The organism is Lelliottia sp. 7254-16 (genome assembly GCF_002922995.1).
Lineage (GTDB): Bacteria > Pseudomonadota > Gammaproteobacteria > Enterobacterales > Enterobacteriaceae > Enterobacter > Enterobacter jeotgali.
Genome location: NZ_PQVS01000015.1, coordinates 57,672 through 115,342, shown reverse-complemented (window position 1 = coordinate 115,342; position 57,671 = coordinate 57,672). Strand labels below are relative to the sequence as shown.

Below are 57,671 nucleotides of genomic sequence, written 5' to 3'. Positions count from 1 at the left end.
CGGAGGCCGTGACGGCCGTGCGACCTCTTCCGATGGCGTCCTGGACGTCAAACTGGGCGTACCAAAAGAGATGGGCGGTATGGGCGGTGAAGTCACCAACCCAGAGCAGCTGTTCGCAGCGGGTTACTCTGCCTGCTTCCTGGGTGCGATGAAATTCGTCTCTGCCCGTGACAAAATCGCCCTGCCAAAAGATGCCTTTATCGAAGGCGAAGTGGGTATCGGTCCATTACCGACCGGTTTTGGTATCGAAGCCAAACTCAACATCCACGTGCCAGGCATGGATCAAGCGGAAGCTAAAAAACTGGTCGACGCTGCCCATATCGTTTGCCCGTACTCTAATGCGACGCGCGGCAATATTGACGTGACGCTGAATATCATCGCCTGATAATTGCCAGATGGCGCTGCGCTTATCCGGCCTACTCAGGTAGCCCCGGTCAGCGCAGCGCCACCGGGGAAATCCCCCTCCGTCCCCCCTTCTCTCTGTGCTACTATGACCCCATATCACGACGTCGTATCCCAGTAGAGAAAGTTGTTATGTCATCCAGACTCCTGACCACCAGCGTCGCCGGTATCGATGCCTTCGTGCGCGATCCTCGTGGCGTCTTAGCCAAAGCCGATGGCGGCACCCTTGCCGTGTTTGCCGACAACGCGCCAGCGTTTTACGCGATCACGCCTGAACGCCTGGCCCAGCTTCTGGATATTGAGGCGCGTCTGTCGCGCCCGGCCAGTGACGTCACCTTAGATACGCAATTCTTTGAAGAACCGACCAGCGCACCGATTGCCGTCCCGATGGGCAAATTTGCCATGTACGCTGGCTGGCAGCCGGACGCGGATTTCCAGCGTCAGGCCGCGCTGTGGGGCATTGCCCTAACGCAGCCCGCCACGCCGGAAGAGCTGGCGGCGTTTATCGCTTACTGGCAGGCCGAAGGCAAAGTGTTCCATCACGTGCAGTGGCAACAGAAACTCGCCCGCAGCATGCAGATCAACCGCGCCAGCAACGGCGGCCAGCCAAAGCGGGATATCAACACCATTTCCGAACCCGATAATCAGATCCCACCAGGATTCAGAGGATGATATGAAAAACGTCGGCGACCTGATGAAACGTCTGCAAAAAATGATGCCTGCCAACGTGAAGCCCGCCTTCACCTCGGGCGAAGAGCTGCTGGCCTGGCAAAAAGAGCAGGGAAAAATGCGCTCCGAAGCCCTGACGCGTGAAAACCGGGCCATGAAAATGCAGCGCACCTTTAACCGCTCGGGCATTCGTCCGCTGCACCAGAACTGTTCCTTCGATAATTATCGCGTGGAAAACGACGGTCAGATGATGGCTTTGGGCAAAGCGCGCCAGTACGTCGAAGAGTTCGACGGCAGCATTGCCAGCTTTATCTTCAGCGGCAAACCGGGCACCGGCAAAAACCATCTGGCAGCGGCTATCTGCAATGAGCTGCTGCTGCGCGGAAAATCGGTTCTGATCATCACCGTTGCAGACATCATGTCAGCGATGAAAGACACCTTCAGCAATCGCGAAACCACCGAAGAACAGCTGCTGAACGATTTGAGTAATGTCGATTTGCTGGTGATTGACGAAATCGGCGTGCAGACCGAATCCCGCTACGAGAAGGTGATCATCAACCAGATTGTTGACCGTCGTTCCTCGTCGAAACGCCCGACCGGTATGCTGACCAACCATAAAGCGGAAGAGATGACCAAGCTGCTGGGTGAGCGCGTAATGGATCGTATGCGCCTCGGCAATAGTTTGTGGGTGAATTTCACCTGGGATAGCTATCGCGATCGCGTTACGGGCAAAGAGTATTAGGATATTTCCAGGAATGGCGCGCCTTGCGCAGGTATATACTGAAGCCACTTCCAGCCCGATAAACGGGTCATTTTTCGAGTTAATTTTATGAAAAAGCACATTCTTCTCAGCACCGCATTCAGCGTCGTTCTGCTTACCGGCGCTGCTCACGCAGCATCATGGCAGGACTCTTTGTCCAGCGCGGCGAACGAGCTGAGCAAAAGCAGCGGCAGTTCCCAGAACGGCGGCCTGTCCGCATCGTCCCTGACCAGCCTGCTGGGCGGCAGCAATCAGAGCCTGAGCGCTGGCACCATGAACAACGCAGCCGGTATTCTGGGCTACTGCGCCAAACAAAAACTGGCGTCGGTGACGGATACGCAGAACATCAAAAATCAGGTTCTCGATAAGCTGGGCCTGGATACCCAGGAGCAAAAACAAGACACCAACTACATGGACGGAATTCAGGGCCTGCTGAATGCCAAAGATGGCCAGCAGCTGAACCTGAGCACCCTGGGCGACTCCGCGCTGGCGAAGCAGGTGAAAACCAAAGCCTGCGATCTGGTGTTGAAACAAGGCGTTAATTTCCTCTCCTGATTCATCCCATTTTCTGCCACAACACGCCGCGTTTGTTGCGTTAACTTAACAACGCGGCGTCAGACTCGTTTTTTGCTCACCTTCTTACGTCTCAGCACCCGTATAACGCGATGCGACGGCGATCAAAATTTCTACTTTCTAAACCAAATCCTAACAACAGCACATTTTAGTGACACTAGAATTGCAGCTATGTGACTTCGCCATTAAATTGTATTAACCAAAAAATAATCAGTTTGCCAGCTAAGTAACTGGCGCTATTGAGGATAAGCTGTTGTCAGAGTTTATTTCCCTTGCCCTGTTCCTGGCTTCCATTGGCATTTATGCCTGGAAGGCGGGCCGCAACACCTGGTGGTTTATTGCCACCTTGCTGGTGTTGGGCATTTTTATTGTGTTGAACATTACCCTGTACGCCAGTGATTACTTTACCGGTGACGGCATCAATGACGCCGTGCTTTATACGCTCACCAACAGCCTGACGGGCGCTGGTGTTAGTAAGTACATACTTCCAGGTACCGGTCTAGTACTGGCGCTGGTCGCGGTGTTTGGCACTCTCGGCTGGGTGCTGCGCCGTCGTCGTCATCTTCCGCATCATATGGGCTACAGCTTGCTGGCCCTGGCGCTGGCGCTCGGTTCGGTAGATGCCAGCCCGGCGTTCCATCAGATCACCGAGCTGGTGAAATCCCAGTCCCGCGACGGCGATCCGGATTTCACGGCATATTATAAAGAACCGTCGAAAACCATCGCTAACCCGAAACTGAACCTGGTTTATATCTACGGCGAAAGTCTGGAGCGCACCTATTTCGATAACGATGCCTTCCCGAATCTGACGCCGGATCTCGGCCCGCTGAAAGACGAAGGTCTGGATTTTAGCCACACCTCACAGCTGCCCGGCACCGATTACACCATCGCCGGGATGGTCGCCTCCCAGTGCGGCATTCCGCTGTTTGCACCGTTCGAAGGCAATGCTTCGGCGTCGATGTCGAGTTTCTTCCCGCAAAATATCTGCCTCGGCGACATCCTGAAAAACTCCGGCTACGAAAACTACTTTATGCAGGGGGCTAACCTGCGTTTTGCCGGGAAAGACGTGTTCCTGAAATCCCACGGCTTCGATCATCTCTACGGCGCAGAAGAGCTAAAAACCACCGTCGCCGATCCGTCGTATCGCAACGACTGGGGCTTCTACGACGACACGGTGTTGGATGAAACCTGGAAGAAATTCGAGGAGCTGTCCAAATCTGGCAAGCGTTTCTCGCTGTTTGCGCTCACCGTCGATACGCACCACCCGGACGGTTTTATCTCGCGCACCTGCGAGCGCAAAAAGTACGAGATCAACGGCAAAACCAACCAGTCGTTCAGCGCCGTGACCTGTAGTCAGGAACACATCGCCGCATTTATCAATAAAATCAAAGCCTCGCCGTATTTCAAAAACACGGTGATTGTCGTCTCTTCCGACCATCTGGCAATGAAAAACACCGCCTGGGACGAGCTGAACAAACAGGATCGCAGCAACCTGTTCTTCGTGATGCGCGGCGACCAGCCTCAGCAGGAGGTCATCGCCACCAAACGTAACACGATGGATAACGGCGCGACGGTGCTGGATATTCTGGGCGGGGACAATTTTATCGGGCTGGGGCGCAGCACGCTCTCCGGCCAGTCGCTCTCCGAAGTGTTTCTCAACATGAAAGAGAAGATTCTGGCGTGGAAACCGGACGTGATCCGACTGTGGAACTTCCCGAAAGAGATGAAGGATTTCACCATCGACCAGCAAAAAAACATGATTGCCTTCTCGGGTAGCCATTTCCGCCTGCCGCTGCTCCTGCGCGTCTCGGATAACCGCGTCGAACCATTGCCAGAGAGTGAATACTCCGCGCCGTTGCGCTTCCAGCTGGCCGACTTTGCCCCACGCGACAACTTCGTCTGGATCGATCGCTGCTACAAGATGGGCCAGCTGTGGTCGCAGCCGCTGTCGCTCTCGACGGACTGGTGCGTCTCACAGGGTCAGCTTGGCGGCGAGCAAAGCGTGCAGCGCGTCGATAAAGATCAGTGGAAAAGCAAAACCGCGTTCAAGGACACGGTGATCAATACCGACCGCTATCAGCGCAACGTGGATATGCTCAAAGTGGTGGATAACGATATTCGCTACAAGGCGGACAGTTTCGTGTTCAACGTGGCGGGCGCGCCGGAAGAGGTGAAGCAGTTTAGCGGTATTTCACGTCCAGAATCCTGGGGGCGTTGGTCCAACGCACAGCTCGGCAACGAAGTGAAAATCGAATACGCCCAGCCACTGCCGGAGAAATTCGATCTGGTGATCACCGCCAAAGCCTTCGGCCCGAACGCCAACAATCCGATCCCGGTGCGCATCGGCGACAAAGAGCAGACCATCACCCTCGGCAACGATGTCACCACAACGACGCTGCATTTCGAGAACCCGTCGCGCAGCAATACGGTGGTGATTGTTCCGCCGGACCCGCAATCGACGAACGAAGGCAATATCCTTGGGCATTCACCGCGCAAACTGGGGATTGGGATGGTTGAAATGAAGGTGGTGCAGACCGGCGCATAAACTTGTTGGCCGACGACCGTACGGCCTAAAATGCCCGGTGGCGCTGCGCTTACCGGGCCTACAAAACCGTAGGCCGGGTAAGGCAAAGCCGCCACCCGGCAACAAAGTAGACATCAAAAGCGCCCTTCCTGAACAGGGCGCTTTTTTTACATCAGAAGGTTTCCCAGTTTTCACTGGACGCGGTTGTTGCGGCAGCGGCTTTACGCCCCTTCACCGCCATCACCGGTGTTTTCAGACCACCGTTGTCGCGTGATTTCTGCTGCTCCTGCTGAATGCGGAACACGGCCACGGCCTGCGTCAGACGGCTCGCCTGCTCTTCCAGTGCGGCGGCTGCCGCAGCGGACTCTTCCACCAGCGAGGCGTTCTGCTGCGTCACGCGATCCATCTCAGCGACTGCCAGACCGACCTGGTCGATACCACGGCTCTGCTCGTCAGACGCAGACGCGATTTCGCCCATAATATCGGTCACGCGCGTTACCGCATTCACGATTTCACCCATCGTTTCACCGGCGCTTTCGACCAGGGTTGAACCCAGCTCAACGCGGCCAACAGAGTCTTCAATCAGGCTCTTAATTTCGCGTGCCGCCTGAGCGCTACGCTGTGCCAGGTTACGGACTTCACCTGCCACCACCGCAAAACCACGGCCCTGCTCGCCCGCACGCGCCGCTTCTACAGCGGCATTCAGCGCCAGGATGTTGGTCTGGAAAGCAATACCGTCGATCACGCTGATGATGTCAGCGATTTTCTGCGAACTGCCGGCGATGTCACGCATGGTTTGCACCACGTTATCCACCACTTTTCCGCCTTTCTGCGCGGTCTCGGACGCGCTCAGCGCCAGATTGCTCGCCTGACGGGCGTTTTCGGCGTTCTGCTTCACGGTCGCGGTCAGCTGTTCCATGCTGGCAGCCGTCTCTTCCAGCGATGCAGCCTGCTGCTCGGTACGGGAAGAAAGGTCGTTGTTGCCAACAGAGATTTCGCTCGCGCCGCTGTAAATCGCATTCGCGCCGTTACGCACGTCACCCACGGTATTGACCAGCTCGCTCTGCATATGACGCAGGGTATCGGCCAGCTGTCCCATTTCGTTGGTGCCTTCAACGTCGATACGCTTCACCAGATCGCCGCTGGCGATATGACGAATGCTGTCGATCAGACGATTCAGAGGAGAAATCAGCGACTGTTTAATACCCAGCCAAACGCCGACGATCACCACCAGCACTGCGATCAGCACGCTGATCAGCACCCAGATCGCCTGAGTGTAAGAGCTGTTGCTGTCATCCACGGCAGTCTGATACAGATGATCGTTCTGCTGCAGATAGTTCACGTACTGTTTCTCAAAACCATCCTGATAGCTCTGGGTCGGCTGATCGAAGAAGTCGTTGATCTTACCTGCGCCCAGCAATTGGATCAGCTCGGCCAGCGCACCGTGATAGATATCGTAGTTACGCTTAATTTCCATCGCGGCAGCGTCACTCTGGCGCGCATCGCGCGGCAGTGCTTCGTAGTCAGCCCAGTTTTTTTCCGCCTGCTTCAGGGAAGCGGACGCAATCTGCATCAGATCCGCAACGGTCGCGCCGCTGCCGATGTTGCTCTGATCCATCATGTAGCGAATACCCGCGCGGTTAAGGGTATTACGGGTTTGCAGCAATGCGACCCAGCTGCCGTTAAGCGTGGATTGTTGCTGGCGAATAGTTTGCAGGACGGTGAAGTTTTCTTTGTCATGCTTCAGGGCATTAAAGAAAAGACCACCGGATGTCAGCTGTAACAGGCCAAAAATAGCCAAAACCAGCAACAAGCTGGTGACAATCTTGATACGATTTAACATGTTTTCTCTTTCCATCAGACAGATAACAGAATTTTCGGCCTGGATAGGGAAAACTTTACGAAAATCGTGTTGATGATTTGAACATTTACGGACGATTTCACAAAAAAACTATTAATGTTTATCCTAAATCGCGCCGTTATATATCCATAAGATAAATTTTATCTCTGTCGCACTGACATATTCTGTCAGTGGCATTCATATCATTCAGGGATTTTCACCGCCATTAACGGGAATATAATATGACATCTCCAGCCCGCAGCCGCTCGGCTGAACGACTCGTCGATATTCTGATGGAGCTGCATTTAAACGGTGTGGTTAACCGCAGCGACTTAATGAATAAATTTAAAATTACCGAACGCACAGTATATCGCGACCTAAATGCCCTTTCACCTATTGTTCAGCATACGGGGAACGGCCAGTATCGCCTGATTCACGCGGCCCAAAATGCGAGCGGACAGGGCCTGCATAACGCGGTAGCTAACCTGCTGAATGCCGACAATTATTTCCCGGACAGAGGCACCGCATTCTGGCAGAGCCTTGAGGCGCGTGTTGAAGAGAATCATATTCTGATTCTTAGCAATGACGCCGAACACACCGTCCAAAATGATATTCGTCGCCATCTGTCGGCTATCGAAAAATCGATAAAAGAACGTCACGTTTGCCAGTTAGTTTATAAAGGCAAAACACGACTTGTTAAGCCGTACAAATTAATTAACAAAAAAAATATATGGTATTTACAAGCTACGGAAAATGACAGGCTCAAATCCTTTTCATTGAGCCAGATAAGTTGGCTCGATATTCAAAAAGAGACATTTGCGCCGGATGCCGATACCGCAGAATTACTTGAGAAGAATCTTGATCCGTGGGTCAGCGAAGATACTTTCGAAGTGAAAATATTCACCAATAAAATAATCTCTCATTACTTCACTCGCCGCGACCTGCTGCCGGAGCAGGAACTGGTCACGGAAAACGACGACGGCGTGACGATCCGCTGCCAGGCGTCACATGAGAATCAAATTCTGCCGCTGATCTTCTACTGGCTGCCGAACATTCAGGTGCTGGAGCCTGCGTGGCTACGTGACAAACTCTTTGAAACGCTCGAAGGCTACATGGCAACAGCAACAGCAGACGTGCTCGAATAATCAATGTGATCTCAATCACATAAACCACGCCACTGGCGGCGAGCCTGAACCACTCGCCCCACTCTTTGACCGCTTAACCATCACAAACAACCGCTCATTCATTTACCGTCCTTTACACGCGCGACGATCTGGCAAGATCGCCTCAGCATTAATCAATACCTCCTCAAAACGAATTCAGGCCCCTTTTTCCAGTTAAAAAAACCAGGTCTAACTATGGATACGAAAAAACTACTTAAGCACGTGCCCTGGGCGCTCCTCGGGATCCTCGGCGCTTTCTGTCTGGCGGTTGTCGCATTACGCCGGGGCGAACACGTTAGCGCCCTGTGGATCGTGGTCGCGTCGGTTTCCGTCTATCTGGTAGCGTATCGCTACTACAGTCTTTACATCGCGCAGAAGGTCATGAAACTCGACCCGACGCGTTCCACTCCGGCGGTCATTAACAATGACGGCCTGAACTACGTGCCCACCAACCGCTACGTACTGTTTGGTCACCACTTTGCCGCGATTGCCGGTGCTGGTCCGCTGGTCGGCCCGGTGCTTGCCGCGCAGATGGGTTATCTGCCTGGTACCCTGTGGCTGCTCGCAGGCGTGGTGCTGGCGGGTGCGGTGCAGGACTTCATGGTTCTGTTCATCTCGACCCGCCGTAACGGTGCCTCTCTGGGTGAAATGATCAAAGAAGAGATGGGCCGCGTGCCGGGTACTATTGCCCTGTTCGGCTGCTTCCTGATCATGATAATCATCCTTGCCGTGCTGGCGCTGATCGTGGTGAAAGCTCTGGCCGAAAGCCCGTGGGGTGTGTTCACCGTCTGCTCGACCGTACCGATTGCGCTGTTCATGGGTATCTACATGCGCTTTATCCGTCCGGGCCGCGTCGGTGAAGTATCGGTGATTGGTATCGTGCTATTGGTCGCTTCCATTTACTTCGGCGGCATCATTGCGCACGACCCGTACTGGGGCCCGGCGCTGACCTTCAAAGACACCACCATTACCTTCGCGTTGATTGGCTATGCGTTTATCTCCGCGCTGCTGCCGGTATGGCTGATTCTGGCCCCGCGTGACTATCTGGCGACGTTCCTGAAAATCGGTGTGATCGTCGGTCTGGCGATCGGTATCGTGATCATCAACCCGGAACTGAAAATGCCTGCCGTGACCCAGTACATTGACGGTACCGGTCCACTGTGGAAAGGCGCGCTGTTCCCGTTCCTGTTTATCACCATCGCCTGTGGCGCCGTCTCTGGCTTCCACGCCCTGATCGCTTCCGGCACCACGCCGAAGCTGATGGCGAACGAAACCGACGCCCGCTTTATCGGTTACGGCGCGATGCTGATGGAATCCTTCGTCGCCATCATGGCGCTGGTGGCAGCATCCATCATCGAACCGGGTCTGTACTTCGCGATGAACACCCCGCCAGCGGGCCTTGGCATCACCATGCCAAACCTGCATGAGATGGGTGGCGACAACGCGGCGCTGATCATGGCCCAGCTGAAAGATGCCAGCGCTCATGCGGCGGCAACCGTCAGCTCCTGGGGCTTTGTGATTTCGCCTGAGCAGATCATGCAGACCGCGAAAGACATCGGCGAGCCGTCGATTCTGAACCGTGCGGGTGGCGCACCAACCCTGGCGGTCGGTATCGCACACGTGTTCCACAAAGTGCTGCCGTGGGCGGACATGGGCTTCTGGTACCACTTCGGTATTCTGTTCGAAGCCCTGTTCATCCTTACCGCGCTGGACGCCGGTACCCGTGCGGGCCGTTTCATGCTGCAAGATTTGCTCGGTAACTTCGTGCCGTTCCTGAAGAAAACCGACTCTCTGGTGGCAGGCGTGCTGGGCACCGCAGGCTGTGTCGGTCTGTGGGGCTACCTGCTGTATCAGGGCGTCGTTGACCCACTCGGCGGCGTGAAGAGCCTGTGGCCGCTGTTCGGTATCTCTAACCAGATGCTGGCAGCCGTGGCGCTGGTTCTGGGTACCGTGGTACTGGTGAAAATGAAACGCACCAAGTACATCTGGGTGACGGTAGTTCCTGCGCTGTGGCTGCTGTTGTGCACCACCTGGGCGCTGGGCCTGAAACTGTTCAGCACCAACCCGCAGCTGGAAGGCTTCCTGTTTATGGCTAACCAGTACAAGGCGAAAATCGCCGCGGGCGGCGGCGACCTGACCGCGCAGCAGATTGCCAACATGAACCATATCGTGGTGAACAACTACACCAACGCCGGTTTGAGTATTCTGTTCCTGGTCGTGGTGTACAGCATCATCTTCTACGGCATCAAAACCTGGATGAATGTGCGTAACGCCGAAGGCCGTACCGATAAAGAAACCCCGTACGTTCCGGTCCCGGAAGGCGGCGTGAAGACCTCTTCACATCACTAAAACCCTGGCGGGTGGCGCTGCGCTAACCCGCCCTACACAGAACCTGTAGGCCCGGTAAGCGTAGCGCCACCGGGCTTTTTCTGTCTGGATGGCACAATGTTTGGTAACTTAGGCGAAGCAAAAAAATACCTCGGTCAGGCGGCGAAAATGCTGATTGGTATTCCGGACTATAACAACTACGTTGAACATATGCAGACCAACCATCCGGATAAACCGTACATGACCTACAAAGAATTCTTCCGCGAGCGCCAGCAAGCGCGCTACGGCGGCGATGGCAAAAACGGCGTACGCTGTTGCTAAAGGAGAGAACATGACCCCTATTGCAGTCACCCTGTTAACCGGCTTTCTCGGTGCAGGCAAAACCACCCTGCTGCGCCACATCCTCAACGAACAGCACGGTTTCAAAATCGCCGTCATTGAAAACGAATTCGGTGAAGTTTCCGTCGACGATCAGTTGATTGGCGATCGCGCCACCCAGATCAAAACCCTGACCAACGGCTGCATCTGTTGTACCCGCTCCAGCGAGCTGGAAGATGCCCTGCTGGATCTGCTCGACAGCCGCGATCGCGGCGACATCGAATTTGACCGTCTGGTGATCGAATGCACCGGCATGGCCGATCCCGGCCCGATTATTCAGACCTTTTTCTCCCATGACATTCTCTGCCAGCGCTACCTGCTGGACGGCGTGATTGCCCTGGTCGATGCGGTCCACGCCGACGAACAGATGAACCAGTTCACCATCGCCCAGTCGCAGATTGGCTACGCGGATCGCATTCTGCTGACCAAAACCGACGTTGCGGGCGAGAGCGAAAAACTGCGTGAACGCCTGACGCGCATCAACGCCCGCGCGCCTATGTATACGGTGGTTCACGGCGATATCGATCTCGCGCAGCTGTTCAACACCAACGGCTTTATGCTCGAAGAGAACATCACCGCAACGCCGCGCTTCCACTTCATCGGCGATAAGCAAAACGACGTTACCTCGATCGTGGTCGAGCTGGATTACCCTGTGGACATCAGCGACGTCTCCCGCGTGATGGAAAACCTGCTGCTGTCGTTCGCCGACAAACTGCTGCGCTACAAAGGGATGCTGTGGATCGACGGTGAACCGAACCGCCTGCTGTTCCAGGGCGTGCAGCGCCTGTACAGCGCCGACTGGGACCGACCGTGGGGTGATGAAACGCCGCACAGCACGATGGTATTTATCGGAATACAACTTCCGGAAGAGGAAATCCGCGCAGCGTTTGCCGCACTCAAGGCCTAATGATCCAAAACCGCCCTTTTACACGGGGCGGTTCAGTAATTTCAATTCGAGAAATGTAATGTTTCGTTATTTTCAGAACTTATTTGAAATAATGAAAATCCTCATTAATTCATTTCTCATCATTATTTCCGCCATATTCAACCTTTGTTTAGCGACGAAATTGAACGAAGTCTAAACACGAAAAAAATACGCATTGACGCCGTGACAAATCAACTTTCCCTTAACGTCAAAATCATCGATTCATAACAAAACCAGTGTAAAACTTCGAGTTACGTCACATTTGCAGTCGTAAACATCGCTTGTTAAGGTGTCCTCAGATTAATTTGATGACGAGGAAATACACCATGAAAAAGATTAACTTCATTCTGCTTTCTGTTCTGACCGTGACTTCTGGCTCCGCACTGGCAATGGGCGCTTCTATTGAGCAGGGTAAGAACTTCACCAATTTAAATATCGAAATGGGTAAATCCACCTCCGGTGTTTATGCCGAAAGCAACTGGCTTAAAAATACCGACGACGGCACCCAGACCGGTGGTGTTGGCGCAGGTTATAACCTGGAAGTGGGCCCAGCAATGCTGAATGCCGGTGCGAAAGCTATCTACCTCGGGCCGAAAAAAGGCGATAACGGCGTCGCATTCCCGGTCGGCGGTGGTGTAAGCGTTGCCCTGACCGACAGCATTAATGTGTTCGGTGAAGGTTACGTCGCACCTAACGGCCTGAACAACAGCGTGAAAAACTACGTTGAAGCCAACGGCGGCGTAAGCTGGACTCCAGTCAAACCGGTGACGCTGAAAGTCGGCTACCGCCACGTGAGCGTTGACGGCAAAGACGGTCGTCCAAACCACACCCTGATTGACGGCGCCTACGTGGGCGGCGGCGTGAGCTTCTAAGGTTATCTATTGCCGGGTGGCGCTACGCTTACCCGGCCTACAATATCCAGATATCTCAATGGTTTTGTAGGCCAGTGCAAACGAAGTGCCGCCAGGCGATTTTCTCAGGCGGCACTTCGTCTCTACTTAGCGCCGAACCTGCAAAATCTCCTGCGATTCCTGATTCGCACTCACCTCCTGCGGCGTTAACCACAGCGGCTTGCGGCCAAAGGTTTCGTACATTTTCAGCTGATCGTCATAGTGCTTATCCGGCGTTCCGTCCGGTGCCACAAACCCGCTTTGACCGGGTGCTACCACATCCCAGGCCAGCACCGGGCTTTTACCGGATGTCGGCGAGAAGACGATCATGTCATTTTCCGTACCGCGGTTCTGATACTCGGCCTGATGCCGCGCCTCTTTGGCTGCCGCCTGCGGGACACCGAAGAAGTTATTTGCGCGGAACGTCAGCGCCATCGCAGGTGTATTCCAGGCATTGATATCCGCGCCGTAGCGCGTCGAGAGCGTCTGCCAGGCGTCCTGCAACGCATCCAGCACCACCGCCTGCGGCGACTGTCCGGCAAACAGATCGACTTCCTGCGGGATCGCCGATTTTTCCCCCTCCAGCGCTTCGAACAGAATCTTGGCCCCGACGCTGATATTCAGCGAGCCGGTCGGCCCGTCCTGCGTCGTTTCATACCCGCTGGCGCTGTACCAGGTGTTAAACGGTGCCGGAACGACAGCGACCACCGTGCGTTTCAACATACTGGTCAGCCAGGCGTTCAGAATGGCGGAACCCGGTTGCTGATAGGTTTTCCCGTCGTCACTCATCACGTTTTGGCCGTCCCAGCTCGCCAGTGTTTTCACCAGTTGCTGCCGAGGATCGTTCTCTGACAAGCTCGCCGTCGCTTTTTGCAGGGTCGGCAGGAACAGACGCAAATTCAGATCCTGACGGCTGGTTTTTTGGATCAATTCCCAGGCCTGCTCGTGGGTCAGCGTCGGCTGTTTATCAATAAGCTGCGTGATCTCCGTGACGCGATCCGCCCCGCCCCATAAGAAGGCGAACAGGTCCGACGCAGGATAATCTTTCTGCGGCGAGTTGTTCCAGTTGGCGATATAGCCCGACTGCGGGTTATAGACTTTCGGATTCAGATCAAACGACAGCAGCCCCTGCCAGTCCCACTTTCCGGTGCCCGGCACCGGCAGACGCGGGTCGTGCCCCGGCTGGCGTTTCGGATACGCACCCCCGTGAACGTAGCCGATGTTGCCGTCGACATCCGCGTAATACCAGTTGATTGTCAGCGCCTGCTTTTCTGCCTGATCCGTCCACGTCGGCCAGTCTTTGGCTTTCATCTGATGCGTCCACGCCAGCAGAGACGCGACTTCCTTTCCATCCCAGGCGCGCGCTTTGGCATAGGCGGTGTGGGTCGTCGGATCGGTTTTGATCACGTTCCCGTGCACAGTTCGCCAGACGGTAAACGTCTCCGGCTGACCGTCTTTCACGGCGATCGTCTCTTCGCGACTGAGCATTTTGACCCACTGGCCGTTATGCAGATATTCGCCGGGTTTTTTATCCGAGATTTGTTCTGCAAAGATATCCACATCGTCGCCGAACCCCGCCGTCGCGCCCCACGAGATATGTCCGTTGTGGCCAAACACCAGGCCCGGATAGGCGAATGGCGTGTTGCCGGTGACGTCATAGCCCGCGCCGTGCAGCCCGATGCCGTAGGTATACGCCGGGGCATACCAGCCAAACTGCGGGCCGTTGACCATGATGGCTTTCGCGTCCTGCGCCTTTTTCTTGCCAATCACCCACATGTTGCTGGTCGTCGGGTACCCGGCCAGACCGTTGGCACCGCTGCGGGCAAACTGTTCAGCGATCGCTTCCCGATTTTGCCCGGCGGTGAGGGCCAGCAGCGCGCCGTCATTGCCTTTGGCCGGGCGGTCGAGCATCGGTGCGGGGAGATCGTAGCGTGGGAGCAGCGCGGCGGTTTGGGTGTTTTTGAGATCAAAGGTCAGCGGATAATGACTCTCATGCGCGGAGATTGTCGTCGGTGCTGCCGGATTCACCAGCCATTTCAGCTGGTTAAATACCCCCATCCCTTTTTGCGCGCCGTATTTATCTTTCAGCGCCGTCAGTAGCGCCAGGTTGTCGATTTCGCTGGTGCTGTCGGAAAAACGGTTCGCCATAGTGCCAACAAAAACCATTGCCACATCAAAGGGCTGCCAGTGCCCGGGCTTAAAACCAAACTCGGCAAACTGCGCGGGCATTAGCTTACCGGGGTCGGCGTTCACTTTATCGATCCAGGCATTCATCCCGTCGGCGTAGCCCTGCAGGATCGCTTTATCATCTGCGGGCAGCGCCGCGATTTGGGCATGAATCGACTCCGGCCAATAGTTCTGGCGGATATCTTTATCAAAACTCACAAAGGATTTTCCCAGCACTTCGGACACCGTACCCTGGGTACTGCGCCGCGCCATCTCCATCTGAAACAAACGATCCTGCGCCACCACATAGCCGTAGCCGTAAAAAAGACGGTACGTATCGTCGGCGTAAATATGCGGCATGCCGTAGTTATCGCGAACGATCTTGACCTCTGTCGGGGCGGTATTTGCCAGAGCAGCGATGCTCCAGCTCAGCGTCAGGGAAGCCACAACACAGTTCACGATCATACGATTTGTATTTTTCATTGTATCCTCTTGCAGGTGTATGATTTTCGATTTGATACTAGCAAGAGGCTAAATCTTATCCAGAACAGCCAGTTTGTTTCACTGCGAACTGTGAGTCTGATAACTAATTCATGATACGAATATATCTGTTATGTGACACCAGGCGAATCACAACACTTTGTCGATTGCAAAAAAAAGGCGGCTCGGAAGCCACCCTGTTGACTGCTGTTAAACCGCTTACCGGCGAACCACCACCAGCTTCTGGTTCACAAATTCTTTAATGCCGAGATCCGACAGCTCGCGACCATAGCCGGAACGCTTCACGCCACCGAACGGCAGTTCTGCCGCGGTATCGGTCAGCCAGTTGATATAGACCATCCCGGTTTCGATACGTGACGCCATTTTCTTCGCACGATCAATATCCTGGCTGAATACCGCCCCGCCGAGGCCGTAGTTCGAGTCATTCGCCAGGCTCACCGCTTCGTCGTCGCTTTTCACCACATAGAACTGCGCCACCGGCCCGAAGAATTCTTCGAAATAGGCCGGATTTTCGCGTGAGATATGGGTCAGGATCGTCGGCTCGAAGAAGTTACCTTCGCGCTCAACCGGCTTACCGCCGAAATGCACTTTCGCCCCGTTTTTCACCGCCTCGTTCACCTGTTTGGTTAGCGTCTCAAGCGCATCCTTCGATGACAGCGGCCCCAGCGTGGTTTTCTCATCCAACGGATCGCCGATCTTCACCTCGCGGAACGCCTCGGTAAACGCGGTCAGGAACTGGTCCGCGACTTTCTCATGGACGATAAATCGCTTCGCGGCGGTACACACCTGCCCGGCGTTGTTGAGTCGGGCGTTAACACCGATCTTCACTGCCTTTTTAAGATCCGCATCGTCGAGGACGATAAACACGTCGTTACCACCCAGTTCGAGAGTCGATTTTTTAATGTGCTTCGCCGCCTGCGCCGCCACCACGCTCCCGGCCTTTTCAGACCCGGTCAGGGCTGCTCCCTGCACACGCGGATCGGCAATGATCTTCGCGACCTGATCCGAAGAGATAAACAGATTGGTCCAGGCCCCGTCCGGCGCACCGGCTTCTCGTACCAGATGGGCGAACGCCTCCGCGCAGTGCGGCACGATGCTGGCGTGCTTCGCCACCACCGGATTCCCCGCCGCCAGGTTCGGCGCCAGGACGCGCATCAGCTGATAGAACGGGAAATTCCACGGTTCAACGGCCATCACCACACCAATCGGATGGTGCTCCACCCAGGCGTCACCGAGTTCCGATTTGTACTTCACGGGCGCAAGAAATTGCTTCGCGTTATCCGCGTAATAGCGGGCGATTTGCGCGCAGAGCTTCACCTCCCCGCGGCTTTGCTCGATGAGTTTCCCCATCTCCTGACTGGCGATTTTCGCCAGCTCTTCGCTTCGGCTGTCGATCAGATCCGCCAGCTTGTGCAGCACCGGCAGACGCTGTTCGATAGCCCCTTTCGCCCACTCGGAATGGTAAAGCGCATCCGCCGTTTTCAGCGCCGCCTCGACGTCCGCATCGGTATGAGGTTTGTACTCTTTGATGAGTTTGTTGTTAGCAGGATTCACTGTCTGGTAAGCCATATAGGTCTCCTTAATTACCGCTTAGGGTATTAAGGGTAGTCAAGATGACTGAGGACGGGGGTAAAGTTGGGTATATGCGGAAGTATCTTAGGACATACTTTGCAAAAACCGCACATCCCCCGGTGGCGCTGCGCACCGTGCAATGATAAGACTTTGCAGGCCGGGCAAATGCAGTGCCGCCCGGCAATACGCCGAGGCTGCAAAACTCAAACCCCATCACACTTCCCTCATGTCATTCCAGACACAAACCACCAGGCATTATTCCTAACTCCTTGAATATCCATACACCCACATCCAATCAATTCACTAAAAGCTATCAATACACCCATTTATCCAATTGGATTTGCAATCATCCCCTCCACAGAATGCCTGTATACCCAAAAAGCATTCAGGAGTTCTCATGTCTCATTCCATCATTAACGACACCCCGTACGAAGCCGTTGAAATCCTGCGTCAGGCCAAGCCCGGCTTTACCCCGCGCATCGCATTTATTCTCGGCTCCGGCCTCGGTGTGCTGGCGGATAAACTCGAAAACAAAACCGTCATCTCTTACGAAAAACTGCCGGGATTCCCGGTCAGTACCGTGATTGGTCATGCGGGTGAAGTGGTGATGGGCTCACTGCACGGCGTGGATCTCATCTGCATGAAGGGGCGCGGGCATTTCTACGAGGGTGTCGGGATGGGCATTATGACCCACGCGGTACGCACCTTTAAGCTGCTCGGCTGCGAATTTATGTTCTGCACCAACGCCGCCGGTTCGCTTAATCCGAACATCCCGGCAGGCAGCCTGGTGGCGCTTAACGATCACATCAACACCATGCCGTCCACGCCGCTGGTTGGGCCGAATGACGATCGTTTTGGTCCGCGCTTCTTCAGCCTGGCAAATGCCTACGACAAAGATCTGCGCGAGAAACTGCACCACACGGCAGGCGATCTCGGCCTGACGCTGCACGAAGGCGTGTTCGTTTCCTACCCTGGGCCAAACTTCGAAACCGCAGCGGAAATCCGCATGATGCAGAACATGGGCGGCGATGTGGTCGGCATGTCCGTGGTGCCGGAAGTGATCGTCGCGCGCCACTGCGGCCTGAAAGTGCTCGCCGTATCAGCCATCACCAATATGGCGGAAGGCCTGAGCGATGTGGAGCTCTCACACGAACAAACCCTGAAATGCGCGGCGATGGTCACCGACGATTTCGTGCGCCTGATCAGCCAGTTCGTGAAGAACTGCCGCTAACTTCCCGTCCAGCGGCGGGCCACGCGCCCGCCAGGAGAAATGCAGATGTCAGAAAATTACTCTCGCGGCAGTCTGAATGCGATTTCCTATCTGAGCTATTACTTTGTCGGTGCGCTGGTCTCGACGCTGGGGATTGTTCTCGGCCCGCTGTGCGCCGCGTTCAATAAAGATCCGAGCTTTATCGGCCAGGTGTTTACCCTGATGAACATCGGGATGTTCGTGCCGATCATGCTCGGCGGCATTTTGATGAAAAAATGGGGTCTGCAAAAGCCGCTGGTGATTGCCGCCGCGCTGACGATCCTCATCAGCGCCCTGCTGTTCGCCACCCCGACGCTCACCATGTTCAGCGTGGCGGTCGCCATTATCGGCGCCTGCGGCGGGATTTTTATGACCATCGGCAGCTACCTGGTGGTGCGCATTAATCCGGACGAAAAAAGCCGCTCGTCGAGCCTGATTTTCACCGACTTCTTCTTCAGCCTGGCGGGCGCGACGCTCTCCTTCCTGCTGGCGTGGCTGTTCAAAAAGGGCGCGAGCTGGATTGCCATGTACGGCATCATGGGCGGACTGGGCGTGCTGATGCTGATCCTGACACTGCGCAGCCGTTACCCGTCAACCGTAGCGGCGGAACCTGAGCATCAGGAAGCGTCCACCAGCAACGAGCCGTGGGGCCGTTCCGTGTGGCTGCTGTGCGGCGCGCTATTCCTGTTCCTGCTGGCGGAGCCGATCTTCACCATGTGGACACCGGGCTATCTGCTGTGGCGTTTCCATATGCTGCCAGAACAAGCCGCGCTGTTTACTACCGTTTACTGGGTGGCGAAAGCGACGGGTTTGTTCCTCAATCAGTTCACCGTTAAATGGATGAAATTGCGCACCTTCCTGCTGATTTGTACCGCCGTCGGGCTGGTGTCTATCGCGCTTATCAGCAACAGCGCCAATACTACCGTTATCCTGATTGCCTGCGGCGCGTTCGGCTTCTTTAACTCCGGTCTGTTCTCCGGCCTGATGAGCTACGGCTCGCTGCAGGTCAGCTGCAGTTCGCCGACGCTGATCTCCGCCCTGCTCACCTGTGGCACCGTCGGCACGCTGCTGTTCGCTACCGTCTCCTCACTGGTCAACAGCCGTTTCGGCCTGCACGGTGCGGTCAATGCTTCCACCTGCGCCTACGCGCTGCTGATGGTCACCCTGCTCGCCGGCATTGCCTGCAGCAAAGCAGAACGCCTGCATCAGGGCGAGGCGGTCGCGGTTTGACAGGCTTGAAGGAGGGTTGCATGATATCGCCACCCTCCTTTTTCTCGGTGCCCGGTATGCTCGATCCACAGGCCAACAGCCGCGTTCGCTTCCGGATGCTGCGCTATTTTCAAGTCCTCGCCGATGAACTGCATTTTGGTCGCGCCGCCCTACTCCTGAACATCTCTCAGCCGCCGCTCAGCATGCAAATTAAAGAGCTGGAGGAGATCCTCGGCGTTGCGTTATTTGAACGTTCGAGTCGAAAAGTGGCCCTGACTCACGCCGGAAAAGTGCTGAAGGCGGAGGTCGACAGACTGCTCAGCGCCACCGAACAATCCCTGAACTACGTGCGCCAGATTGGCCGTAGCGAAAAACAACACATCAATATCGGCGTGATCGGCAGCGCGATGTGGGGCCCGCTGCTGACGCGCATGAAAGCCTTCCGCGAGGCAAACCCGGACGTCAACTGGACGCTGCATGAGCTGGGACAGCAGGAACAAACAGAAGCCCTGCGCGCCCGCACTATCGATATCGCCATCAATCGCAACGTCATTCCGCACGTCGAAGCCAAAATTCGCTGCCAGCTGATCGCCCGTGAAGCGGTATGCGTCGCGGTGCACGAGAGCGATCCGCTTTGTCGGCGTACTTCCGTTTCGCTCAAAGATCTGGCCGATCGTGCTTTTATCTCACTCTCCTTTACTCACAGCGATTTTGCCCGTCAGGTTTACGACAATTGCCTTTCGCTGGGCATTTCTCCGCTGGTCACGCATCAGGTGTTCGAGCCACAAACCGCGCTGGCGCTGGTCAGTACCGGCAATGGCGTGTCGCTGTTGCCCGAATCCTGCGCGTTAATTCACTGGCCGGGCGTGGTGTTCCTGAAACTTGCCGAAACCATCCCCGCCGATCTCTACGCGCTGTGGTACGACGAACCGCTCCCGGATCTGTTCACCCGTTTTCTGCACGCCCTGCGCGACTGATCGCTCTTTTTTGCACTCCTCCCGCGTTCCGCTCTATCCTTAACCCTATGGAAAAATTAGCTGAACTCAAACGCGCCAAGCTTCTGGCGCTGTCGCTGCTGCTGATTGCCGCAGCAATTTTCGCGACCACTCTGTTCCTGCCGCAAACCTTCTGGGTGCGCGGTGTGAAGGCCATTGCCGAGGCGGCGATGGTCGGCGCGCTGGCGGACTGGTTCGCCGTCGTCGCCCTGTTCCGTCGGGTGCCTATTCCCTTTATCTCGCGCCATACGGCGATCATTCCGCGCAACAAAGACCGGATCGCCGATAATCTCGGCCTGTTCGTGCAGGAGAAATTTCTTGATACCCAGTCGTTAGTGGCGCTGATTCGCCGCTACGAACCGGCACAGATGATTGGCACCTGGTTTAGCCAGCCGGATAACGCTCAGCGCGTCGGGCAGCATCTGATTCAGGTGATGAGTGGGTTCCTGGAACTGACGGACGACGGACGCATTCAGCGCTTACTGAAACGCGCGGTGCATAAGGCCATTGATAAGGTCGATTTCACCGAAACCAGCGCCGCGATGCTGGAGAGTATGACCAAAAATAATCGCCATCAGGTGCTGCTCGACGCGGTGATTCGCCGCCTGATCGATCTGATTCAGCGCGACAGCACGCGGGAATTGATCGCCACGCAGATCGTCCACTGGCTTAAGACCGAGCATCCCCGCAAGGCGATGGTGTTGCCCACCGAATGGCTGGGCGATCAAAGCGCTGAACTGGTGTCTGATGCGGTGAATGCGATCCTCGACGATATCAGCCACGACCGCACACACCAGATCCGCCAGGCGTTCGATCGCGCCACGCTAAAACTTATCGACAACCTGAAGAACGATCCGGAAATGGCGGCGAAAGCCGAGAACATCAAACACTACCTGAAGAACGACGAGGCGTTTAACCGTTATCTCGGTGAGATGTGGGCCGACCTGCGCGCGTGGCTGAAAGCGGATATGCAGAGCGATGACTCGCGGGTGAAGCAGCGCATCGCCAGAGCCGGGCAGTGGTTTGGTGAAACGCTGGTGGCCGACGCCAGTCTGCGCGCCTCATTGAACGAGCATCTGGAGCAGGCAGCGCATCGCGTCGCGCCAGACTTCGCGGCGTTCCTCACGCGCCACATTAGTGACACGGTGAAAGGCTGGGATGCGAAAGATATGTCGCACCAGATCGAGCTGAATATCGGCAAAGACCTGCAGTTTATCCGCGTCAATGGCACGCTGGTCGGCGGGACGATTGGGTTGATTTTGTTTTTGCTGTCGCAGATACCTGTGCTGCTGCCGTAGTCGCTTTTTTGCCGGGTGGCGGCTGCGCCTTACCCGGCCTACAAAACTCATCTGGCCTACGGTTTTGGTAGGCCCGTGCAAGCGCAGCGCCGCCGGGCGATTACGCCTGCCAGCTCCCCTGTTCGACCTCCAGCAACAACAACATCGTCAGCGCCTGGGCGTAAGGCACCGGGGCCATCGCGATATCACAGTAATACTGAATGTCCCAGCCCAGCATGGTGCCGCGCGAAGCTTCAAGCACAATGCCGCCCTCGTCAATCCGTGCCATCACCGCGTCAAATGCCCGCATGGCGTGATTGACTACGGAATCATCGAGAATCCCCATCCGCACGCCGCGCAGCATGCCGTAAGCGATCCCCGCCGTAGCGGACGACTCCTGCGGCGAGAGCGGATCGTCGAGCACCGTATGCCACATACCGTTGTCGGCCTGCAATTCACATAACGTTCTCACCTGACGCGCCACCACCTGTGACAAATACCGGCGCACGCCGGTGTCGAGATGTTCTCCCATCAGCTCAATAAATTCCGGAATGGCGACGGTGATCCACGCGTTGCCGCGTGCCCAAAACGCCCCGGCAAAATGGTGTTTATCGACGAACGTCCAGCCGTGATACCACAGCCCGCTGACCGGATCGCTGAGATAACGCGTGTGCAGGAGAAACTGATAACTCGCTTCGTCGATCAGATCGCGGCGCTTGAGCACGATGCCCGCCACGCCGAGGAACAGGCAGGTCATAAACAGCGTATCGTCCCACAGCTGACCGGTGTTGGGCTGCTCCTTCACCACGTGCTGGAATCCGCCCTCTTCGGTTTTCGGCAGATCGCGCAGCAGTGCATCAGCCCAGTCGTTCACCGTCGCCAACAGATCTTCACGCTGATGCTCCCCGGCAACCAGCGCCAGCACGATCATCGGCGCGGTGGTGTTGATCTGCATCTCCGGCAGGCCTTTAGCGATCTGCTGTTCGTACCATGCGAGGATCGACTGTTGCAGCGCCGTATCTTGCTGATGCGCGGCATAGCGCCAGAAGCCGTACAGCCCGACGCCAATCTCCCATTCCCACTCTTCGAAGTGGATCGCAAAACCCTCTTCCACGCCCACTTCATCGAGATTTTTTAAGCGGCAAAAACCCTGCACCACGCGGTTCAGCGTTGCCATCCTTTCGGCCTGGTTCATGATTTGGCTCCTTTCATTCGTCCTTCCGCCAGCGCTTTTTGTTGATGTCCGACGCGTGAAGAGGCGATAAACAGCTCGTCGGGGAACAGTTGTCCCGCAAGAGATTGAGCGCAACGAAAGGCGCTGGCGTGATTGGAGAAATCCATCACGTCGCAGCCGCGTTCATCGTGCCCGTAGCGATACCCCAGAATGGACGATTTAACCCTGCGCCACAGCGGTGGCGGGAAGTACGTATTGCGATAGTCCTGCCAAAGTTGCAGTAGCGCGAGCAGGCAATAGACCGACCCCTCTTCGCGCGCACTCACCCGTTTGAGCAGATGCGCGAGCAGCGCATCCGCCTCCGGGCCATACTCCTTCTGCGCCATTAACATCAGCAGATGTTCGGGATCGGACGCTGACGGCACGGGGATGCGTTGCTGTTGAAGCCCTTCACAGGCAACCGTCCCCAGTGGCGTCTCGTCGAGGTACACCATTTTCAGGCCGCATAACGTGTCGCGCTCAAACAGCTCGTCAAGGTGGATCAGGACGCGGTTTTTCCCCTGACACAGGCTGAGCCTGACGTCCTGAAACTGCATCACGTTGCGGGTAAACGGCGTAAAGCAGGCCATTAGTCTGGCGGAAGACCACACCCGTACGCCGCCGCAGGTGCCCAGACGAAACGCGTATTCGCCGTCATGTGGCGCAATCAGATCGACCGACAGCCAGCGCTGAACGTGAAACGGCAACGAGCGATTACCGGAAAAATCGAGCCAGCCATTTTCATCGGCAACCGCGACTTCCTCGCAGGGTAGCGCCTGCGCCGGATCGACCGCTCGCTCAGCGTGGCTGCGGCGAAAAACCTGGCGGCAAAAAGAGTCGTGGCTCGCGGGGTCGGCCCCTTCGCCGGTGTAGAACTCCGCAAAACGCTCCGCTTTGGCCGCTGAAACCTGAAAACGCCCCAGCGCCTCGCCCTGCGTTAATGGTCGTAACATATCGCCCCTCATTTCTTCTGTATTCGTGGCGAATATTTTCGGGGGGAGCAGGGATTTCAACGAGGAACGGATCGGGCGGATTTGCGCGATATGCCTGGCCCCTCACAAAGCGGACCAGAGGGAGAAGAGCGACGTGATGACGATCACGCCTTTCTCCTAAGCGAGAAACAGAAGGTGATGACGATCACAGGAATACGCCCCGACAGCGCCTGAAGGCGTGACCTGCGTCACCCTTTCAGCGTTTTCAGCTCATCCCCCAAACTGTCCGCCAGCGCCCGCACGCGCGAGGCATCAAACAGGACGTGCAATCCCGGCGAGGCATCGGCGTGTTTTGTGCAATAGTCTTCCATCTCGGACGCGCTGCGATACAGCTCCTGAATATTAATCTGGCAGATCTCACGCATGCTCCAGCTGTTTTCCACCTCTCGGGCAAAGCGCAGGGTGAAGAAGGCTTTTTGCGCGTGCAGGAACAGATGGCAGTAGAGCGCAAAACCTTGCCACTCCTCCAGCCAGCGTTTTTTCAGCGCATACGGGAACGCGGCGGTTTCAGCAAAACGCAGCGCCTGTTCACGCAAGTTCACAGAGGCGTCGCGGGCGTCGTCTTTCTCTTTGGCGATGCGCGACAGGCAGGCGGCGGAGGTTTCCACGTCGCTGGCGTTAAAGGAGATATCACGCTCCGAACCCGGCAGCCAGTGGTTGCGGTTGAGCTGCCCGTAGAGGCTCCACACCGCCTGGCCGTAGCTTTCCGGCACCTGGCTGTGGCGATGAAACACGTGGTCGCGGACGTAAATCGCGCTGTACAACACCTGCCCGGCCTGCTCCAGCAGGGCGGTAAATTCGTCGAACACCGGCGGTTCAGGCCGCCAGCCGTAGCTTTCGTCGAGCCAGTAGGTCAGGAGCTGATCGCGCGACAGATGCGCGCCATCGTTGGCAAGCATCCGGCTGCACGCCACCAGGTTGCACTCGCTCAGGGTGCCCATAATCCAGTGGTTATCGACCCCTTCCCAGCTGGTTTTGCACACCGCGCCGCGGATCGCCGGATTGCTGCGACACCACAGCAGGCGGCCCTGCAGCTCGTCGATACGCGGGAACGGGAAAATGCCCCAGCCCACCTCTTCGCCCACCAGATCGATATCTGCCCATACTTCACGCTCGCGCACCGCCAGCAGCGCCGGGTTGTTAGGGAACGACGGCCAGAAGCGCTCGGGCGTCATTTTGATAGAGACGCTGACGCTTTCGGGCAGCGGACGGATAGCCTCCAGAACGTTACCAAGATCGTGATTGCCCGCCGGAAACACACGCAGGACCAGATGTTTGTTCTCTTTCTGCATCGCGCGGGAAAGGGTGTTAAAGCAGCGGCTGTAGAGGGCAAAACTGCGCTCGTCGCGCTCAGGGATCCGGGCGTTGTCGTCCGCCTGCAGCTCCCAGTTCGGGCGCGAGATGGGCAGCAGCCCGTCGGTATTGGAAATCGCGATAAGCAGGCCGCTCAGCGCCGGAATGCGCTGGCAGATTAACGACACTTTCTCGCTCAAATACGCGCACCAGAAATCGACATCAAAGCGCACGCCGTGGCCCGGTTCAAACAGATGCGGATGCGCCAGCAGCAGGTCCGTCGGGAAGTTGAATTCTTTGGCCTGGAGATAAAAACGCAGCCCTTTTTGCTGGCACAGTTTACCGAGGCGATTGAGATAGACGCAGCGGGCGCGCTGCTGGCTGGAGAGACGATCGTTGTACTGATGCGGCGTATAACCCTTTGGCGAAACCAGCATGTCGAACAGATCCACCTGCCCGACAATCAGAGTATTAAAATCATGCGCGACGGCGTAATCCACCAGCTCGCAGGCTTTCTCCCAGTTCCAGTACGCCTGATTATTCAGCTCCAGCGCCCTCGTCTCCCACATCTCTCTGCTCCTTTTATCGCTCCATTGACTGGCCGACAGTGATAGCACAGAACGCAGAAAAAGGGTGTGTCACGGTTCGCGAATGACGTAGCGGGTAGGTTCAAAAAGGTTCAGGAACAGATGCACCAGGAACACCAGCGTCAGCGTAGCAACGAGCGCCACCGTCACGGAAACGATGCGATACAGGTCACTGAACACCAGGTCGCCGTCGGGGTGCATGTTCTGGCCAAACATGATGCCGATAGTGGTGATGCTGGCAAAACCCACGCCCGCACCGACCTTTTCCATCACGTGCAGACGCGCACCGAACGCCAGCCCAAGACCAATGAGCGGCATCATCAGAATCATGTGGCTGCTGTGATCGTAGAGTACCAGCTGCATCACCAGAATATACAGGCAGCCGAGGACCACTCCGACCACGCGCCACAGGGAACTCATCACCGCGCCGCGATAGTGCATCGGGAACAGGATCAGCACGCCCGCCATCAGCGCCGAGAGGGAATCGCTGAGATCGCTTATCTGGAAGACGACAAAAATCATTGTCGCCACGGTGCCGGAAAGTAAGGATTCGTGGCGCACGCGGGCGGCATTTTTCTCGATCAGCGGCGGCGGCTTGCGCGGTTCGACGTCCGGCAGCAGGTAGTTCATCAGCGCGCTTAAACAGACCGCCATGATGCTGGCCTCGACGTTCGAGAACAGCAGCGTGTGCCAGTTGGTCGTCGGGTAGCTCATAAAGTTGAGCATCACGCTCTGGCATACCACGCCCATCGAACCAAACAGGAACAGCGGCCCCTGGCTCATAAAACGAAAACGCATCACGTAGAGGGCGAATACCACCAGCGTCATGATCAGCGGCCATTGCGAGAGATAGCCGATGATAATCACCATTTCGATGCAGTTGAGCGACGCACTGAACACAAACTGTTTCGCCACATGGCGGTTAAAGACCGGCACCAGCGACAGGAGCATGATCGGATAGACCACGTAAAACACACCGTAGCTGGTGTTGTAAAACGTTGAAATACTCAGGGCAATCATCCCGGCAAAGACGATGCGCAGGGTCTGGCGAAAATCGTTGGCCGTGTAGACGATGTTGCCGTGCGGGGTAAACACCCGCGCGAGCGTATTAATAGACATAATGCAGCAGGCTCACGAGATGGATTTGCAGCCCGGAGAAGAAGCGCGCGAACGGCCCTTCGCTGTTGTACAGCTGCACCGTGGCGCGTGCGCCGGTCGGTAAATGTTTCGGCAGATCTTCGTCCAGCGCGATGTGAATGCGCATGCGCTGTGCGTCACGCACCCAGCGGTTTGACGTTTCTGGCGCAGAGAGCTCGCCGTTTACCGCTTCCTGCCCGGCCAAAATACCCGCATCGCTGCTGGTCACATGAGCGCGGAAGACGCGGCCCGGGAAGGCGTCAAACACCACCGCAGCATCGGTGCCCTGATGGGTATGGCGCAGGCTTTTCTCACGAAAATCGGCGACGATATCGGTCTGGTTATTCACCAGCGCCAGCGCGGCAGAACCGGACGAGGCGTAAAAACCGGGGCTGAGCTGAACGTTACTCACGGTGCCGTCGGCCAGGGCGTAGACCTTCGTCCAGCTCAGATTCAGCTCCGCCTCTTCCAGTGCATTGCGATATTTTTGCAGCGTCACGTTGCGATGTTCATCCCGCTCGCCGCGCTGAATGCGCAGGTTATGGATGCTGGCGTTCAGGTTCGCCACCGACTGCTCGCTGCTCTGCCAGGTGGTGCGCACTTTATCCAGATCCGCCTGCGAGACGTTTTGCAGGGTGCTCAGGCGCTGATAACGGTCAAAGGTGACTTTATCGTTACGGGCCGTCAGCTGCGCGGTTTTCAAATTGGCCTGTGCGGCAACGATCTGTGCGTCCAGTTGTTGGTTAGAGAGCCGGGCCTGTTCCAGCGCGATCTGGGCAGCGTCGACTTTATTGCGAAACGGCGTCGGGTCGAGTTCAAACAGCACATCGCCCTTCTTTACCTGGCTGTTGTTGTGGACGTACACCGCCGCGACATTACCGGAGACACGCGCCGAGACCGGCGTCACCACGCGCATCACGGTGGAGTCCGGCGTCAGGGGTATCCAGATATCCGCGACGATAAAATAGACAAACATCAGCAGGAAAGAGGCAATACTCACCCTTACCCAGCGGGCAAACTTTTGTTCAGGAGTCATTATTTTTGGGTCTTGTTGTCTTCTTCGCGGATTGACCGCAAATTGCAGGCGATTTGATTTAATGTTGCGCTGAAAATCTCCAGATGTTCCGGCGCGATATTGTGCGACACGCGTTCCTGAAAATTCTCAATCACGCGGGTGAGTGTTTCCAGGACAGCGTTGCCTTCAGGCGTGAGCGTGAGCAGGCGAATGCGCTTGTCATACGGCGATACCGCGCGCAGCAGAAAGCCCTGCTTTTCGAGCTGAGCCAGAGTGCGCATCAGCGGCGGCAGTTCGATTCCCTGCACTTCCGCCAGTTCGCTAACCGAGACGTTATCGCCCAGCGATTTGAGCTGCATCATCACCGTCCAGCTCGACTGGGTCAGGCCGGTGTCGAGAATGGCATCATCAATCACCGCGCGCCATTGACGCACGATCATTGCCATCCGCATCCCCATCGGCCTGCGGCAAAACAGATCTTCTTCGCTCATGGGAAATCCTCTCATCACACACAAGCAAGATAATAGTTATCAAGGTAAGTATCAAGAAACGAGAGGAGAAAGAGCAGGAATTGCGAATTTGTTTTCGGTGCGCGCTGTTGCCCTCACCCCAACCCTCTCCCGCAGGGAGAGGGAGAAAAACCGCCCTGTAGGCCCGGTAAGCGCAGCGCCACCGGGCGTTTAGCGGCTGAAATGCTGACCAATGGCGGCCTTCCCGGAAGGCGTCACCACCACCTCCCGATACCCCGCCACCCGCTGAATCCACCCTTTGGTTTCCAAAAAAATCAGCAGCGCAGCGCCCGCTTCACCGCCCAGGTGAAATCGTCGCTCGCTCCAGTCCAGACAGGCGCAGCATGCTTTGCGCCGGGAGTGAGTATTCACTGGAATACCGAGTTTCAGGAACTGCGCGCGCCCGTGAACGGTCAGCGCCGAACCGTCCGGCTCCAGCCAGTTTTCCGTCTGCATGAAATCGTAAATCTGCACCGCGATCGTGCCCGCCAGATGGTCGTAGCAGGTGCGAGCCTCGCGCATGGATTTCGGTGCCGTGGTTTCCGGCGGCATGATGCGGCTCCACGAAATCCCCATGATCTGCTCCACCAGCTCGGCGACATCATGCCCGGCAAGCCGGTAATAACGATGACGCCCCTGAGACAGACAGACGATCAGTTTACCCTCCACCAGCCGCGCCAGATGCCCGCTGGCCGTGGACGGTGCCACATCCGCCGCCGCGCTCAGTTCAGTTGCGGTCCAGGCGCGACCATCCATCAGAGCAGAGAGCATTTTAACCCGTGACAGATCGGCCATCGCCGCCGCAATCGCCGCAACGGCACACTCCAGCTCGTCACTATTTTCAGTCGGTAAACTTTTCTTCTGCACAGGCTGCCCACGTATGATTGACCGTTGCCACCAGCTTAGCATGAGCCCTGCTCCGGCTTATCACCCGAACCATATTCTCTGACCAGCTGCACTACGCGAATGCGATAATACGCGAAAATCGACTCCCGCCCCTCGGATTGCGCCGCCTTGTGGAAAACGTTCTGCTTCCAGGCGCGGATAGCCTCTTCATCCCGCCACCACGAAAGTGACAGAATTTTGCCTTCGGTGGTCAGGCTCTGAAAACGCTCGATATCGATAAATCCGTCGATATCCGCCAGCAGCGGTTTTAGCTCCGCCGCCAGTTCCAGATAGCGCGCCTGATGCGCCGGTGCGGACTGTGCTTCAAAAAGGACTGCGATCATAAGTGTCTCTCCGCTGTGATATTGCGAAGAGCATGCAGGGGAATCAGGAGGGATGCTTCGGTGAGGAGCGAAATATCGGTATTGCCGGATGGCGCTGCGCTTATCCGGCCTACCTTTCGGGTTTTGTAGGCCCGGTAAGCGCAGCGCCACCGGGCAGGGTGTTAGCCAATAATCGTCCTGGGCTCCATAAACGCGCTGATCCCCCACGCGCCCATTTCGCGGCCTACGCCGGAGTGTTTGAATCCGCCGAATGGCGCTTTCGGTTCGTGGGCGAGGGTGTTCACCAGCACACGGCCAGATTCGATTTGCTGCGCGACGACAGACGCACGCTCACCGCCAAGGACCAGCGCGCTCAGGCCGTAATCCGTGTCGTTGGCAATGGCGATCGCTTCGTCCTCATCACGATAGGTGATGATCGACAGAACCGGGCCAAAAATCTCGTCGCGGGCGATAGTCATCTGGTTATCCACGTCGGTAAACAGCGTCGGGCGAACAAACCAGCCAGCCTGTGTTCCGTCCGGTCGTCCTTCGCCACCCGCCAGCAGCCGCGCGCCCTCTTGAGTGCCTTTGCGGATATAGCCCTGCACGCGAAGCCACTGCTTTTCGCTGACCATCGGCCCCACTTCCGTTGCCGGGTCGCGCGGGTCGCCCGATTTCACCGCCGCCATCGCCTCGGCGAGCGCCGTTTCGCATTCGGCTTTACGCGATTGCGGCACCAGAATACGCGTTCCGGCGACGCACGCCTGCCCGCTGTTCATTAGCCCGGCCTGAATCGCCAGCGGAACCGCCTCGGCTAAATCGGCGTCTTCCAGAACGATCGTCGGCGATTTCCCACCTAACTCCAGCGTGACGCGTTTAAAACTCTCCGCCGCATTACGCAGGATCGCTTTGCCCGTGTTCGTTGAACCGGTGAACGAGATTTTTGCCACGTCCGGATGACGACTGATCGTCTCCCCGACCGTTTCACCGCGCCCGGTGACGATGTTAAACACGCCTGCGGGCAGCCCGGCTTCGTTCAGGGCTTCGGTGATAATCTGTGTTTGCCACGCGCTCATTTCGCTCGGTTTGATCACCGCCGTACAGCCGGCAGCCAGCGCCGCCGCCAGTTTGCCGCAGATAAACCCGGCATCGCTGTTCCACGGTGTTATCAGACCCGCCACGCCGAGCGGCGTCATCTGCACGGTCGCAGCGCCAGTCTGAGTGGTGAACTCAAAGCTTTCCAGCGCATCGATGGCCTGGGCAATCACGTCTGCCGGATAGCTCGCCATCCACGCCGAGCGCGACGCGGGCGCACCGTACTCTTCGATTATGGCTTCCAGTAATTCATCATGACGCGCCGTGACCGCCGCATGCATCCGCTTCAGGGCGGCAATCCGCTCCTCACGGGTGGTTTTGGCCCATCCCGGAAACGCTGCTTTTGCCGCCGCAATCGCGCGTTCGGCATCGTGCTCATCCGCAAGACGGACTTGGCCAAAGACCTGCGCGGTGGCTGGATTGTAGAGATCAAAACGCTCTGTGCCGTGCGGCGTGACAAATTCGCCGTTAATAAAAATCTGTTCGATATGACGCATAACACCTCCTCAGGCTGAATGACCTCAGTCTGGCACGCCTTTAACGTTTCGATAATCCACGCTATCCTGCAAAGGTTATTTCGATTTTCAGGATAATCTATGCATCGTTCAGGACTCACAGAGCTGGAAGTGGTGATGGCGGTAGTGCGTCGCGGCAGTTTTCGCGGTGCGGCGCAGGAGCTGAGCATGTCCGCGACTGCGGTGAGCAACGCCATCGCCGGGCTGGAAAGCCGCCTGCAAACGCGTCTGTTTAACCGCACTACGCGTAGCGTCGCGCTGACGGATGCCGGGCAGCGGTACGTGGCGCGGATCGGCCCCGCTTTGCAGGAGATCCGCCAGGCCAGCGAAGAGATCCACAGCGAGACAAACGAACCTGCCGGAACCCTGCGCCTGAACGTACCGAACAATATCGGCCCACTGTTTCTCGATGACCTGCTGATCGACTATATGATCCGCTACCCGAAAATGCGCGTGGAAACGGCGAGCGAAGCGCGTCTGATCGACATTGTCGCCGAGGGTTTTGATGCGGGGATCCGTCTGGAAGAGTCCGTCCCGCAGGACATGATCGCCATCCCACTTACCGCCGATATCCGCCAGCTCGTCACCGCCACGCCGGATTATTTGGCTCGCCACGGCATCCCACAAACGCCGGACGATCTGCTGCACCATCAGGGAATTGGTATGCGGATGGCGCACGGGGGGATTTATCGCTGGGAACTGGAACGACGCGGCGAACGGTACGAGCTGGCGGTTCCGCCGCGCTTTGCGACGTCGGATCTGTTTGCCTCAATACAGGCGGTCAAAGCGGGTCTGGGGATAGGGTTTTTACCGGAACTTTATATCCAGCAAGAGCTGGCATCGGGTGAACTGGTGAGCGTACTTAATGACTGGACGCAGCCCTTTGCCGGGCTGCGTCTCTATTATCCCGGCCACCGGCACGTTCCGCCGGGGTTGCGGGCGCTGGTGGCACTGGTTCGCGAACGCGGGATTATTCCAGGTTAGCTTTATTCAAACCATAAGCCACGTCCATCGCACCAGGCTCCATGCGTGAGGTGATCCCCAGACGGTTCCAGGCGTTGATCGCCACAATGGCAAAGTTCAGCTCGGAAATTTCGGTGTCGGAGAAGTGCTCTGACACGCTGCGGTACAGCTCGTCGCTAATCCCTTCCACGCTGATTTGGGTCAGGGCTTCGGTGAAGGCCAGCGCCGCTTTTTCGCGGGCGCTGAACAGCGGCGATTCGCGCCAGACCGTCAGGTGATACAGGCGCAGCTCGCGCTCCCCGGCAATTTTCGCCTCTTTCGAGTGCATATCCAGACAGAAGGTACAGCCATTCAGCTGGGAAACGCGGATATCGATCAGGTGCTTAAGGGCCGGTTCGATGGAAGTTTTACCGACAGCCATGCTCAGGTCGGACAGGGCTTTGGCCAGTGCAGGTGTGGCTTTGTGGTGGTTAACGCGAGTGCTCATTGTCTTTCCTCTTTTTATGCGGCATATCAAATGCGATGGGGCAAATCTACGCCGATCATGACATAGTAAAAAGACACAAAACTTGTGAAACGAGGTAGGACATGAAATCGGGCTATCACGACATTTACACCCGCTATCGCGACAACATTACGCGCGGCGTGCTGAAGCCCGGCGACAAAGTGCCTGCCATTCGCGTGCTGGCCGAAGAGCTGAAGGTGGCGCGCAAAACCGTCGAAACCGCCTATGCGATTCTGATCGGTGAAGGTTATCTGGTCAGTCAGGGCGCGCGCGGGACGCGGGTAAATCCTGATTTGAATCTCCCGGTGAAACAATCCGCGCCCTTAGAACAAGCCACTGGCACGCTGCCAGAATCGCTGATCACCCAACGTGAACGCGCCGGTTTTTTGCGCGCGGGTATTCCGGCGCTGGACAGTTTTCCCTATAAAAAGTGGCTGCTATTAGCAGGCCAGGCGACGCGCTCGATGCGTCAGGACGAGATGCTGAACCCGCCGGTGATGGGTTGGGCTCCCCTGCGCCAGGCGATTGCCCGCTATCTGAACATTTCGCGTGGGCTGTCCTGCACGGCGGAGCAGGTGCTGATCACCAGCGGCTACAGCGGCAGCCTGCGTTTGATCCTCGATACGCTGGCGAGTCGCAGTGACAAAGTGGTGTTTGAAGATCCGGGCTATTTTATGGGCCAGCAGCTGTTGAAACGGATCGTGCCGCGCCTGCACACCGTCCCCGTGGATCGTTCCGGTATGGATACGGACTATCTTCTGCGCCATCACCGCGACGCCCGCTTTGCTATCGTCACCCCGTCACATCAAAGCCCGCTGGCAGTGACGCTGTCGCTGCCGCGCAAACAGCAGTTGCTCGACTGGGCAACACAAAACGACGCGTGGATTATCGAGGACGACTATGACGGCGAATTTCACTACACCCGCAAAGTGCTGCCGTCGCTGAAAAGCCTCGATCGTCACGATCGGGTGATTTTTATGGGCACCTTCAGCAAAACCGTAATGCCGTCCCTGCGCATGGGCTATCTGGTGATGCCCGCCAGCACCGTCGAGGCCTTTACCGACTGCGCGGATATTGTCGCCAGCGGCCAGCCGGTGCTGACGCAAAAAATCCTCACCGCCTTTCTTAATGAAGGCCATTTTTTCCGCCATCTTAAGAAGATGCGCACGCTCTATCAGCAGCGTCGAGACTGGATGATTGCCGCGCTTCAGGAAGTCTACGGCGAGCGCTTTTTCACCGAGCAAAACGACGGCGGGATGCACATTGTCGCGTTTCTGACCAAAGGCAGTTGCGACCGCGAAATCGCCCGCTGCTGGCAGGCGCAGCAATTGCAGGTCAATGCACTTTCTGAGTGGTATCGCGGGTCCGGCAAACGCTACGGGCTGGTGATGGGCTACAACAACGTGCGCAGCTTCGAAGAGGCGCTGGAACTACTGCGACGCCCGCTGGCCGAGACGCTACGCCTGCTGGAATAACCCGATCCGGACCCGGTAAATTTCGTAGGTGTACGGGACAGAATAACTCTGGTTATACTCCGCGAGCTTATTTCGTCGGGTTCCGACATTTTTCTAAGGACAAGAAAATGAAGTCAATTTTAGGATTTGATTATCTGTTAACGCCGCGCGTGCTGGTCTTTTTCTACTGGATCGCCATGCTGCTTATTCTGATCGGTGGCGTTTACTCCATGTTCACCGAGCATCTTTTTACCGGCTTTATCGGCATGATCTTCAGCCTGATCGGCTGTCGCGTGATGTTCGAGCTGATCATGGTGGCGTTTAAAAATAACGAATATCTGCGCCGCATTGCGGAAAACACCAGCAAAACAACCGCAGAGTAAACCTCAGGCATTTATCTGCGCCCCCCTTGCAGATAAATGCCCTGCCCTTCAGAAATTGCCTGCATCATTGCGCGTTAACCCGACATCCCGCAGCTGTTCGTCGCTCATGCCCTGCAAAAGCCGCCGAGTCTGCTCGCGACGACGCCATTTCACAAACGCCTGCCAGACTAAAACGAAGCCGATAAAAGGGCGAAACGGGCGGTTTTCGTTGAATTCCATGATCTTCTCCTCACTCTGTTTGAGGCTCTATCATCGTCGGAAAGGCACTTTACAATACAGATTCAAAAACAACTTTTCTTTAACATACAGATCCGCTAAAAATGAATCTGCATGGCGATTTTCGCCGCTATCTGTACTGGTTTACGAATCTGTATGGGGATAATCGAGGATACAGCATGACCCGTTACCAACATCTGGCCAATCTACTGGCGCAGCGTATTGAACAAGGGCTGTATCGTAGCGGCGAGCGCTTGCCGTCGGTGCGCACACTGAGCCAGGAGCATGGCGTCAGCATCAGTACCATTCAGCAGGCCTATCAGATCCTCGAAAATCTCCAGCTGATCACCCCCCAGCCGCGCTCCGGCTATTTTGTTTCCCAGAAGAAAGCCCTGCCGCCCGTCCCGGCGATGACGCGCCCGGTACAGCGCCCGGTTGACGTGACTCAGTGGGATGACGTGATGATGCTGCTTGATGCACGCGGCGATCGCGAGATGATCTCCTTTGGCGGCGGTTCGCCGTGTCTGACCCAGCCGAGCCTGAAACCCCTGTGGCGCGAAATGAGCCGCATTGCACAGCACAATCCGGCAGAGATGCTGAGCTACGATGTGCTGGAAGGTCGCAAAGAGCTGCGCGAGCAAATCGCGCGCCTGATGCTCGACGGCGGTTCGACCGTCGCGGCAGAAGAGATTGTGATCACCAACGGCTGTCACGGCGCACTGTCTCTGGCTTTGCTGTCGGTGTGCAAACCGGGGGATATTGTGGCGGTGGAGTCGCCGTCGTTTCACGGCACCATGCAGATGTTGCGCGGGTTTGATATCAAAGCGATCGAGATCCCAACCGATCCTGAAACCGGGATCAGCATTGAGGCTCTGGAACTGGCGCTGGAACAGTGGCCGATCAAAGCCGTGATCCTGGTGCCCAACTGCAATAATCCGCTCGGGTTTATCATGCCGGAAGCGCGCAAACGGCAGGTTCTGGCTCTGGCGCAGCGGCACGATATTGTGATCGTCGAAGATGATATCTATGGCGAGCTGGCGGCAGAATACCCGCGCCCGCGTACCATTCACTCTTTCGATATCGACGGTCGCGTGCTGCTGTGCAGTTCGTTTACTAAAACCGTCGCGCCCGGACTGCGCGTGGGCTGGATTGTCCCTGGCCGCTATTACGACCGGGTGATGCACATGAAATATGCGGCGGGCGGGTTCAACGTCCCGGCCACGCAGATGGCGGTCGCGGCATTTATTCGTGACGGACATTATCACCGCCACGTGCGCCGTATGCGTCAGATTTATCAGCACAATATGGAACGTTATACTTGCTGGGTGCGGCAATATTTTCCGTGTGAGATTTGTGTCACGCGACCAAAAGGAAGTTTTTTGCTGTGGGTCGAGTTACCGGAACAGGTGGACATGGTGTGCGTCAGTAAGCAGCTGTGTGCGCTGAAAATTCAGGCTGCGCCGGGATCGCTGTTTTCCGCCTCCGGGAAGTATCGCAACTGCCTGCGGATTAACGTCGCCCTGCCGCCTACCGAAAAAAATCGCGAGGCGTTGAAGAAAATGGGTGAGGCGATTTATATCGCGATGGAAGAGTAGTTTTGCCGGGTGGCGGCTGCGCCTTACCCGGCCGACAAGGTCAATGCAAAACGGCGACCACAGGTTGCCGTTTTTGGTTTTTGCTCCCTCTCCCTGTGGGAGAGGGCCGGGGTGAGGGCACCAGGCCGCACGGACTTACATCAGAACTTCCAGGAAACGCTGCCCACAATGCTGCGCTCGGCACCAAAGTAGCAATATGACAGCGAGTTACAGGCCGCTACGTAGCTTTCATCGGTCAGGTTATTGACGTTAAGCTGCGCGCTCAGCCCCTTCACACCCAGTTTCGACAGGTCGTATCCCACCGCCAAATCCACCAGCGTGTAAGACGGCAGCGTGTGCGTGTTCTGACGATCGCTGGTCACGCCGTTCACGTAACGCACGCCGGAACCGAGCGTCAGGCCGTCCAGCGGACCGGTTTTAACATCGTAACTCAGCCAGGTGCTGGCCATATTACGCGGGGCGTAAACGGCACGTTTGCCCTCTTCTTCCGGACTGCTCTTCTTATAGCGAATATCGGTATAGGTATACGCCGCCTGCACGCGCAGGCTGTCGGTCAACTGGCCGATCGCTTCCAGCTCGACGCCTTCAGATTCGATCTCCCCGATGGAACGGTACGGATCGGTCGGCTCCTCTTTGGTGGCGATGTTTTTCTGGTTAATACGGAACACCGACGCGCTGAACTGGCTGTTCATGCCTTCTGGCTCAACCTTCACGCCCGCTTCCCACTGCTTGCCTTTCATTGGATCGAGAATCTGGCCATTTTCATCGGCAAAACTGGTCGGCGTGAACGCGGTGGAGTAGCTGATGTACGGCGCGATACCGTTGTCGAACAGATACAGTAACGCCGCACGGCTACTGAAGTTATTTTTGTCCAGATCGCTACGGCTGTTGTTGAGCTTGTCGATATTGGAAACGCTCACCTGATCGTAACGCCCGCCCAGCGTCAGACGCCAGCGGTCGATCGACATCTGATCCTGTAAGTAATAGCCGGTCTGGCGCAGCTTGTGCTTCTCTTTGCTGTACATGGTGATGTAATCCGGCTTCGCGCCGTACACCGGATGGAAAGCGTTGATCGGCGGGAAGCCGCCATAATAGCCGGTGGTATTGTTGCTGCGATCCTGATAATCCAGGCCAATCAGCACGCGATGGTTCACCGCCCAGGTATCGAAGCTGCCGTCGACCTGGTTGTCCAGGGTGATAGCGTTCATCTTCTCGTCGGAACCAGAATAACCGCGATTCAGATCGGTTTCGTTCAGCCAGCCTGCGGCATACACCTGATTCAGCTCGACTTTGGTGTGCAGGTAGCGCAGTTTCTGGCGCACCGACCAGCCGCTATCAAACATGTGCTCGATGTTGTAGCCGACCATGTTCTCGCGGCGGTCGTATTTGTCGTAATCGTCCTCGCCTTCAAAGAAGGTATTGGAAGTTTTCTTGCCATCGTGCGGAACCACGGTTCCCTCGTATGGCAGGCCAGAGTGGCTGCCGCCTTCCGGATCGCGGTGCAGATAGGCCATCAGATCGAGACGCGTGTTGTCGGTGATGCGCCAGGTCAGGCTCGGCATCAGCGCGTAGCGTTCTTCTTTCAGCGGGCCGAACTGCGAATCGGCGTAGCGGGTCATCCCGCTCAGACGCGCCGCTACACGGTCGTTGTCGTCCAGCGGGCCGGTGACATCGAACATTGCCCCGCGCTGATCGTTATTCCCGGCGAAGAGTTTGATTTCACCGCCCGCATCAAATGACGGTTTGCGCGAAGTGAGTGCCACAATCCCGCCCGGAGATGAACGCCCGTACAGCACGGATGCCGGGCCACGGACGACTTCAATATTTTCCAGGAACCAGGGATCGACCACCAGCGAGCTGTGGGAGTTGGTATCCCCCATCATCTTCAGGCCGTCGAGATAGACGTTGTCCAGACTGCCGTCGGAGAAACCACGCATCACAATGTAATCAAAGCGGTTCGATGCACCGATCTGGTTGCTGTATACGCCCGGCGTATAACTCACGGCCTGACGCACGCTGGTCGCACCCTGCTCTTCAAATTGCTCGCGGGTCACGATCGACACCGACTGCGGGGTTTCGATATCCGGCGTTTCGAGTTTGGTCGCGCCACTTTGCATTTGCGAGGTGACCACAACGGTTTCGGTTTTCGGCGTATCCTGCGCCAGCAAAGGGAATGCAACGCTGCCGGTAACGCATCCCACCAGCAGTGCCAGCCGTGATTGAGCGAACATGAAATTCTCCAAAGGTATTTCTAATTGTTAATAAGAATTATTACCTTTTTGAGAATGCAAACAGCTATCCGTGACGCCAGGTTACGTATGCGCAATGACAAACCGTATGCGAGATATTCGCGCGATGGGGAAAAGTAGGTTAGCCGTGTCGGCGTACGTCGCTCGGAGAGATGCCGTAGCGACGGCGAAACGCGGTGGAAAAGTTGGTCGCGTGCTGATAGCCGGACATCCACGCGGCCTGCTGCACGCTATGTCCTTCCAGTAAATAGCAGCGCGCCAGTTCAAGGCGGCAGTCGCGCAGGTAATCGAACACCGTTTTTCCGTAGGCCTGACGGAATTTAGTCCGCAGGCTGCCGGAACTCATCGCCGCCTGTGTCGCCAGCTGTGCCAGCGTGTATTCCTGTTCCGGCGACTGTTCAAGCATACGACGGATATGTTCCAGACGCGCATGTTCACCACACTGCGGTAACGCACCGCGAGTCGTCTGCGGCTGGCACTGATTCAGACCGTGACCGAGCAACTGATACATCAGCCCTTCCAGCAGCAGCTTGCGTGACACAGCACTCAGGCCCTTCTGCTGAGCATGCTGAATGCCGATCAATACAAATCCAGGCACCGGCCAGATAAACGTGGGCGCTTGCAGGCGCTGCCATTCCTGGAGCAGTGTTTCCAGTAAACTCTCGCGATCGGCATTGTTTGGGTAAACGCCAAAAGAGAGGGTTTTCAGGGTACTGTTCGCATCGTGACGGGCACTCATCGCCTGCTGTTCGCTCAGCTGTGAACTAAACGCCATGCCCGGCAGCACCTGATATTCCTGGCCATTGAGCGTCAGCGTGACACACCCTTCCAGCACCACCAGCATATACAGCGGGCTACTGTGGCGAGAGGTGGTTTCGTAGGGCTGAAGCACGCGCACGTCGGAATGCGTGAGCGAAATGCCGGAGGAGAGCGTCATCTCTTCGACATCGCCGTGGAGAACGGGGCTGTTGCGGCTGGCATTATCGGCCAGATGCGGGAAGCGGTAATCAATGCCGTAGCGCTCGCCAAAGCCGATAAAATCCTCAACGCAGAACAGGCGTTTGGTTGACGAATAAGGCAGTGCGGCAGAGTTCATGGTGGCGTTTGTGTGAGCGGGTGGCGCAGGAACCATAACATTGCGGCGGCGCAAAGGCTACGCCAGCCCTCAAATTGACACTGAGAGCTGGCGGAAGATTACAAGTCCGAATTCTGATCCTGCCGTGCGGCAGCGTGCGTCAGAAATTGTACCTCCACGCGGCGGTTTCGCTCATCACCAGGCGAGATCCCGTGCAACGGTTGAGAGTCGCCAAACCCCGCGACAATCACGCGATGAGATTGACGGTCATTGAGATTCGCAATCAGCAGCTTGCGGGCCTCACGAGCCCTTGCCGCTGATAGCGTGTAGTTGTCGTCATACACAGTGCAAAACCGCGCATAATCAACAACCGGATTATTGACTCCCAAATTATCCGTGTGCCCTTCAACAAAAACTTGGGTGTTGGTTGAACCGCTGACGAACTCCTGAATACGCGGGGCCAGACGCGCAAGTGCATCCTTCGCCTGATCGGTGATACAGGCACTTCCCCGAGCAAAGATTTTATCCCGGAGCGTAATTTTACCGCTGGCCATATCAAATCCCACCAGCGCGGCGTCGCCCTGCTCAACCATCTCTTGTTGCATACTGTGCATCAATGAATTCAGCTTCTGCTGAGCTGCTGCCTGACCGCTGTTTTTTTCCTGCTCGCGCTTCACCTCGGCCACTTTGTTCTGCAGAACCGACAATACCAGCATCAGCATCACCACAGCCATCACGCCTGCCATCAGGTCCGAGATCGACACCCATTCGTTTGGTTTATCTTTCATAGACAAAATCAGGCCTCAACGCGTTCAGACTCAAGGAGCCTTCTGTAGTGCTGAGCGTCAGTCACCAGCGTGGTCATATTGCGTTGAATATCCATCATCGCTTTCATCACCGTTTTGCGCTCATCTGGCGTGTGCTGTGCTGACACCTGCGCATCCATCAGTTTGCAAAGCGCGGACAGCTCTGTCGTCATGCCAGTCACCGTTTCCGGCAAAGTACCCAGCACATCGAATGCGTCATTGAAGCGCTTGATGTAGAACTCCATTTTACGGTTGCCTTCGGAGACAGCCGCCAGCCCGCTGGCGATCTCTTTCGTCACGCGTTCAATGTAGGTGGTCATCGAGGTGACTTTTGCATTCAGCGTCATACTCGTTTCAGAGAACTCATCCATCGCCTGACGCTGGATTTTGGCGGCGGCTTCAGTTCTCTCCTTCACCGTCGTCATGGTGGAGTCAATCTGTGACGACATGTTATTGACCGACAGGCTGATCTGCGACGTTGCAGACTCAAGTTGATCCGCCATTTTGGTCATGTTCCCGCTGAATGCGTCATTCATACGGGTGATGGCATCATTCAGCGAGGTTTCAATCTGGCTCATGGTAGCGCTCAACTGGCTGGTTGAGTCCGCCAGTTTGTCGCTCATCTGCTGGACGTTGCGGGTAAAGTCAGCGTTCATTTCGTTCACCACGTGCGACAGCTCACGTTTAATTTCCGTCATCACCACACCCAGATCGGTTCCCAGCGTCGAGACCACGCTTTCGAGGCTGGCCGCAGATCCTGATACTTTTTGCGAGGCATCACTCATCGTGGTCGCAGCCTGCTGCAAGGCAGCTAAGTTTTCTTCGCTGTTGCGGGTGTAGGTTTCCAGCAAATTACGGGATTGAACGTTGATATCAGCAATATCTTTCAGCGCATTGAGATGGTGTTGATGGCGCTGCGCTTCATATTCTTCACTGCGTTTAGCCTGCTGGATAAACTCTTCACGCAGGGCTGCCGTTTGCTGGGCCATTGCTTCCACCAGACGATCGGTGGCGACATTTCGCCCAGTTTCATCCTGCTGGCGCTGCTCAATCTTTTCTTTAATTTCTAACGCATGTTCTTCATGTAGCGTGTGCTGAAGCTTCGACATGCACCAGTTCAGGCGGCGTTCTTCATAACCATTTTTCGACTCCCAGAGCTTCAGCGCAATGAAAGCGATAATCCCCCAGGTAGAAGTTTTAAACTTGGTGCCTAAGCCCTGCATCATGTCCATCAGGTCACGCATGGAGGAGTCCATCGCCCCGATGCTATTACCTGAGTTATGCAAAATGCCGGAGGCTTTATCAAGGGCCAGCCCCAGGCCCAGGAATGTCCCCAACAGACCGAGGATCAGCAGCATACCCGGCATCACCGAGGCCATTTTTTCAGCTTTCGTCGCCACCGACTGGCTGAGCTCAGCGGCGGAACCGATTTCTGCGCAAATCCCCGGCTGTGTCGTATGTAATCCGTTCCGCTCCCAGGCTTGCTGCCAGCAGGTTTCATTCGCGTTACGCTTAACGTTTAACCCGGTATAGACGACAGCCAGCAGCATAACGGCGAAAAAGCCCAGCTGCAGTACATCCATTCCCGGCATCAGAAAATGCCCGATCTCGACTAACAGGCTCATGCCATCACCTCAACCAGCAGACCGGTTTCAGTACGTTTCTGGCAATCTGCACCAAAAATATTGGCAAAATCGTTGATCAGACTTTGCTCTTCCGCAGAAAGCGAAGCCCACGCGCGATCGTTTTGCGAACAATCGATCAGTAATGTTCCCACCATTGATCCTTGTTCAAGCAAATATTCTTTTCCTTCCGCAATCAGCTGCTGCTCATCTTTTTCCAGCATTTGCAGGAATCCTTCAGCCGCATTAACGTAATTACGGCGAGCCAGTAAATCATCACCCAACTGCTCCAGCGCGACCGTATCCCGTGGCAGCGTAATGGCAAGATCATTAAGAACACTGATCTCTGCGGGCTCCAGCTCTTCATATTTTTGAGCGCGAACCAGGCGGTTATGCAGTAAACGCTCTTTGGCGAGGGTACTGTTTTTCTTTTCCCATTCCTCTTCGAGCACCTGACGGCTTTTTTCCCACGCCACAATCATCTCTTCAAAGACGAACGGAATAATCGGTTTGCCGAACAGGCGATGGGTCATTTCATCCAGACGCATTGTGTCTGCATCGCTAAACTCAGCGTTCTGCTGAATCAATGCGTTGGCGGCATACACCATAAAATGCATATCTTCATCGACATCGCTGACCGTCTGGACGGCTTGCATACGGGTTTCATAGAACGCGAGCAGCTTTTGCACGGCACGCAGACGCAGGAAATACTCAAAGTCCTTCAGCGAATCGCCCTTCACTGCAATATCCACTTCGGCTTTGGCGATCATGTATTCATTAATCAACGCGATAGCTTCAACTGCCGCTTTTTCAGTTCCGTGAAGCTCTCCACTCGCCTCCTGCATCGCCTTTGCATGACGGCGAGCCTCTTCGAGAGCCTCTTTATCAAGCTGTTTCTGGTGAGCGTCTTTACACCAGGCAATGACCCATTCAAAAGCCTTTTGGAGTTTTTTGACTAATGGGTGTTTATCCGCTTTTTCCAGCCAAGCCAGCGCACGATCAAGCCCCACCAGTGCTGCTTTAATCCACGGCAGGGTAATCATGCCGCTCAGTACCTGCAGAATTTTACGTCCTGTGGAAATATGCGGCTTGATGCGTTCCCACATCTGACTCACTTTCCCGACAAACCCTTCTGCTTTTTCCGCCATAAAACCAATCGCTTTGCCGACGACTTCTTTGGCTTTACTGACGGCACTCGAAACCACATTTACGGCAAACGAGGCGACAGAGGAAACACAAGAGCAAACACGACTCCAGATACCCATAATTAAACCCTTAGCTCAAACCGAGCATTTTTTTAGCTGTGTCAATGTGAGGAGGAACGGTTACAACCGTGGCTGAAATCGCGCCGTAGGCATCCCGAATTTGCGACAGCGCGCTTTCAAGGTGACCCAGCGTGAGTTTTTGTTCTGATTCCAGAACGGCTTTTGGTAAGGCCAGACGCATCGCATTACGAATATCGCGACCAGATAGACCTTCAGAAAGTGAAGTGGCTTGCTCCAGCATAAGGTCTCGCGCATCGGCAAGAGGGATGGCTTCCACTAACAGTTTGGCCCAGATCCGGTAACGCTCGTCGGCACCGGGTAAGGTGAAACCGATGTGATGCGTAATGCGACTCAGGAAGGCACTATCGTAGTTTTTGACAAAGTTGGTGGCGAAAATAACAATGCCGGTATGCTTTTCCAGCTCAATGAGCAGCGTGGAACGCATGGCATTAACTTCGTTATCAATCCCCTGCGTAACGGAGGAAAGACGCTTGCCGAGAAGCGTATCCGCCTCGTCGAAAAACAAAACCGCCTTTTCATCGCTCGCCTGACGAAAGAGCGCCGCAATATTCTTCGCCGTTTCGCCCATGAATTTACTTTCCAGATCGGCAATGCTCATGGTCATAATGGTGTGCTGCAACGATCCCGCCAGCGCCTCAGCCGTGAGTGTTTTACCGGTTCCTGGTGGTCCAAAAAAATTCAGCACAATACCGTTGCCAAGAGGGTCAACTGATGAAAACCCCCACTCGACATAGATCTTATGGAAATACTCTATTTTGGCTTTGGCTTCATCAAGCTGTGCAATAACCTGCGCCGTTAGCGCCACATCACTTTCCAGCGTAAATCGCGGCGTTACTGCTGACGCAAAAGCCTTTTTATCCTCGATAACGGATTTCTCCAGCCCCTGCGTAAACTGCGGTCGAATACGTCCCAAAGACATGCTTTACCTCGCCCCAGACGGTCACAAATTTGGATTAAGTTTTTTGTAATAGTGGTTAACGGCAGCGCTGCGCAAAACTCCATTAAATTTCATGAAGTATTAAGTCGACCTACCAATATTGGGTGGCATAAATAAATTAGATCGGATGGCTGACAAATAGTGTCAGGGAATATTCGGCGTGGGAAAGAAAACAGAGATCAGAGTATTGCCGAAGCGGTGGCGTTATTCATACATGATCTGCCCACCAGTGAGAGGGCTATACCCTCGTACCTGGCGAGCAGTGGAATAAGAGAGTCAGGCTTTCAGAGGAATCGCAGTAAATGATTGAAGTTCACGTAAAAGCATAGCGTTATCTTCAGATTTAAATAACAGTCGTAAATCATCCTGTTTACGGTTGAACGCAAGAGACTGAGGGTCGGAACGCCCGCTGATGCTTTCTTTCACTTTGTCATTGCACCACTGACGATAATGCTCAAGTGTCAACGCATAACGACGTGCATTTTGACGCATCAGATGCTCAGCCAACCGGAATTTACCATAGCGATCGCAAAGCTGGCTTTCGACATAAATAGCTTTAGGCATGGTATCAAGCATGATGGTAATAAAATCGAGCACTTGTTCTAAATGCCTGTCACTGAGCTTATCGGCGTATGAAAGCAAATTATCAATAAACGACAGGACTTCATTTCTTTCACTGCTCATTTGGGCAATCAAATTCGCGGCAACATCGTGCGTCTCTTCGACCAGAGACTTATCCAGCAGCAAGACACGAGCCGATTCAACCACCCCAAAATAGCGTGACAGTTTTTCCATGTAGAAAATAACGTTCTGGGCATGAACATCGCCGGAAATGACGTCGAGGCTTTGTTGTAACTTATCAATTTTCTGTGCCAGGTACATTGTCTGCATCACCATTGCACCCACAATGACGCCCGTTGATAATCCCACGGCGGCCAGTTGCATTGTCTGGGCCATTTGCATCAGCTGCTTTACTTCGCCGATGGACGCGGTATCAAGCACCACCTCTTTCAGAGGCAAATGCTGAGCAATGCCTGATTTTCCTGACGCTGAATGCCAGTAAGCTACGCCATCACGTATGACAGCATGGCCTGTTTCGATAGCGCTTTTCACTTCTTTGTAGACATTGATCCAGTCAATGGTCAGCAAGGTCTCTTTCAAAAGAAATCCTCTTTTTGGTTCAGCATTTGCTGGCGCATCGCGGCTATTTGCACCACTGCGGGAAGCGTTACGCGAAAGGCTGGGCCGCTGATAGCAGGGATGGTCAGCAACGCAGTAATCGCGATACCTATTGGGCCAGCAAAGACACCGATCATACGAGCAAGCCCCGCATTCGCCGCCAAGGTCAGTCCTCTGCCAAGAACCGCTCTGGCAACCGCATTCGCCACAATCATTGCGACCTGATACGACATAAACCCGCCCATGCGAATGGCGGTGATAATAGAAGTGAGCGCTGCGCTGCTGGCGAGATTACCGTCAATCTTCAGCTCACTGCGAATCTTTTTCCGCTCTTCTTCGCTCATCTTTTCCCAGGAATCGCTAAACAACTTCGCCAGTAATGCCTGTTCAATATCCACCACTTCGGCTGAGAAATCTGTTTTTACCGATAACTTCTTACAGACATCGGTCAATATCTCTTTGTACATCACTCCATTACCCCGGAAAAGATTGACAAAGGTGTCGCCGCCAAAGTGCTGAAGTTCAGCCCCAATAAGTTGCCAGGCCTGTTTATAATCTTTGCCGACAGCCTGGAATGCTTTTTCACCGGTTAATGATTCGGTGTAACGTGTGGAGCCGTCTTTATCTGTGGTGAGGTATTTAACGAGGACTTCCAGCATCTCATTATCTGAATAGCGAAGTAGTTCAAGATCTTTATCTGCTCTAAATTTGCCCATAATCTCTTACCGTCTAAATGTTATTTCTAGCCCTGATAACGAAATTTGTTTTAAGCGAGTTATCAATAGTTATTAACGGCATCGCTGCCGAAAACTGCAATAAAAATAATTGTAGGCATTAAGATGACGGCCTTTGCTGAAAACAAAGACCGTCAGAGGGGAAGGTATTTACTCTTCGAAGAACCAGTAACCCTGGTTAATCAAATCCGTCAGCTCCGCGACAAACGCCGGATTTTGCAACGCGTCGCCCAGTTCGTCCTGGCCAAATTCGGTGTAACGGCACAGCACGTCAGCGGCTTTCGCATCCACCGTTTCCAGCTGTTCGCTGTTGATAAAGAAGCTGCCGCTCACGTTCAATACGCGCAGGCCGCTCAGACGAGACAGCGTTTCACCGCCCAGCAGCGCATCCAGCACTTCTTCCGGTTCATAGGCCGGTTCTGCCGCGGCGATATCCAGCTCATGGCGCGGAGTGCTGACAAAGCTGCCGAACCATTTTTTGAAATCTTCCGGCTGGCTGATCATCTCGATCATCATGCTGCGCAGGCGATCGAGCTCGTACTGCTCCACGCGGCCAGGGTGTTCGCGACAGGTCAGATCCGGATCGCTGTAGTGCTCGCCGCCCAGATCGTTTTCCAGCGCGTAATCGGCAAAACTGCTGATGAGGTCACGACCGTTTGGCCCACGGAAACCGACGGAGTAGTTCAGCGCGGTTTCATGGGTAAAGCCATCGTGCGGGAATCCTGGCGGAATATAGAGTATATCGCCCGGTTCCAGATCTTCGTCGATAATTGGCGTAAACGGATCGACGTGCAGCAGCGCCGGATGCGGACAGAACTGACGCATCGGCAGTTTATCGCCCACGCGCCAGCGGCGGCTCCCCATGCCCTGAATGATAAAGACATCGTACTGATCGATATGCGGGCCAACGCCGCCACCCGGAACGGAATAGGAGATCATCAGATCGTCCAGACGCCAGTCCGGCAGCACGCGGAACGGACGCACCAGCTCAGCGGACGGCATGTGCCAGTGATTCACCGCCTGCGCCAGCAGCGACCAGCCAGTTTCGCCCAGACCGTCAAAATGTTCGAATGGACCGTTGCTCGCCTGCCACTCACCGTTGAAATGGCTGACCAGACGGCTGTCGACTTCCGGCTCCATCGCCAGGCCCGCCAGCTCATCAGGTGTGATCGGATCGACAAAATTCGGGAAGGCATTTTTCAGCACAACGGGCTGTTTTTGCCAGTATTTTTCGAGAAATTCCGGCCAGTTGAGATTCAGTTGATACGCCATGGGAAAGCACCAGTGAGAAGGGAAACAGGTGCGATTATGAGAGACGGGCCGGGCGGCTGCTTTGTCGTGGGTCAATTGCCTGCCAAATCCCTCGCCCTTCAGCCGTTCGCATGACACACCGTGACAGTTTCAGCCTTTATGGTTATCGCCCGATCGTTAGCGACTTATATCGTTAACGTAATAGCGCGCTGTCATGAGGCCTGATATGAGCAATTTCACCGAACTCGCCGTTACTGGAAACGTTAAAACTACGATGGGAGTGTTCACGCGCAGGGATAATCCGTCAGTATTCTCGCCCGTCGCACATGAGTTGCCAGCCGGGAGCCGCGTGACCATTCACGGTGCGGTAGTGGGTGATGCGGTGGAAGGTAATGCGCACTGGTATCGGGTAGGAGAGGATACGTATATTTGGGCGGGAGCCTGTACGCGGCTAGAGCCGTATCCGGAATTTCCGGAAATGATCAGACCCAACTGGATTGCGATTATATTACATGAACGTTAGCGCCCGAAATCGGGCGCTAACAAGAACACTTAATCCAGTTTCAGCTCGTCATACTGGGTGATGATCTTGCCGACAATGCCGTAATCCAGCGCTTCGGCAGGAGACATCCAGAAGTTACGGTCGGTGTCTTTTTTCACTTTTTCGAGCGGCTGACCGGTCGCATCAGCAATCAGTTTGTTCACGCGATCCAGCATGCGGATGATCTCGCGCGCTTCGATCTCGATATCCGTTGCCTGACCACGCACGCCGCCCAGCGGCTGATGGATCATGAAGCGGGTGTTTGGCAGCGCGTAACGGTGCTCTTTTTTCGCCGCCAGGAAAATCGTGATCCCGGCGCTCGCCACCCAACCGGTGCCGATCACGTGCACGTCCGGGCGGATAAATTTGATAAAGTCATGGATGGTATCACCCGCTTCCACGTGACCGCCCTGGCTGTTGATGTACAGCTTGATCGGATCGTTGCTCACGCTTTGCAGCAGGATCAATTGAGTGATCACTTTTTCCGCCAGCGCCTGGTCGATTTCGCCGGAAATAATAATCGAGCGGGACTCGAGTAATTTCTGCTGCAGTGCGCCCGCGCCGTTTTTCCCTTCTGATTTTTCTGTGTTATCGCGATCTTTCTGTGTGAAGTGCATTGTTGTTATCCTCGGCTTTTAGCGCTCAAAGTCAGAGTGTAGCCTGTTTTGCCAGGCAAAGTCGTCAGGCGCACACAATGCGAACATCCTGAGTGGCAAATGCATCAAGAACCTCTTTGTTCATGCTCGCTTCAACCACCAGCAGGTCAATATCACCGGTTTTTGCGACCACGAAGCGCGCCACGCCGGGGATCTTATCGGTGGTCAGCGCCACGATCGTCTGGTTGCTCTGGGCGATCACCGTTTTCTTGAACTCGCAGTCGGCAAAATCAAAGCCGGTCAGCCCCATCTCTGGGTCCATCGCGCAGCCGCCGATAAAGGCTTGATCAAAGATAATCCCCTGGATCTGACGGGCCGCCGTCGCCCCGACCGCACCGCCGGAGGCGCGCTGGATCTGCCCGCCAGTCATGATCACTTCGCACAGAGGGTGGCGAAGCAGCTCCGCCGCGATCGCCGGGGAGTTGGTCACAATGGTCACTTTCAAATCCGCAGGTAGCGCCTTCGCCAGCGCCAGATTGGTGGTGCCCGTATCAATAAAGATGCAGCCGCCCGGTTTAATAAAGGTTGCTGCTTTCTGCGCGATCATGTCTTTTTTTGCGTGGTTTTTTGGCTCGCGACTGAGGAAGTTCCCTGCGTCAGGCAGCTGGAGCACCGCGCCACCGTACACCTTTTTGCACAGCCCTTCTTTGCTAAGCTCATGTAAATCACGGCGAATTGTGTGCTCTGAGACTTTCATCTGGGTGGCTAATTCTGTGCAAACCACTCTCCCGCTCTCCTGAAGGATCTTACGGATCAGGTCTTGTCGTTGTTCCGGAAAAGCAGCATAATCGAGCATAAATAGTCCTGTTAAAATCCAAATCGAGCATCAATGCGCATAATGTTGCATGACGCTCAACCTGTCAATCTGTACGCTGTGAAGGAGCGTGATGATGAATCGCAACAAGCCGTCGACCCCGTTGGCTGCCAGTCACCCGTATGATGGATTCTGGTTTCAACCCGTCATTCACGCGGAACGCTCGCAGCAAAAAGTACCGCGGGAGGAACTTCCCGCCCGGTTTCAGGAACATCATTCAATAACACCCAGTAAACAACGAGGCTTACTATGAACATTGCACACGTCGCACTCTGGACCCGTAACCTGCCAGCGCAGGTTGAGTTTTGGGAAACGGTTTTCGGAGGCCGCAGCAACGAGAAATACATCAGCAAAAATCGCCCTGGATTTGAGTCGCATTTTATTACGCTCACCGATGGACCAACGATTGAGCTGATGACGGTACCGGAACTGGCCGACGCGCCCGCGCATCCAGAATTTGTTGGCTGGGCGCATATCGCTCTCAACGTTGGCAGCAAAGCCAACGTGGATCGCATGGCGGAACAAGCACAGCAGAACGGCACGCTGCTCAGCGCACCGCGCATGACGGGAGATGGATTTTACGAAGCGGTGATCGCCGATCCAGACGGAAACCGGATTGAGCTGGTGGGCGAGTAATCCGCTACACTGGTGGCCTGGAACCCTTACATTGAGTCCACCATGAAACTGACCGCAGTCAGCGCCCTTCATTTCAGCTTTACGGAACTTACTGACATTCTGGGGCGCTGCTTTCAGAACTATTTCGTTCCTTTCTCGCTCACACCGGAAGCTTTTGCCCTGCGTTTCGGCTCCGAAGGGATGAGCGTGGAGGACTCCTGCGTCTGGCTGCAGAACGGTGAGCCGGTGGCCATCGCCATTATCGCCCGACGAGATTCTCTTGCTCGTCTGGCGGCGTTTGCCATTATTCCCGACCTTCGTGGGAAAGGGCTGGCGCGCGCGATGCTTGCGCCGTTGTTCGCAGCTCTGAAAACCAAAGGGGTGACACGTGTTTACCTGGAGGTGATCGCCGAAAACCACGCCGGGATTGCGCTGTACACATCGCTGGGTTTTCGCGATTCGCAGGCGCTGCACGGGTTTAAAGGCTCCTCGCCGGAAAACGCCCTGGGCGCGAAACTGCATACTGCCACGCCAGATGCTCTCAACCGCGCCGTTTATTCTGCACCATCGCAGGCCACGCCCTGGCAGTTGGATCCGCTGACGCTGCGATCCTTGCCCTGCACGGTGCTAAACACAGGTCAGGGATCATGGGCGGCCATCACGACTCACGGCCTGACGCCGCAGCTGCGCTATCTGTTTGTGGAACCGGCATCGCGCGGCAAGGGTGAGGCTCAGCGAATGTTGCAGATCCTGTGCGAGCAGTATCCTGGCATCAGCACCCCGGTCTCGGTGCCGGAGCGGTTGACGCCGCTGTTTTTGGCGGCAGGTTACGCTCAGATGGAGATTACGCAGCGCGAGATGATTAGCGACTAATCCGGCGAATAAAACCGCATCCCCGCATAGGATTTTTCCCGACACGCCGCCAGTCGCGCGGCGATATCGCCCACGTGCAGCTCCAGCTTATGTCCGTCCGGGTCGAGAAAATAGAACGACGCCCCTTCGCTTTTATTGTTTTTCCAGACGGTGACACCCGCCTGCTCCAGCTTGTGCGAGAAGGTGTCGAAATCGGCGGGTGCGACGCTGAACGCATAGTGGGTATAGTCGCTCACATCAGGCGGAACGTAGTCGCGGGTTTCGTCGAACGACAGACACAGCCAGAGATCGCCGCAGGTAAGATATGCGCCCTTGTCCCACTGCGCATGAAGCGACAATCCCAGCAGATCGCGCCAGAAATTTACGCTAGTTTGCAGGTTGCTGACGGCCAACGTGAGGTGATTCAGTGATTGCAGCATGTGATCTCCTGTTGTGTTTCGCTCAGAACATGATACGGTAATTCGATGAACAGAAAACACCTCCCCGCTTTCCATCACACCCAGTGGTGGCTGCCTTCTTAAAGGCGGCCCGGAATTGTTTTCCCTCTTTTCAGATAGCCGCCGAAAGGCGGCTATTGCATTTCTAAGACGTCTTTCGGCTTTTAAAACCTTAAGGAGTCTTACATGAACACCAAAACCACTATCCTGACTGGCGACCGTCCGACTGGCCCTCTGCATCTTGGGCACTATGTTGGATCGCTGCGCCAGCGCGTCGCGCTCCAGCAAGATTATCAGCAGTTTGTACTGGTCGCTGACCTGCAAGGTCTGACCGATAACGGCAGCAACCCGCAAAAAATCCGCGATAATATCCCCGAAGTGCTGGCCGACTACCTCGCCGCAGGCATCGACCCCGATCTCACGACGATCTGCCTGCAATCCGCCCTGCCTGCGCTGGCCGAACTGACGATGCTGTACATGAACATAGTCACCGTGGCACGCGTGGAGCGTAATCCGACAGTGAAAAATGAGATCGCGCAAAAAGGTTTTGCCCGCTCGCTGCCCGCCGGTTTTCTCGTGTATCCCATCAGCCAGGCAGCGGATATCACCGCATTTAAAGCAGAAGTGGTGCCCGTTGGCGATGACCAGTTGCCGATGATCGAGCAGACCAACGAAATCGTCCACAAGATGAATAGCCTGCTGCCCGCCCCGGTGCTGCGCCACTGCAAGGCGATGCTGAGCGACACCAGCCGACTGCCGGGCGTCGATGGCAACGCCAAGATGTCGAAATCCCTCGGCAACACGCTGCACCTGTCGGCAAGCGAAGAGACCATCCACCGCGTCGTCAGCGCCATGTACACCGATCCGAACCACCTGAAAGTGAGCGATCCCGGGCAGGTCGAGGGCAACGTGGTGTTTACCTATCTGGATGCGTTCCACGCCGATAAAGCGAAAGTCGCGGCGATGAAAGCCCACTATCAGCAGGGCGGACTGGGCGACAGAACCTGTAAAAACGAACTGGAAGTGTGCCTGCAGGAGCTGATCGCGCCGATGCGTGAACGTCGGGCGACCTACATTCAGGACAAAAGCCAACTGATGGCGATGCTGAAAAACGGCAGCGAACGGGCGCACGAGCTCACGCAGGCGACGCTCAAAGAGGTGAAACAGGGGCTGGGCGTGCCGGTGTTCTGAGGGACTGGTGGACGCCTGCCGGGCAGGCGTCCACAAAAGTTAATTTACCGAGACCGGACGATCCAGCCGCTCGTCGCCTTCCACATCCTGCGCGGAAGCATGACGCCGCTCCGCCAGCAGACGACAAATCTCCGCATGTTTCTCTTCGGTAAAGGTAAAGCGCGACATGCAGCCGAGGCGGATCAGCGAGCCAATCGCCGGAAGCAGACAAATGCCGAAGAACAGCCCGGTCAGCACGCCATCGCTCTGGGTTTGCGCCTGCGGCACGTAGCCGATCATCGTCAGGAACACGCCGATCAAGCCCCCGCCCACCGCCACCGACATCTTGCCGGTGAAGGTCTGTCCGGAGAAAGTGATCGCCGCACAGCGTTTATGGGTGTGGTACTCGGCGTACTCGATGGTGTCGGCGATCATCGACGAGGTGAGAATGTTGGTCATCATCACGAACAACGTACTGAGGCCAAGCAGGAGGAACAGCAGCGCCGTGTGCTGATACCCGGCGAACCACATCACCGCGCGCACCGCGATATCCAGCCCGCAGAGGATCATAAACAGTTTTCGCTTCTGCATCCTGCGCGTCAGCATCGGCGCAATAAGGCACACCACCGCAGCCACGATCCCCATTATCCCGATCGCCATCTGCAGGCTGCCGTCGCCGAGGTTGTAGATAAAGAAGTAGATGTAAATCCCGTTGGCGACGTTATGAAACACGCAGAAAAAGAACGACAGCAGGATGACGAACAGCGGTTTGTTCTGACGCAGATTGTGGAAGGTGTCTCGCATCGTCACCTTCTCCGCGCTCGGCGGGACGCGCTCTTTAATCTGCATAAAGCCGTTTAACATCAGCGGCAGGCCGAAGAGCATCATCACCAGCGCGGCCATGAAATAGCCTTTGTCGTTGCTGTACTGGGCAAAAAACGCCGCCAGTTTCGGGAAGAAGATATTCGCACAGGCGATCCCGGCGTTGACGCCGAGCATCGCCGCCGTCACCGCGCGGGTGCGCTGGGCAGAGTCGTTGGTCATTACCGACGACATCGACCAGAACGGGATATCGGAGATCGCGTACAGCGTCCCCCACAGAATATAGGTCACCCCGGCGTAGAGGATTTTGGTGGTCATGTCCGCTTCGATTTTATAGAACGACAGCAGCGTGACGCCGGTGATCAGCAGCGGAGCGATAAGCAAAAAATGCCGGAACTTGCCGAATCGACTGTTAATGGTGTCCATAATACTGGCGAACAGCGGATCGTGAACCGCATCCCAGACGCGGGCTATCAGGAAGATCGAGCTTGCCGCCAGGGCCGAGATCCCCAGCACGTCGGTGTAAAAATAGTTAATAAATGAACCCACTAAACCAAAACTAAAACACTGACCTAAACCATAGCCAAAATAGGACCACAACTCGTGAGACGGTATTTTCATTGTCGTTGCCATAGTGCGTACCTTGCTGTCCGGCGGCGTACCGCCGGATCGTTATTGTTATGCCTGCGGCTGCGGGGCGATTTTGCGCAACTTGCGCATCAGGGCGATTTCGCTGCGCGAGAACGGGATGCCGTTCTCTTCGAAGACGTCGTGGAACCACAGGCGGCAGTAGTCGGTCGAGCCGGTCATGATCACCGGCCACGGCAGCCAGGTCTGGGTTTTGCCGCGCACCAGGCCCCACTGATAGGGCGCGACCTTCGCGGTGTACATCAGCGGGAGTTGCTCTTCAATGGTGCTCCCGACGTGGCGTGCCAGCCATTCGGTACAGAACATCGGGCGGCCAAGCTGCTGTAACTGCTGGATAATCGCGGTCATGCGCCCGGTGTTGAGATAAGCGTGATAGCTCACCACGTCCGACAGTTCCAGCGCGGTTTGATCGAGCGGATGCTGAAAGAACGTCTCCCCCTCCACTTCCACATCTGGCGACACGCGCCACGCGCAGACGGTCAGCGGCTGCTCTGGATCTTCTTCCCGCGCCCATTGGAACGCCCGTTTCATCAGCTCATGCGCGTAGCTTTCCAGTTTTTCGTCGTACTGCACTTCCACGGTGCCCGTCGCAAAAATCCCGCGGTTGCCCGGCTCGTTGTAGAGATCCCACACCAGGACGCGTTTATCGTCGCGGAACTGGCGGATAACGTCGCGGATGTAGCGCTCAATGTGCGGCCAGCAGTCGCGATCGCACACTTTGTCGCGCCCTGGGCTCGCCGCCGCCTGGCTGTTGTGTTTACCTGGGATCGGCGGTTTTTGCGGGCCGAGATACGGCTCGTCGCCCGAGAACCCGCAGTCGTCCATCAGCGTCAGCATGGTGCTGAACCCGTGGCGGTTAGCAAGCGTCAGAAAGTGGTCAATACGCTCCAGCAATCCGTCGCGATCGTGTTCCCAGACGATAAATGGCAGGTTGATGCGCAGGGTGTTGTAACCCGCGTCCGCCGCCCAGCCCAGTTCGCGGTCGATGGTTTCGGGATCGAAGGTCTCCTGCTGCCAGATATCCGTCCAGTTCACCGCCGTCGACGGCAGATAGTTAAACCCGCACAGCCACCCTTTCTGCTGATACCACGCCTGCGCCTGTTCCTTGCTCCACTGCTGTTTCATCGTCGCCTCACTTGCTGATAATATTTAGCTAATAAATATTAGTTGAACTATAAATGAGCAAACTGGCGCGTTCAGAAAAGAGACAGCAATCACAAAGTTCAGGCTTGAGCGCATAAGAAACGTGATCGACCGCGCTTTGGAAGACGGTTAAGGTATGATGCTGTTTCTGAAGGGGGAGCGAGCGGATGAAGCGGAAAAACAAAATCACGATGAACGATATTGCGCGTGCGGCGGGGGTGTCGCAGGCGACGGTATCGCTGGTGCTCAACCAGTCCCGCAACATCAAGCTCAGCGACGAGACGCGCCAGCGGGTGATCGGCGTGGCCGCCGAACTCGGCTACAATCGCCTGCCCGCCATCCACGCGCCGCGCAACCAGGAAGAGGTGGCGCTGCTGGTCAGCTCCCTGCAAAGTTACGACCCCTTTATCGACGCCATCAGCCAGGCGCGGGATGCGGCCTGGCGCAACGAGACGCTGCTGACCGTGTACGACTACGGCGACGACGTGGAGCTGGCCCTGAACATCATCCGCCAGCTGGAGAAGCGCAACTGCGTGGGGATTATCCTCGCCTCCCCCGTCACCACTCTGGTGGACATGACCGATTTCCAGGACTGCACGCAGCTCCCGCTGGTGTTGCTCAACCAGCGCGACCCCGGTTCGCCGCTGCTGCCGTCGTTCATTCCCGACGACTTCGCCAACGCCTTCCAGGTGACGCGCCATCTGATTGCTCAGGGGGCCACGCGCATCGCGCACATCACCGGCGAGAGCTGGATGGAAGCCACCCGCCAGCGTAAGGCGGGCTACCAGGCCGCGCTCGAACAGGCCGGGCTGTCGTTCGACGAGAGCCTGGTGCGCCCGACCAACTGGCAGTTCAGCGAGTCCTTCACCGCCACCGAGTCCCTGCTGGCTTTGCCGGAACGCCCGGACGCGATCTTCTGCGCCAGCGACTGGCTGGCGATTGGCTGCTATCAGGCGCTGGCGGTGAACAACGTGCAGATCCCGCAGGACATGCTGCTGGCGGGCTACGACGATCAGAAGATTTCCGAACAGCTGACTCCGGCGCTGACCAGTATTCAGCTGCCTTATAGCGAGCTGGGGCGGTTAGCCGTGGAGTATCTGTGCAATCAGGAAGATGCGGCGACGCATGTGACGCTGGCGGGAAGGTTGCGGGTGAGGAGATCGAGTGAGAGGGAATGATGGGGGATATTGAGGTGTAAATGCATCTTCCCCCTCAAATCACATCATGCTGTCTGCCGTTCATTCCATGCATCATGCGCTAACAGATTACCGTCCTTATACAGATGCGTAATTTTCTCGTAATTCAACGCAACATCTTCCATATGACCCGTACCTGGACAGCCTCGCGTATCATGCATGATAGGGCTGACAGAGATCACTTTCACACCCTCCAGGGTAATCCGGTAGTACTCCACCTCCTGGCCCGCATCGTTGATGTGGTAGAACCTGAATTCAGCCGATTTGAACGTCTGGCCGGTTGCCGCTGCTTTGAAGAGATACGGAGAAGCACTCTCGAGCTCTCTAGTGAACTGAAAGGGTGAGTGTTGGCGAGTTCCCGTTACCTTTCCCGTTGATGAATCGGTTGGAATACTTAAATTATGATGCAATCCTCTTAGTTCTATACTGCCCTCCCGGTCCCTGACATCGGAAGAACCTCTAATTACCGCACCGCCGTCATCGGTTAAAAATAAGTGAACAGGTACAGCCATTTTATGCTCCTTGCGTGAGATTAGTCATATAACCATTTGCCAGCTTTTGCTGATTCAATCAGCATTCCAATTGTGAAATCTGGGACGGGTATTGGGGGAAATTTTTTAAAAGGATTCCACGAGAAAGATTCATCTGGGTAGTATGTTTTAATATTGAAATTACCTTTATCCACCTGAAAATCTCTAAAAAACTCATCCATAAGATCTTCTACCTCTCCAACATCAAGATGCATATCAGTATCAAGGTCCGTGTCTGCATTTAACAGTTGCTGTTTTTTTTCATTATTAAAAAGCCATACACCATTATAGCGTCTGACTAATGCATAAATGCGCTGTTCAATGTCATTCACCATAATTTATCATTACCTCTCGCGATCCGATAATAGTCCCGTACGGAACAATATGTGATTTGTACGACATCACTTGCTAAGATCACATAGCCGACAAGAGGAATGGTTCGACCGACAAAAGTGCCTATTTTCGCTACCATTCTGCGCTCTGCCGTCCAGGGCGTATACCCACCTACCCATGTAGGTAATTTTATACCTAAAGGAAACTTAGCCGTTTTAAAAAATCGTCTCATTGCTTTAGAAGCCCGAGACGTACCCGCTTTGGCTCCCTTTGGTTTTTGTCTGGTTTTCTGATTATTAAAACCAGTATAGAAAGCGACTATCGCGCCAACATCTTCAATACCAAAATGATCAGCGGTAGTCTCACAAAAAATCATAAAAAAAAGTTCACCTGCCGTTAGATTGGATCTCCCTGCATAAAAATAAGTTCCATTTAGTTCTTCAACTGTATCCATTGCAAGTCCATTTTTTATTTAAAATTTAACAATCACAAAACGGAATTCAAATGCATTCTGAGAACCACCCCATAATTTGTAAAACACTCAGCGAACGGTTTTCAAAAGAAAAAACATCAGTTAAACAGCAATATACAGAATAAAATATTCACCATGTATATATATTCGAAAGAGTCCAAAACACTCTTATTATGTTTTA

The 57,671-nt window shown here is 55.5% G+C and carries 53 protein-coding genes (1 of these 53 only partly in view); 22 read left to right on the top strand and 31 right to left on the bottom strand.

What is annotated here, in order from left to right; genetic code table 11:
* The 5 genes from C3708_RS18310 to opgB all read left to right on the top strand — a co-directional run.
* On the top strand, positions 1-385 hold the 3' portion of the coding sequence (locus C3708_RS18310; RefSeq protein WP_095280650.1) for an organic hydroperoxide resistance protein. It extends 44 nt beyond the left edge of the window; the window shows 385 of its 429 coding nt (coding positions 45-429); its start codon lies off the left edge, out of view; the stop codon is at positions 383-385.
* Positions 386-534: 149 nt separating this feature from the next.
* Positions 535-1,074 carry a primosomal protein DnaT gene (dnaT, locus tag C3708_RS18305; protein WP_103949858.1) on the top strand — a complete coding sequence of 180 codons (540 nt, stop codon included), beginning with the start codon at positions 535-537 and terminating at the stop codon, positions 1,072-1,074.
* Between the two features lies 1 nt (position 1,075).
* Positions 1,076-1,813 carry a DNA replication protein DnaC gene (gene dnaC, locus C3708_RS18300; RefSeq protein WP_095280648.1) on the top strand — a complete coding sequence of 246 codons (738 nt, stop codon included), beginning with the start codon at positions 1,076-1,078 and terminating at the stop codon, positions 1,811-1,813.
* Positions 1,814-1,900: 87 nt separating this feature from the next.
* The gene (locus C3708_RS18295) at positions 1,901-2,386 is read left to right on the top strand and encodes a DUF2501 domain-containing protein (RefSeq protein ID WP_095280647.1); all 486 of its coding nucleotides are present in this window, start codon (positions 1,901-1,903) and stop codon (positions 2,384-2,386) included.
* Between the two features lie 271 nt (positions 2,387-2,657).
* Positions 2,658-4,949: a phosphatidylglycerol--membrane-oligosaccharide glycerophosphotransferase gene (gene opgB, locus C3708_RS18290; RefSeq protein ID WP_103949859.1), complete on the top strand. Its 2,292-nt coding sequence runs from the start codon at positions 2,658-2,660 to the stop codon at positions 4,947-4,949.
* Positions 4,950-5,100: 151 nt separating this feature from the next.
* On the opposite strand, the gene tsr is transcribed toward opgB, so the two are convergent.
* Complete coding sequence (gene tsr / locus C3708_RS18285; RefSeq protein ID WP_103947159.1) at positions 5,101-6,771, bottom strand: methyl-accepting chemotaxis protein; 1,671 nt, start codon at positions 6,769-6,771, stop codon at positions 5,101-5,103.
* Between the two features lie 239 nt (positions 6,772-7,010).
* Between tsr and C3708_RS18280 the strand changes: the two genes are divergently transcribed.
* The 5 genes from C3708_RS18280 (at position 7,011) to C3708_RS18260 (ending at position 12,434) form a co-directional block, all read left to right on the top strand.
* Entirely contained in the window at positions 7,011-7,913 is a 903-nt protein-coding gene (locus tag C3708_RS18280; protein WP_095280644.1) for a YafY family protein, read from the top strand.
* Between the two features lie 213 nt (positions 7,914-8,126).
* Positions 8,127-10,280, top strand: a complete 2,154-nt coding sequence (locus C3708_RS18275; RefSeq protein ID WP_095280643.1) for a carbon starvation CstA family protein — start codon at positions 8,127-8,129, stop codon at positions 10,278-10,280.
* Between the two features lie 96 nt (positions 10,281-10,376).
* Complete coding sequence (locus C3708_RS18270) at positions 10,377-10,580, top strand: YbdD/YjiX family protein (protein ID WP_103949860.1); 204 nt, start codon at positions 10,377-10,379, stop codon at positions 10,578-10,580.
* A gap of 10 nt (positions 10,581-10,590) precedes the next feature.
* Positions 10,591-11,544, top strand: coding sequence for a GTPase (gene yjiA / locus C3708_RS18265; protein ID WP_103949861.1), 954 nt, complete (start codon positions 10,591-10,593; stop codon positions 11,542-11,544).
* A 344-nt stretch (positions 11,545-11,888) separates the two neighbouring features.
* The gene (locus tag C3708_RS18260; RefSeq protein ID WP_103949862.1) at positions 11,889-12,434 is read left to right on the top strand and encodes a YfaZ family outer membrane protein; all 546 of its coding nucleotides are present in this window, start codon (positions 11,889-11,891) and stop codon (positions 12,432-12,434) included.
* Between the two features lie 126 nt (positions 12,435-12,560).
* Here the strand turns inward: C3708_RS18260 and C3708_RS18255 are convergent, their stop codons facing one another.
* Complete coding sequence (locus C3708_RS18255; RefSeq protein ID WP_103949863.1) at positions 12,561-15,101, bottom strand: penicillin G acylase; 2,541 nt, start codon at positions 15,099-15,101, stop codon at positions 12,561-12,563.
* Positions 15,102-15,317: 216 nt separating this feature from the next.
* Entirely contained in the window at positions 15,318-16,688 is a 1,371-nt protein-coding gene (locus C3708_RS18250; protein WP_103949864.1) for an NAD-dependent succinate-semialdehyde dehydrogenase, read from the bottom strand.
* 400 nt (positions 16,689-17,088) lie between these two features.
* On the opposite strand from C3708_RS18250, the gene xapA reads away from it, so the two are divergent.
* The 4 genes from xapA to C3708_RS18230 are packed head-to-tail and all read left to right on the top strand — an operon-like array spanning position 17,089 to position 21,442.
* Positions 17,089-17,922 (top strand): xanthosine phosphorylase, encoded by an 834-nt coding sequence (gene xapA, locus C3708_RS18245; RefSeq protein ID WP_095280637.1) that lies wholly within the window; start codon positions 17,089-17,091, stop codon positions 17,920-17,922.
* 45 nt (positions 17,923-17,967) lie between these two features.
* Positions 17,968-19,170, top strand: a complete 1,203-nt coding sequence (gene tsgA, locus C3708_RS18240; protein WP_103949865.1) for an MFS transporter TsgA — start codon at positions 17,968-17,970, stop codon at positions 19,168-19,170.
* Between the two features lie 20 nt (positions 19,171-19,190).
* Positions 19,191-20,126 carry a LysR family transcriptional regulator gene (locus C3708_RS18235; protein WP_233210432.1) on the top strand — a complete coding sequence of 312 codons (936 nt, stop codon included), beginning with the start codon at positions 19,191-19,193 and terminating at the stop codon, positions 20,124-20,126.
* Positions 20,127-20,173: 47 nt separating this feature from the next.
* Complete coding sequence (locus tag C3708_RS18230; RefSeq protein ID WP_103947170.1) at positions 20,174-21,442, top strand: DUF445 domain-containing protein; 1,269 nt, start codon at positions 20,174-20,176, stop codon at positions 21,440-21,442.
* A 100-nt stretch (positions 21,443-21,542) separates the two neighbouring features.
* On the opposite strand, the gene C3708_RS18225 is transcribed toward C3708_RS18230, so the two are convergent.
* The 9 genes from C3708_RS18225 to C3708_RS18185 all read right to left on the bottom strand — a co-directional run bounded on the left by C3708_RS18225 (position 21,543) and on the right by C3708_RS18185 (position 30,967).
* Entirely contained in the window at positions 21,543-22,616 is a 1,074-nt protein-coding gene (locus C3708_RS18225; RefSeq protein WP_103949866.1) for a glycoside hydrolase family 105 protein, read from the bottom strand.
* Entirely contained in the window at positions 22,613-23,587 is a 975-nt protein-coding gene (locus C3708_RS18220) for a hypothetical protein (RefSeq protein ID WP_103949867.1), read from the bottom strand. Before C3708_RS18220 ends, C3708_RS18225 begins: the two co-directional genes overlap by 4 nt.
* A gap of 227 nt (positions 23,588-23,814) precedes the next feature.
* Positions 23,815-25,488 (bottom strand): hypothetical protein, encoded by a 1,674-nt coding sequence (locus C3708_RS18215; protein ID WP_103949868.1) that lies wholly within the window; start codon positions 25,486-25,488, stop codon positions 23,815-23,817.
* A 69-nt stretch (positions 25,489-25,557) separates the two neighbouring features.
* Positions 25,558-26,625 (bottom strand): DUF2955 domain-containing protein, encoded by a 1,068-nt coding sequence (locus C3708_RS18210; protein ID WP_103949869.1) that lies wholly within the window; start codon positions 26,623-26,625, stop codon positions 25,558-25,560.
* Positions 26,615-27,682: an HlyD family secretion protein gene (locus C3708_RS18205; protein ID WP_103949870.1), complete on the bottom strand. Its 1,068-nt coding sequence runs from the start codon at positions 27,680-27,682 to the stop codon at positions 26,615-26,617. The genes C3708_RS18210 and C3708_RS18205 overlap by 11 nt, the downstream gene beginning before the upstream one ends.
* A complete protein-coding gene (locus C3708_RS18200) occupies positions 27,679-28,149 on the bottom strand; it encodes a MarR family winged helix-turn-helix transcriptional regulator (RefSeq protein WP_103949871.1) in 471 nt (156 codons plus the stop codon). Before C3708_RS18200 ends, C3708_RS18205 begins: the two co-directional genes overlap by 4 nt.
* A 189-nt stretch (positions 28,150-28,338) precedes the next feature.
* Positions 28,339-29,034, bottom strand: a complete 696-nt coding sequence (locus C3708_RS18195) for a helix-turn-helix transcriptional regulator (protein ID WP_103949931.1) — start codon at positions 29,032-29,034, stop codon at positions 28,339-28,341.
* Positions 29,035-29,069: 35 nt separating this feature from the next.
* Complete coding sequence (locus tag C3708_RS18190) at positions 29,070-29,396, bottom strand: antibiotic biosynthesis monooxygenase (RefSeq protein ID WP_095280628.1); 327 nt, start codon at positions 29,394-29,396, stop codon at positions 29,070-29,072.
* Positions 29,397-29,557: 161 nt separating this feature from the next.
* Positions 29,558-30,967: an aldehyde dehydrogenase family protein gene (locus C3708_RS18185; RefSeq protein WP_103949872.1), complete on the bottom strand. Its 1,410-nt coding sequence runs from the start codon at positions 30,965-30,967 to the stop codon at positions 29,558-29,560.
* Positions 30,968-31,066: 99 nt separating this feature from the next.
* Here C3708_RS18185 and C3708_RS18180 point away from each other — a divergent pair, with 99 nt between their 5' ends.
* Positions 31,067-31,969, top strand: a complete 903-nt coding sequence (locus C3708_RS18180) for a LysR family transcriptional regulator (RefSeq protein ID WP_103949873.1) — start codon at positions 31,067-31,069, stop codon at positions 31,967-31,969.
* Here C3708_RS18180 and C3708_RS18175 read toward each other — a convergent pair.
* Positions 31,956-32,435: a carboxymuconolactone decarboxylase family protein gene (locus tag C3708_RS18175; protein ID WP_095280625.1), complete on the bottom strand. Its 480-nt coding sequence runs from the start codon at positions 32,433-32,435 to the stop codon at positions 31,956-31,958. The two genes, C3708_RS18180 and C3708_RS18175, sit on opposite strands and share 14 nt — an antisense overlap.
* Before the next feature lie 101 nt (positions 32,436-32,536).
* Between C3708_RS18175 and C3708_RS18170 the strand changes: the two genes are divergently transcribed.
* Together C3708_RS18170 and C3708_RS18165 are read left to right on the top strand one after the other, a co-directional pair.
* A complete protein-coding gene (locus tag C3708_RS18170; protein ID WP_095280624.1) occupies positions 32,537-33,928 on the top strand; it encodes a PLP-dependent aminotransferase family protein in 1,392 nt (463 codons plus the stop codon).
* Positions 33,929-34,035: 107 nt separating this feature from the next.
* Positions 34,036-34,290, top strand: a complete 255-nt coding sequence (locus C3708_RS18165; protein WP_095280623.1) for a DUF4282 domain-containing protein — start codon at positions 34,036-34,038, stop codon at positions 34,288-34,290.
* 48 nt (positions 34,291-34,338) lie between these two features.
* Here C3708_RS18165 and C3708_RS18160 read toward each other — a convergent pair whose 3' ends face one another.
* Positions 34,339-34,509 (bottom strand): DUF1127 domain-containing protein, encoded by a 171-nt coding sequence (locus tag C3708_RS18160; protein ID WP_095280622.1) that lies wholly within the window; start codon positions 34,507-34,509, stop codon positions 34,339-34,341.
* Between the two features lie 176 nt (positions 34,510-34,685).
* Between C3708_RS18160 and C3708_RS18155 the strand changes: the two genes are divergently transcribed.
* On the top strand, positions 34,686-36,101 hold the full coding sequence (locus tag C3708_RS18155) for a PLP-dependent aminotransferase family protein (RefSeq protein ID WP_103948253.1): 1,416 nt from the start codon (positions 34,686-34,688) through the stop codon (positions 36,099-36,101).
* A 140-nt stretch (positions 36,102-36,241) separates the two neighbouring features.
* Here the strand turns inward: C3708_RS18155 and foxA are convergent, their stop codons facing one another.
* From foxA to C3708_RS18095, 11 genes are all read right to left on the bottom strand, one after another.
* A complete protein-coding gene (gene foxA, locus C3708_RS18150; protein ID WP_103949874.1) occupies positions 36,242-38,350 on the bottom strand; it encodes a ferrioxamine B receptor FoxA in 2,109 nt (702 codons plus the stop codon).
* 121 nt (positions 38,351-38,471) lie between these two features.
* Positions 38,472-39,446: an AraC family transcriptional regulator gene (locus C3708_RS18145; RefSeq protein ID WP_103949875.1), complete on the bottom strand. Its 975-nt coding sequence runs from the start codon at positions 39,444-39,446 to the stop codon at positions 38,472-38,474.
* Between the two features lie 98 nt (positions 39,447-39,544).
* Complete coding sequence (locus C3708_RS18140) at positions 39,545-40,213, bottom strand: OmpA family protein (protein WP_103949876.1); 669 nt, start codon at positions 40,211-40,213, stop codon at positions 39,545-39,547.
* A gap of 8 nt (positions 40,214-40,221) precedes the next feature.
* The gene (locus C3708_RS18135; protein ID WP_103949877.1) at positions 40,222-41,856 is read right to left on the bottom strand and encodes a hypothetical protein; all 1,635 of its coding nucleotides are present in this window, start codon (positions 41,854-41,856) and stop codon (positions 40,222-40,224) included.
* A complete protein-coding gene (locus C3708_RS18130) occupies positions 41,853-43,118 on the bottom strand; it encodes a hypothetical protein (RefSeq protein ID WP_103949878.1) in 1,266 nt (421 codons plus the stop codon). Before C3708_RS18130 ends, C3708_RS18135 begins: the two co-directional genes overlap by 4 nt.
* A gap of 10 nt (positions 43,119-43,128) precedes the next feature.
* Positions 43,129-44,058, bottom strand: coding sequence for an ATP-binding protein (locus C3708_RS18125; RefSeq protein WP_103949879.1), 930 nt, complete (start codon positions 44,056-44,058; stop codon positions 43,129-43,131).
* Between the two features lie 294 nt (positions 44,059-44,352).
* Entirely contained in the window at positions 44,353-45,237 is an 885-nt protein-coding gene (locus tag C3708_RS18120) for a hypothetical protein (RefSeq protein ID WP_103949880.1), read from the bottom strand.
* Entirely contained in the window at positions 45,234-45,971 is a 738-nt protein-coding gene (locus C3708_RS18115; protein WP_103948245.1) for a DUF3944 domain-containing protein, read from the bottom strand. Before C3708_RS18115 ends, C3708_RS18120 begins: the two co-directional genes overlap by 4 nt.
* Before the next feature lie 168 nt (positions 45,972-46,139).
* The gene (locus C3708_RS18110) at positions 46,140-47,261 is read right to left on the bottom strand and encodes a cupin domain-containing protein (protein ID WP_095280614.1); all 1,122 of its coding nucleotides are present in this window, start codon (positions 47,259-47,261) and stop codon (positions 46,140-46,142) included.
* Between the two features lie 531 nt (positions 47,262-47,792).
* Positions 47,793-48,398, bottom strand: a complete 606-nt coding sequence (locus tag C3708_RS18100) for an ATP-dependent Clp protease proteolytic subunit (RefSeq protein WP_095280612.1) — start codon at positions 48,396-48,398, stop codon at positions 47,793-47,795.
* A gap of 64 nt (positions 48,399-48,462) precedes the next feature.
* Positions 48,463-49,233, bottom strand: coding sequence for a DeoR/GlpR family DNA-binding transcription regulator (locus C3708_RS18095; RefSeq protein WP_095280611.1), 771 nt, complete (start codon positions 49,231-49,233; stop codon positions 48,463-48,465).
* A 267-nt stretch (positions 49,234-49,500) separates the two neighbouring features.
* Here C3708_RS18095 and C3708_RS18090 point away from each other — a divergent pair, with 267 nt between their 5' ends.
* Both C3708_RS18090 and C3708_RS18085 read left to right on the top strand, forming a co-directional pair.
* Entirely contained in the window at positions 49,501-49,887 is a 387-nt protein-coding gene (locus C3708_RS18090) for a VOC family protein (protein WP_103949881.1), read from the top strand.
* A 42-nt stretch (positions 49,888-49,929) separates the two neighbouring features.
* Positions 49,930-50,739 carry a GNAT family N-acetyltransferase gene (locus C3708_RS18085; protein WP_103949882.1) on the top strand — a complete coding sequence of 270 codons (810 nt, stop codon included), beginning with the start codon at positions 49,930-49,932 and terminating at the stop codon, positions 50,737-50,739.
* Here the strand turns inward: C3708_RS18085 and C3708_RS18080 are convergent.
* Entirely contained in the window at positions 50,736-51,158 is a 423-nt protein-coding gene (locus tag C3708_RS18080) for a FosA family fosfomycin resistance glutathione transferase (RefSeq protein ID WP_103949883.1), read from the bottom strand. The two genes, C3708_RS18085 and C3708_RS18080, sit on opposite strands and share 4 nt — an antisense overlap.
* 204 nt (positions 51,159-51,362) lie before the next feature.
* On the opposite strand from C3708_RS18080, the gene trpS reads away from it, so the two are divergent.
* Positions 51,363-52,367, top strand: a complete 1,005-nt coding sequence (gene trpS / locus C3708_RS18075; RefSeq protein WP_103949884.1) for a tryptophan--tRNA ligase — start codon at positions 51,363-51,365, stop codon at positions 52,365-52,367.
* 39 nt (positions 52,368-52,406) lie between these two features.
* Here the strand turns inward: trpS and C3708_RS18070 are convergent, their stop codons facing one another.
* Positions 52,407-53,801, bottom strand: coding sequence for an MFS transporter (locus tag C3708_RS18070; RefSeq protein WP_103949885.1), 1,395 nt, complete (start codon positions 53,799-53,801; stop codon positions 52,407-52,409).
* A gap of 45 nt (positions 53,802-53,846) precedes the next feature.
* Complete coding sequence (locus tag C3708_RS18065; RefSeq protein WP_103949886.1) at positions 53,847-54,941, bottom strand: cellulase family glycosylhydrolase; 1,095 nt, start codon at positions 54,939-54,941, stop codon at positions 53,847-53,849.
* Positions 54,942-55,126: 185 nt separating this feature from the next.
* On the opposite strand from C3708_RS18065, the gene C3708_RS18060 reads away from it, so the two are divergent.
* On the top strand, positions 55,127-56,137 hold the full coding sequence (locus C3708_RS18060; protein ID WP_103949887.1) for a LacI family DNA-binding transcriptional regulator: 1,011 nt from the start codon (positions 55,127-55,129) through the stop codon (positions 56,135-56,137).
* A gap of 44 nt (positions 56,138-56,181) precedes the next feature.
* Here C3708_RS18060 and C3708_RS18055 read toward each other — a convergent pair whose 3' ends face one another.
* From C3708_RS18055 to C3708_RS18045, 3 genes are read right to left on the bottom strand one after another with little or no spacing between them, the layout of a single operon-like run.
* A complete protein-coding gene (locus C3708_RS18055; RefSeq protein WP_103949888.1) occupies positions 56,182-56,667 on the bottom strand; it encodes a type VI secretion system tube protein TssD in 486 nt (161 codons plus the stop codon).
* A 20-nt stretch (positions 56,668-56,687) separates the two neighbouring features.
* On the bottom strand, positions 56,688-57,020 hold the full coding sequence (locus tag C3708_RS18050; protein WP_095280602.1) for a DUF1493 family protein: 333 nt from the start codon (positions 57,018-57,020) through the stop codon (positions 56,688-56,690).
* The gene (locus tag C3708_RS18045; protein ID WP_103949889.1) at positions 57,014-57,472 is read right to left on the bottom strand and encodes an STM2901 family protein; all 459 of its coding nucleotides are present in this window, start codon (positions 57,470-57,472) and stop codon (positions 57,014-57,016) included. The genes C3708_RS18050 and C3708_RS18045 overlap by 7 nt, the downstream gene beginning before the upstream one ends.
* Between the last annotated feature and the right edge of the window lie 199 nt (positions 57,473-57,671).

What these genes read in the sequence shown, in the direction of transcription:
- dnaT (WP_103949858.1), top strand. Translation starts at nt 535, where the DNA reads ATGTCATCCAGACTCCTGACCACCAGCGTCGCCGGTATCGATGCCTTC.
- dnaC (WP_095280648.1), top strand. Translation starts at nt 1,076, where the DNA reads ATGAAAAACGTCGGCGACCTGATGAAACGTCTGCAAAAAATGATGCCT.
- C3708_RS18295 (WP_095280647.1), top strand. Translation starts at nt 1,901, where the DNA reads ATGAAAAAGCACATTCTTCTCAGCACCGCATTCAGCGTCGTTCTGCTT.
- tsr (WP_103947159.1), bottom strand. Translation starts at nt 6,771, where the DNA reads ATGTTAAATCGTATCAAGATTGTCACCAGCTTGTTGCTGGTTTTGGCT.
- C3708_RS18280 (WP_095280644.1), top strand. Translation starts at nt 7,011, where the DNA reads ATGACATCTCCAGCCCGCAGCCGCTCGGCTGAACGACTCGTCGATATT.
- C3708_RS18275 (WP_095280643.1), top strand. Translation starts at nt 8,127, where the DNA reads ATGGATACGAAAAAACTACTTAAGCACGTGCCCTGGGCGCTCCTCGGG.
- C3708_RS18270 (WP_103949860.1), top strand. Translation starts at nt 10,377, where the DNA reads ATGTTTGGTAACTTAGGCGAAGCAAAAAAATACCTCGGTCAGGCGGCG.
- yjiA (WP_103949861.1), top strand. Translation starts at nt 10,591, where the DNA reads ATGACCCCTATTGCAGTCACCCTGTTAACCGGCTTTCTCGGTGCAGGC.
- C3708_RS18260 (WP_103949862.1), top strand. Translation starts at nt 11,889, where the DNA reads ATGAAAAAGATTAACTTCATTCTGCTTTCTGTTCTGACCGTGACTTCT.
- C3708_RS18255 (WP_103949863.1), bottom strand. Translation starts at nt 15,101, where the DNA reads ATGAAAAATACAAATCGTATGATCGTGAACTGTGTTGTGGCTTCCCTG.
- C3708_RS18250 (WP_103949864.1), bottom strand. Translation starts at nt 16,688, where the DNA reads ATGGCTTACCAGACAGTGAATCCTGCTAACAACAAACTCATCAAAGAG.
- xapA (WP_095280637.1), top strand. Translation starts at nt 17,089, where the DNA reads ATGTCTCATTCCATCATTAACGACACCCCGTACGAAGCCGTTGAAATC.
- tsgA (WP_103949865.1), top strand. Translation starts at nt 17,968, where the DNA reads ATGTCAGAAAATTACTCTCGCGGCAGTCTGAATGCGATTTCCTATCTG.
- C3708_RS18235 (WP_233210432.1), top strand. Translation starts at nt 19,191, where the DNA reads ATGATATCGCCACCCTCCTTTTTCTCGGTGCCCGGTATGCTCGATCCA.
- C3708_RS18230 (WP_103947170.1), top strand. Translation starts at nt 20,174, where the DNA reads ATGGAAAAATTAGCTGAACTCAAACGCGCCAAGCTTCTGGCGCTGTCG.
- C3708_RS18225 (WP_103949866.1), bottom strand. Translation starts at nt 22,616, where the DNA reads ATGAACCAGGCCGAAAGGATGGCAACGCTGAACCGCGTGGTGCAGGGT.
- C3708_RS18220 (WP_103949867.1), bottom strand. Translation starts at nt 23,587, where the DNA reads ATGTTACGACCATTAACGCAGGGCGAGGCGCTGGGGCGTTTTCAGGTT.
- C3708_RS18215 (WP_103949868.1), bottom strand. Translation starts at nt 25,488, where the DNA reads ATGTGGGAGACGAGGGCGCTGGAGCTGAATAATCAGGCGTACTGGAAC.
- C3708_RS18210 (WP_103949869.1), bottom strand. Translation starts at nt 26,625, where the DNA reads ATGTCTATTAATACGCTCGCGCGGGTGTTTACCCCGCACGGCAACATC.
- C3708_RS18200 (WP_103949871.1), bottom strand. Translation starts at nt 28,149, where the DNA reads ATGAGCGAAGAAGATCTGTTTTGCCGCAGGCCGATGGGGATGCGGATG.
- C3708_RS18190 (WP_095280628.1), bottom strand. Translation starts at nt 29,396, where the DNA reads ATGATCGCAGTCCTTTTTGAAGCACAGTCCGCACCGGCGCATCAGGCG.
- C3708_RS18185 (WP_103949872.1), bottom strand. Translation starts at nt 30,967, where the DNA reads ATGCGTCATATCGAACAGATTTTTATTAACGGCGAATTTGTCACGCCG.
- C3708_RS18180 (WP_103949873.1), top strand. Translation starts at nt 31,067, where the DNA reads ATGCATCGTTCAGGACTCACAGAGCTGGAAGTGGTGATGGCGGTAGTG.
- C3708_RS18175 (WP_095280625.1), bottom strand. Translation starts at nt 32,435, where the DNA reads ATGAGCACTCGCGTTAACCACCACAAAGCCACACCTGCACTGGCCAAA.
- C3708_RS18170 (WP_095280624.1), top strand. Translation starts at nt 32,537, where the DNA reads ATGAAATCGGGCTATCACGACATTTACACCCGCTATCGCGACAACATT.
- C3708_RS18165 (WP_095280623.1), top strand. Translation starts at nt 34,036, where the DNA reads ATGAAGTCAATTTTAGGATTTGATTATCTGTTAACGCCGCGCGTGCTG.
- C3708_RS18160 (WP_095280622.1), bottom strand. Translation starts at nt 34,509, where the DNA reads ATGGAATTCAACGAAAACCGCCCGTTTCGCCCTTTTATCGGCTTCGTT.
- C3708_RS18155 (WP_103948253.1), top strand. Translation starts at nt 34,686, where the DNA reads ATGACCCGTTACCAACATCTGGCCAATCTACTGGCGCAGCGTATTGAA.
- C3708_RS18145 (WP_103949875.1), bottom strand. Translation starts at nt 39,446, where the DNA reads ATGAACTCTGCCGCACTGCCTTATTCGTCAACCAAACGCCTGTTCTGC.
- C3708_RS18140 (WP_103949876.1), bottom strand. Translation starts at nt 40,213, where the DNA reads ATGAAAGATAAACCAAACGAATGGGTGTCGATCTCGGACCTGATGGCA.
- C3708_RS18135 (WP_103949877.1), bottom strand. Translation starts at nt 41,856, where the DNA reads ATGAGCCTGTTAGTCGAGATCGGGCATTTTCTGATGCCGGGAATGGAT.
- C3708_RS18130 (WP_103949878.1), bottom strand. Translation starts at nt 43,118, where the DNA reads ATGGGTATCTGGAGTCGTGTTTGCTCTTGTGTTTCCTCTGTCGCCTCG.
- C3708_RS18125 (WP_103949879.1), bottom strand. Translation starts at nt 44,058, where the DNA reads ATGTCTTTGGGACGTATTCGACCGCAGTTTACGCAGGGGCTGGAGAAA.
- C3708_RS18115 (WP_103948245.1), bottom strand. Translation starts at nt 45,971, where the DNA reads ATGGGCAAATTTAGAGCAGATAAAGATCTTGAACTACTTCGCTATTCA.
- C3708_RS18110 (WP_095280614.1), bottom strand. Translation starts at nt 47,261, where the DNA reads ATGGCGTATCAACTGAATCTCAACTGGCCGGAATTTCTCGAAAAATAC.
- C3708_RS18100 (WP_095280612.1), bottom strand. Translation starts at nt 48,398, where the DNA reads ATGCACTTCACACAGAAAGATCGCGATAACACAGAAAAATCAGAAGGG.
- C3708_RS18095 (WP_095280611.1), bottom strand. Translation starts at nt 49,233, where the DNA reads ATGCTCGATTATGCTGCTTTTCCGGAACAACGACAAGACCTGATCCGT.
- C3708_RS18090 (WP_103949881.1), top strand. Translation starts at nt 49,501, where the DNA reads ATGAACATTGCACACGTCGCACTCTGGACCCGTAACCTGCCAGCGCAG.
- C3708_RS18085 (WP_103949882.1), top strand. Translation starts at nt 49,930, where the DNA reads ATGAAACTGACCGCAGTCAGCGCCCTTCATTTCAGCTTTACGGAACTT.
- C3708_RS18080 (WP_103949883.1), bottom strand. Translation starts at nt 51,158, where the DNA reads ATGCTGCAATCACTGAATCACCTCACGTTGGCCGTCAGCAACCTGCAA.
- trpS (WP_103949884.1), top strand. Translation starts at nt 51,363, where the DNA reads ATGAACACCAAAACCACTATCCTGACTGGCGACCGTCCGACTGGCCCT.
- C3708_RS18070 (WP_103949885.1), bottom strand. Translation starts at nt 53,801, where the DNA reads ATGGCAACGACAATGAAAATACCGTCTCACGAGTTGTGGTCCTATTTT.
- C3708_RS18065 (WP_103949886.1), bottom strand. Translation starts at nt 54,941, where the DNA reads ATGAAACAGCAGTGGAGCAAGGAACAGGCGCAGGCGTGGTATCAGCAG.
- C3708_RS18060 (WP_103949887.1), top strand. Translation starts at nt 55,127, where the DNA reads ATGAAGCGGAAAAACAAAATCACGATGAACGATATTGCGCGTGCGGCG.
- C3708_RS18055 (WP_103949888.1), bottom strand. Translation starts at nt 56,667, where the DNA reads ATGGCTGTACCTGTTCACTTATTTTTAACCGATGACGGCGGTGCGGTA.
- C3708_RS18050 (WP_095280602.1), bottom strand. Translation starts at nt 57,020, where the DNA reads ATGGTGAATGACATTGAACAGCGCATTTATGCATTAGTCAGACGCTAT.
- C3708_RS18045 (WP_103949889.1), bottom strand. Translation starts at nt 57,472, where the DNA reads ATGGATACAGTTGAAGAACTAAATGGAACTTATTTTTATGCAGGGAGA.